The sequence below is a fragment of the Parendozoicomonas haliclonae genome, from assembly GCF_900174585.1.
Lineage (GTDB): Bacteria > Pseudomonadota > Gammaproteobacteria > Pseudomonadales > Endozoicomonadaceae > Sansalvadorimonas > Sansalvadorimonas haliclonae.
In genome coordinates this window covers 1-56,285 of the sequence record NZ_FWPT01000016.1, presented here as the reverse complement: position 1 = coordinate 56,285, position 56,285 = coordinate 1, and the positions used below count along the sequence as shown (strand labels likewise).

Here is a 56,285-nt window from a genome sequence, read left to right as displayed (position 1 = left end):
ATTGATCAATAACGCGCTGATCTCTCTGGGAGTCATTACTGATCCTATCCCGATGATGAATACGAACTTTGCCGTTTATATCGGCATGGTATACGCCTATCTGCCGTTTGTGATTCTGCCGATCTACGCCAACCTGATTAAACACGACCAAAGCCTTCTGGAGGCTGCGGCTGATCTTGGCTGCCCGCCGTGGAAAGCCTTCCTGACCATTACTCTGCCACTGTCCAAAGCCGGAATTCTGGCTGGCTTTATGCTGATGTTTATTCCGGCGGTAGGTGAGTTTGTGATTCCAGAGCTGCTGGGTGGTCCGGACACCCTGATGATCGGTAAGGTGTTGTGGCAGGAGTTCTTTAATAACCGCGACTGGCCTGTGGCCGCTTCCCTAGCAATGGTGATGTTGCTGCTGTTGATCATTCCGATCATGATTTTTCACCGCCAGCAGGCGAAAGAGCTGGAGGCTGCATAATGAAGAAACTGTCTTTTACCAATGGCGTTTTTCTAGGCGGTCTGCTGTTTCTGTATCTGCCGATGCTGATCCTGATTATTTACTCCTTTAACTCGTCCCGACTGGTAACAGTCTGGGCGGGCTGGTCCACCAAGTGGTATCTGGCGCTGCTGGAGGACGATCAGATTCTCGGTGCTATCTGGATGAGTCTGCGTATAGCCTTCTATTCCTCCACCATGGCAGTGGTGCTCGGAACTATGGCGGCTTTTGTAATGACCCGCTTCAACAAGTTCCGCGGCCGGACATTGTTCTCCGGTATGATCACCGCGCCACTGGTTATGCCGGATGTGATTATCGGTCTGTCCCTGTTGTTGCTGTTTGTCGGTATGGCTCAGGGCTTTGGCTGGCCGGCAGAGCGGGGCATGCTGACCATCTGGATTGCCCATGTCACCTTCAGCGCAGCTTATGCGACGGTGGTGATTTCATCCCGTCTGCGGGAAGTGGATCGGTCGGTGGAAGAAGCCGCGATGGATCTGGGCGCAACCCCGTTCAAGACCTTCTTTATTATCACGGTACCAGCCATTGCTCCGGCGCTGGCGGCAGGATGGTTGTTGTCGTTTACTCTGTCACTGGATGATCTGGTGATCTCCAGCTTTGTTGCCGGGCCAGGTGCGACAACATTGCCAATGGTAGTGTTCTCCTCAGTACGTCTTGGGGTGAGTCCGAAGATCAATGCCCTGGCGACTTTGATTATTATGGCCGTCTCACTGGCAGCCTTTGTGACCTGGTATGTATTGCGCAGGGCTGAGAAGCGCCGTCTGCAACAGTTGCGCACTGATATGGAAGAGGTTGTGGAAGTACCCGCTTACCGACCTCAGCCGGTTATCAATCCTGTTAAGCAACGCAAGCAGCGGGTTGGAAGTCAGGAGAAGGAAGAGGTTCCCGAGTCAGTGACCTGATCTGTTAACCCTTTAAGTAACAAAAGCCCGATAGTGGGCTTTTGTTGCTTTTGAACCATAATAATTAAGGATGGCTCTCACGGTGCAGTAACTGCTGCTTCCGTTCCACGCCCCAGCGATAACCTGACAGTGAACCATCACTGCGAATCACCCGATGGCAGGGAATCGCAACCGCAAGGCAGTTTTTACCACAGGCATTGGCCACGGCCCTTACGGCACTGGGCTGACCGATCTGTTCGGCAATCTCGGTATAGGTGACAGTGGTCCCCGGTGGAATATTGCGCAGTGCCTGCCAGACCCGCTCCTGAAAGGCGGTACCACGAATATCCAGCGGCAGGTCAAAAGCTTTGGTCGGTGTTTCAATCAGACCAACCACACGAGCAATGACTTGTTCAAACTCACTGTCTCCGCCAATCAGATTGGCTTTCGGCATCATATCCTGCAGATCCCTGGCCAGCTGATCAGGATCGTCACCCAGCAAAATAGCGCACACACCTTTACGGCTTTGCGCGACCAGAATCGAGCCCAGTGAGCATTCACCCACGGCAAAGTGAATATCAGTGTTGTTGCCGCCAGCCTTGTAATCTTTGGGGCGCATACCCAGCATCTGCTGTGACTTTTCATAGAAGCGGCTGCTGGAGCTCAGCCCGGCGCTGTAGATGGTTTCAGTAATGCTCTGCTGACCGTGAAGCTGGGTACGGATGGTTCGTGCTCGCCAGGCGGTGTCGTAGGCTTTTGGGCTGAGTCCTACCACGGATTTAAACACTCGCTGAAAGTGATAAGGACTCAGGCCAGCCTGAGCCGCAAGCGTATTCAGTGTCGGGCAGCTCTCACTCTGCTCAATAGTCCGACAGGCGGCTTCTGCCAACTGTACATGCTGACGCAGTATTTCCGATTTATCTCTGGCGTTACGCAGGCTCGGCCGAAAGCCCGCGGCTTCGGCGGCTTCCGGGGAATCGAAGAAAACCACATTCTCCGGTTTTGGAAGCCGGGTACAGCTGCTTGGCCGGCAATAGATGCCTGTCGTTTTTACACCGTAAACAAACAGAGTGTCCCCACTGGCATCACGATTTACAATCATCTGCCAGCGTGGGTCTGCAAGCACGGTCTGTGCTGCGTGAGTTGAAGCTTTGGCCACCATGAACAGGCTTCCTTGTTGTACCGAAGTCAGCATAGATCTGACTCTGTTTTAGGACACTCCGTTGCTTGCGGTTAAATTCTTTCAATGAGGCTTTGGCATTGAGTAATCCCGCTCCACTTTGGCGATGCGGATACGGTAATCCTCAAACAGCGACATCTGGCCTTCCCGCTGGCACATCTGGTGTTCCATATCCTGCTTCCAGCGGGCAATGGCTTCTTCGCTTTCCCAGTAAGACAGACTACAGATCTTGCCTTCGGTGACGACGCTGGTAAAACGCTCAGCGGAGATAACCCCTTCATAGCTGCCGACCTTTTCACGCATTTTGGCACCCAAAGCGAGATAGGTATCCTGACAACCTTCCTTGATTTGTACTTCAAAAATAACCGCGTACATACAGTTCCTTTCAACGGTTAATGAATAAAATGTTCACGACAGACTCTGCCACAGGTAAATGGCCGCATAGGCACGCCACGGACGCCATTGCTCGGCAATCGCTTCCACCTGTTTGGGTTTGGGCAGGATGTCGTTATCGGCAAGGCCTTTGAGCACGCCGAGATCGCTGGCTGGAAAGGCATCCGACTGGCTCAGGCCACGCATGGCCAGATAGTGGGCCGTCCACGGACCAATACCCGGCTCTTTTACGATTCTGCGCACAAAGTCGTCCAGCCCGTGCTCGGCATTGAGCAACAGTTCCCCGGCAGCCACCCGTTGTGCCAGATTGACCAGTGTCGCTTTGCGGGAACGGGTCAGACCTATGCCTTCAAAATCCTGTTGGGCCAGTGTTGCTGCATCAGGAAACAGATACGAAAGCCCTTCCGGAAAACCTTCGGGAACCTTGTTGCCGTAGGTGTGGGTAATGCGGCCTGCCAGAGTGGTGGCCGCCTTGACGCTGATCTGTTGCCCGAGAATGGCCCGGATGGAAAACTCGAAGATATCCCAGCAGCCGGGCAGGCGTGTGCCGGCATGCTCTGTCAGTGCCTTGCTGAGATAGGGACTCTGCCCCAGAACACGACTGATCTCATCCATTGGGGCATCAAGATCCATAATCCGGCGCACCCGTCGTTCAATTTCGTCGGCCTGCTGTTGGAACCTGTCACTGCTTTGCAGGTGAATCTCTAGCTGCAGAGCTGGCTGATTATCCAGATGGGACACCGCAAACCAGCCGCAGATATCATCGATCCTAATGGTACGCTGATAAGCTTCCCCGGAGACAATCTCCACCTCCGGTATGGCCCGGTGCTGAAAGAATGCCAGCATATTGGGCCAGTGAAATGGCGGGGTGTAAGGCAGTATCCGGGTGCAGTGCAGCATAAGGTTCAGGCTTTTCTCTGGTAGCGGCCCGGGGTCATCCCCGTCGCCTGTTTAAAGCGCTCAATAAACGCGCTTTCGCTGTTAAATCCTACCGCGTAGGCGGTTACGCTAACCCCGGACGGGAGTCTTGATATCTGTACAGAAGGCAAGGAGCAGAATGCTGGTTTAGTTAAAGTCATGGTGCATTGCAAAATAAATAGGTGTGATTGCTTATTTTTATGGTGATCGTTTAGCTGAGTATACGTGGCTGACTTTAAATAACAGCAGTGGAGAATCAATGGCTAATAGGGAAATGATGGTTCCATGAATTAATGCGATGAAGTCAGGCTTTTCATATTTATTGAAGCGTAAATCAAACTGCTGTTATTTGATTGTTCCAAGATGTGTTTCTTTGTCGCGAAATATATTTAAGTGTAGGTTTGTGTAGTTATCAGAAATAGTTCGCAACCCGCTAAAGATAAGGGATTTATGCTGATTTTTAGGTGGTAAATCTTGATTAAGGTCAAAACCTGAGCAGTCGCCACAATTGATAATGATTACGCTTTAACCCAAAAGAAGAACGGGATAATGAACGAAAGCAATGTAAATCATGGTGGCAAGTGCCCGGTTATGCACGGTGGTGCGACTGAAAGCAGTATGTCCGTTATGGAATGGTGGCCGAAGTCCCTGAATCTGGACATTCTGCACCAGCAAGATACCAAGACTGACCCGATGGCGTCGGACTTTGATTACCGCGAAGCCGTAAAGACTTTGGACTTCGCGGCCCTGAAGCAAGATATTAAAGATGTAATGAAAGACAGCCAGGACTGGTGGCCAGCAGATTGGGGCAACTACGGTCCACTGTTTATCCGTATGTCCTGGCACGCGGCCGGTACCTACCGTACCGCTGATGGTCGTGGTGGTGCCAGCACCGGTAACCAGCGTTTCGCGCCGCTGAACTCCTGGCCCGATAACGCCAACCTGGATAAGGCCCGTCGTCTGCTGTGGCCGATCAAGAAAAAGTATGGCAACAAGCTGAGCTGGGCTGACCTGCTGGTTTATGCCGGTACTGTCGCTTATGAAGATATGGGTCTGAAGACCTTTGGTTTCGGCTTTGGCCGTGCCGATATCTGGCATCCAGAAAAAGACGTGTACTGGGGCTCTGAAAAAGAGTGGCTGCAATCCAGTGACACCAGCGGCCGTTATTCTGGTGAGCGTGACCTCGAAAACCCTCTGGCTGCAGTAATGATGGGTTTGATCTACGTGAACCCGGAAGGTGTTGACGGTAATCCTGATCCGCTGAAAACCGCTCAGGACATGCGTGTGACCTTTGAACGCATGGCTATGAACGACGAAGAAACAGTTGCCCTGATCGCTGGTGGCCATACCGTCGGTAAGTGTCACGGTAATGGTGATGCTGCTCTGTTGGGTGCGGATCCAGAAGGTGCAGAGCTGGAAGACCAGGGCCTGGGCTGGCTGAACAAGCATGGCCGTGGTGTTGGCCGTGATACCGTGACCAGCGGTATCGAAGGTGCCTGGACCACCAAGCCAACCCAGTGGGATAACGGTTACTTTGAGCTGCTGTTCAAGTATGACTGGTGGCTGACCAAGAGCCCGGCCGGTGCCTGGCAGTGGGAGCCAATCGGTATTGCTGAAGAAGATCGTCCGGTTGACGTGGAAGATCCTTCCATCCGTCATAACCCGATCATGACTGATGCCGATATGGCCGTACGTATGGATCCGGGCTTCCGCAAGATCTCCGAGCGGTTCCTGAATGATCCGGCGTACTTCTCTGAAGTGTTTGCCCGTGCCTGGTTCAAGCTGACTCACCGTGATATGGGACCAAAAGCCTGCTATCTCGGCCCGGAAGTGCCACAGGAAGATCTGATCTGGCAAGACCCGATCCCTGCCGGCAACACCGGTTACGATGTTGATGCGGTGAAAGCCAAGATCGCAGCCTGTGGTCTGACCGCCAGCGAAATGATGGCAACCGCATGGGACAGCGCCCGTACCTTCCGTGGCTCCGACAAGCGTGGTGGTGCCAATGGTGCCCGCATTCGTCTGGCACCTCAGAAAGATTGGGAAGGTAACGAGCCTCGGCGTCTGGCCAAGGTGCTGGCTGCTCTGGAACCGATTGCCGCTGAGGCAGGCGCCAGCATTGCTGACATGATCGTACTGGCTGGTAATGTCGGTCTGGAGCAGGCGATCAAGGCGGGTGGTTTCGATATCGCTGTACCTTTCGCACCGGGTCGTGGTGATGCGACTGACGAACAGACCGATGCGGAATCCTTCGAGTGGCTGGAGCCGGTACACGACGGTTACCGTAACTGGCTGAAGCGCGACTATATTGTCAGCGCCGAAGAGATGCTGCTGGACCGCACTCAGCTGCTGGGTCTGACTGCCAGCGAGATGACCGTGCTGGTGGGTGGTATGCGTATGCTGGGCATCAACCATGGTGGCAGCAAGCATGGTGTGTTCACCGACCGTGAAGGCGCACTGACCAACGACTTCTTCGTGAACCTGGTCGATATGGCTTATTCCTGGAAGCCGGTGAAAGATGGTCTGTATGAGATCGTTGAACGCAAGACCGGTGCCGTGAAGTGGACTGCGACCCGTGTTGATCTGGTGTTCGGTTCCAACTCTATTCTGCGCGCTTATGCGGAGGTGTATGCCCAGGACGATAACCAGGAAAAATTTGTCCGTGACTTCGTTGCGGCCTGGACCAAGGTAATGAACGCTGATCGTTTTGATCTGGTGTAAGACACTGGTCTGAGACAGGGACGTCTCACTCATATTTCACATCCAACCCGCATGGCTGTTCAGGCTGTGCGGGTTTTTTCATATCTGAGCCTTGATGCGAATCAAGATACCTGTTGTTGCAGTTGGTGGTACTATTTGATCCAACGCTCCGGTCAAATCGTGTTTTGATCGCTCACCCTTCAGTCGTCATCACCCCTCGTGTTTTTATGACCAATCCAATGAAAAATATTCTTGTTCTGGGCAGTGTGAATGCTGACCACGTTCTTCGCCTTGAGCACTTTCCCCGCCCCGGCGAAACCCTTACCGGCTCGTCTTACAATGTTATCCCGGGTGGCAAAGGCGCGAATCAGGCTGTGGCCTGTGCCCGTCTGGGCGGACAAACCCGTTTTATGGCCTGTGTCGGAGAGGATGGTATTGGCCATGAGATGGTGAAAGGCTTTGCTGCTGATGGCATTGATATTGATGCTGTGTCGTTGGTCTCAGGAGTCAATACTGGCGTGGCGCTTATTTTTGTTGATAACAAGGCCGAGAACTGTATTGGTATTGCCGCCGAGGCGAATAACTGTCTTGATGAAGCGTTTGTGCAGACGCACAAGGATGCCATCATTGAGTCTGATTATTTGCTGATGCAGCTGGAAACACCGGAGTCCGGTATTCAGGCCGCAGCAACTATTGCTAGAGAAAGCGGTACGACAGTGGTGTTGAATCCTGCACCCGCACGAGCTCTCTCCGATACGCTGCTCTCCTGTGTGGATATCATCACCCCGAACCAGACCGAAGCCGAAGTATTGACCGGAATTGCGGTCCATGATTTTGATAGTGCTTCTCAGGCTGCTGATCTGCTGCACGGGAAGGGAATTCAAACCGTGCTAATCACTATGGGCAGTTCTGGTGCATTTCTGTCTCAGAAGATTGAAGCGACTGTACAGCGTGAACTGATTTCCGGCTTCAAAGTACAGCCAGTTGATACCACGGCTGCCGGTGACACGTTCAACGGCGGTTTCCTTGTGGCTTTGTCCGAAGGCCTGTCAGCCAACGAGGCGATACGCTTTGCCAATGCCTGTGGCGCCTTGTCGGTGATGAAGCATGGTGCACAAACCTCGATTCCTTTGCGCTCCGATGTGGATGCTTTTTTGAGCGAACGTTAATAGCAAAGGGCCTCAGGGCCCTTTCTTTTCATTTGTAACTTTTTGAGGATGCTGTTGATGCCTAATATTCTTTACCTTGGCGCCAGTATTGATGGTTATATTGCCGACCGTGACGGTGGACTGGACTGGCTGCACTGTGTCCCTAATCCTGATCATGACGATTTTGGCTTTGCCGCCTTTATGGACAGCATTGATGCACTGATCATGGGGCGAAACACCTTTGAAACCGTGTGTGGTTTTGACTGCCCATGGCCGTACAGTAAACCGGTATTTGTTGTCAGCCGCACATTGTCGTCCATACCCGAAGCCTACCAAGACAAAGCAGAGCTGCTTAAGGTCGAAGAACAGTCCACCTGTGCGGATCTGGTCGCTCTGCTGAATAGTCGTGGCTATAAGACACTCTATATCGATGGCGGCAAAACCGTGCAGAGCTTTCTGCAGGAAGATCTGATCGATGAAATGATTATTACCACAGTGCCTGTGGTTCTCGGTGGCGGTGTGCCACTGTTTGGCGAGCTGGCACAGCCCCTATCATTTGCATTGAAAAGTTCTGATGTACTGCTCAATGCCATGGTGAAAAATCATTATCTGCGGACACGTTAAGCGGATATACAACACTGGACATTCAAGGTGGTAAGCAGCCCGTGGTGTCTGGTTCTATTATCAATCGGATCTGGAACCAAGACCCTTGGAGGTTTCTTTATGACGAGCACCATCATGAATACCACGGATATCGAGGTTGTTGCTGACCACTGTCTTGAGATTGGTGAAGTGATTCTTCCCGGCGACACGCATTATGAATGTCTGTTGGCGGGCAAGAAGGAATCGGAGCTGAATGATGACTTTAACAGGTTGGAGCAGCGGGCCAGAGACATCTCTAAAACCTGTAAGGTGAATAAGGTAGTGAGTCAGGATGATGGCCGGGTGACCATCAATGCCATGTTTGATTTTGACTGTACCGTAGAAAAAATGATTTTTGAGCTGTATCTGCGGCCTTAAAATAATCAGGCTGAGGGAGGTTCCCACAGCCTGAATGACTTTCCTTTTAGACTAAGTTACAGCGTCTTCTTGGTCAGGTTTTGTGACTGAAGGCGCAGGCTTCTTCGTCGAACGGTTTCTGACTGATTGAGATCATAGGGCTGGGCTTTTTTTTGTCTTGATCTTTTGCTCTTGGTGTCTTTGGGTTGCTCTGGTTCCGGGCTCACACTTTCGTTGGACAGGCTGCAGCCATCTGACTCATCGCCGTCTTCAATGGCCACTGTACGCCTGTGTTGTTCAATCGCTAGCAGCATAGGCTCAATGGTTTTATGAGCCGTATCATCCAACCCCAGTCTGAGCAGTAATTCTGCCAGGGTGCGGCCAATAGTACTTTCGGATGTTCTCGACAGATACCTATTTGCGATCCACTCATCAACTAGGGCACGTTTGGCCGGGGTAAGATTCAAACTGTACAGGGCTGCCTGAATCTCTGAAGAGAGCTGTTCCGGATTGGGAATTGGCTTATTGACGCTTCCCCCCATGATATAAAGCATCATCTCAAGTCTGGGGCGAATCTGTTGATTCATTAGATTGATTTTAGGCAGGGTTATAAATTCATTCTCTTCACTCAACGGGTTGTAATCCGCCAGATCCGGGTATTGGGCAACAAGCTGGTTGACCGAATTCCGATCATCATGAAAGGTAAACATGGCACTGGCCAGCAGGATATCTTTACACTCCTGTTGACCGATAACAGTCTTACCGTGGAGCTGATCGGCGTGTGAGCTTGTTGCGCATACCAGACGATCATCAATCTGCTGTCCGGTTAATGGGGCAGTATCAACACCCATGCTCTCCAGAAAGTTTCTTTTGAGATGGTTTTCCCCCAGAACCACCTTGAACGGAGACGCAAGATGCTCCTGATGAAATATTGGACTTCTGTAGGGGTACATGGCTTTTATAAAATCAGCCCCCCTTTCTGTGATCTGCAGGCCGCTGTACTGTCTATCCATCTCGATTCCCTCATTTGGTTTGTTTCTGACACAGTTCCTCCTGCCGGAAAAACCATTTGCTGGTTAGTTACAAAAAGGTACTTTGGGTTCATCCGGAGGAGGCGGGGTGAGAAGACGACAGGACTGTATTGTTAGCAGTAATGTTGTTAGTGCAGCATTATTTAATCAGAAGTAACAGGAGTTGATCTCTCTGGTTTAACGGTTATTCAGCCAGGTTTCCGCCAGCACGCCAACTGAATCGTCAAAGGCCTGTTTTAACATCTCACAGCAGGCTTCATATTCGGTCATGTCGGTATTCTGCAGTTTCACATATTGCTGCAACATCTGGTCAAGATCCTGGGAGAACAGGGCCGAGAACTCGCGATGCTGGCTGGCAGTCTGATTGATCAGCTCAAGAAAGGTCATGGTGACACCGTTTTCAGCTAGAAAAGGTGCACCAAGGGTAGTCGATAAATTTATTGTGATGTGACTCTGCGATCTTTCAGACGCTTGTATTTTTCTTTCAGGCACACTTTGTTGTTTTTATCCACGTACACATATTTATGTGGGTCGGTAGCGATATGCTTCATACGTTTGGAGAAGTCGGTTTCAATCTCCTGATCGTAATCCCACAGTAGTTCTGCTCCGGCCTTTATCTTCTGGCGGGTATAAAATTTAACCACATTGTTTTTACAGACAAAGTGGGCAACATTGTTCTCTTCGCTATGGTTCATCTTTCTGAGTGGTGTCGGGGTGTCATGGTTGCCAGAGCCGCTGGCATCAATACCGACCTCCACCAGATTTTTATACCAGTGTCCGTCGCGCTTGAATTCATCCTTGATCCAGACCACATAGGTGTCGTCAAAGAGAAACTGTGGTTTGCCATCCTCTTTTTTTCGCCACACCACATATCGGTCATCTTTGACTTCTATCCGAAACACTCGGTCACCGTAGTATTCGCCAATAATGACACCCTTGGGAATGGTCTTACTGCAGAACAGGCCATCGCCTGCATTCTTGAGCTTACTGGGCTTAACGACCAGTCCGGGCCAGAAACCATCACCGTCAAGCATCATGTGGATCAGATCTTTCAGCTCATCTATCAGATCATGGGCCAGTGCCAGTTCTTTGGTTAGCTCAGTAACGTGAGTCTGTAACTTCTCCTTATCAGCTAGTGATTTTTCCAATTCTGCGACTTGGACGAGAGCCGCAGCCCTGCGTTTTTTTTGGTACTTATTATTATCCTGATAGCGCTTATACCGCTTGCGCAACAGTCGCTGAGCAGAATAGGCATCGTCCAGTTTGCCGATCAGACGTTTACAGCGTTCACGATAATGCTGCTCTTTTGAGAGCAAGACAGGCTTGTCCGATGGTTCGGTGTGCTCGCTATCATCGTCGTTCAACTCAATTGTGGAGGATGACGGCAGTTCATCGTTGGCTGTGTTAGGCGGAGAGTCAATTCCGCTGTCATGGTCGGTATTGTCCAGACGATCATCGTGATTGATTTCATCCGGCTCGATAAAATCGGAGCCATTAGACAGGCTTTCAAAGAGTGGCCCACTGAGCTCTGGGGTATCGCCCGTGAGCAGCTCGTCGGTCTGGTTTTCTGTTTGAGTGGTCTGATCGATACCCAGGGGTTTTAATAGTTGCTCTGTAGTGAGGCTTTCATCGTCATGGTTGTCATCCAGATCCATATCATCGTCCGATAACAGCTCCTGTTCGTTATCCAGAGACTGGCTGTTATCACAGATCATTGGCGCCGGGCGTGAAACATAATAAGCCCGATCGCGAGCGTGAGGATGGGCATCGTCAACCGTATCGTAGTGAGCTGACGGCCAGTGGGATTGACTATTGCTTACACTGTTGTGACTGACATCATAGTGATCCAGCCGTTTCTGCAGGGCTGCCTGCTCCTGAATGGGAAACAGAGGCGCAGGTGGAGGAGGCAAAGGAAAGCAAAACCGCTGTCGGTACCATGGCGTGCCGATTTTCTGCGGAAAAACAACCGGTGGCGGATACAGTGGATGCCTGCGAATCGGGCCAATATCTCTGTAGCCATTTTGATGCTGTTGAGGTGGCGGATAATACCCGTAAGGAGAGTGACGATTCATTCCATTGCGCTCTGATCTGTCCTTAATAACACTCAGAGTCTGGCTTCGTGGGCAAGTTCCGGCGGAACTCTGACTCTTGTTGGCTGGTCATGCTGGCTGTCTTACGTGTCAGCAGGAGTAACAATGAGGTACCCTTCCTGATGACCAGATAATAAAAACATCCTAAGAACTCAATGGAGAGATGATGAGCGAAGTCAGAACAGCAACCTGTCATTGTGGTGCAATCGAATTATCCATTCAGTTTGATAACGGATTGGAGAATATAAGGCGCTGTGATTGTTCCCTGTGTTCCAGAAAAGGCTATGTAATGGCCAGCGTCCCGGTTGAAAACCTTCAGGTTACCAAAGGTCAGGACACCCTTTCTCTTTATCAGTGGGGAACCAATGTCGCAGAGCACTATTTCTGTAGTCAGTGTGGCGTCTATACCCACCATAGACGGCGCAGCAACCCAAAAGAGTATGGGGTGAATATTGCCTGTCTGGAAGGTGTTCATCCGCTGCAGTATCAGAATGTGCCGATTGGTAATGGTGGAATGAATGATGAGCTGCCTCCGTTGACCAATAAGGCCTGAAGCATAATCGAAGCAGATCTTCTCACGGGATCATGCCCTTCTCTCAGCAGAAGGACGAGGGAGACTATGGCGGGTGGACTTTGTTTTCAACCTTAATTGGGTAATGGGCTGAGAGACATGAAAGTTTTCGATAGTCATCTTCATATTATCCCGCCGGGTTACCCACTTTATGAAAATCAGGGTTATTTACCCGATTACTTTACTGTAGATGACTATCGGGTGCAGATGCTTAGAGAGCTTCCTGATTATGTTCCGGTGGGTGGCGCTGTTGTTTCGGGCTCCTTTCAAAAGCAGGATCAAACCTATCTACTGCACGCGTTAAAGTTGCTGGGGGATTCTTATGTCGGTGTGACTCAGTTGGCCTCTGATACCGAGGATAAAGCCATCTTGGCATTGGATCAGGCTGGGGTTCGTGCCGTGCGCTTTAATTTTAAACGGGGTTCACCGGAGTCTCTTGATCAAATCCGTGAGTTTGCCGTTCGGGTTTATGATCTGGCAGGCTGGCATTGTGAGTTTTATATCGACTCCACAGATCTGGAAGAGCTCTCTCCACTTTTACTCTCTCTACCTGCGGTGTCGATTGATCATTTGGGCTTAAGCCGGATGGGATTGGGATTACTGCTTAAGCTTGCGGAGCAGGGCGTTCGTGTGAAGGCGACAGGTTTTGGGCGACTGGACTTTGATCCGGTACCTGTGATTCGACAACTCTACACAGCCAATCCCGAATGCTTGATGTTTGGCAGTGATTTGCCGTCAACCCGAGCAGCCCGGCCGTTTTCTGGGAAGGATATTGCGATAATTTATGAAGCAGTAGGGGATTTGGGAGCGCATAATGTGCTGTATGGTAATGCGCTGAACTTTTACGCCAAGACATAGTTGGTCGCTGCCAGAAAAAGGTGTCGCTACAGGCGTCTATCTCTACTTAAAAATAAAAGAATAATAAGAGTTATCTATGAATGAACTTGAACGTGAAAATGAGAGCGATCGCCACATCGAGTATTACACGATAAAACGAATTGATGACCCCGAGGCATTATTGGCCAGACTTGAGGAAATGGCGGAAGAGGTTGATGCAAGAGTTAAAGATAATGGCGGGGTTGCTTTAAAGCTGAAATTACCTAATCCGAATGAGGAGTATAGGCATGTTATTCCATATCACGTCATCGATCTGATCACCGTTTTTCGTCAGTGTAATATTACGCATAGGATTTCAAATCGCAGTGGTGATTTTCTGGACTCACTACAGGCGGAGATATTATTAGAAGAGTACAAGTATGTGCCAAAGCCCAACTTGTATCTGGTTTAGTGACAGGTAAAATTTCAACAGTACCACGCCCTCTTTTTATCATCCATTGATGCCTTCACGATAAAGCCATAGCTTGCTGATTCAAACTGAGCAGTAAGCTGCGGTTTTTTACTGGACCACCGTGCGGGTAAAGAAATGCTATCTATACTCTGCTGTGCTTGGTTGTCAGGACGCGGCAGAGAGAATAAAACGAATGCCCAAACAATACGCACAGTGTTGTCGATGTACTGCAGTGGTGGTCTTGTTTTTTATAGCGAATATGGGGGATGTCTGGGCGGCAGGCAAAGGTGAATCCAGTGGGCCTGTGGGCGCTCCGCCTTCTATCAGTCGTCAGCCTTCAATGTCAGATCCTCCCGGCGGACATAGTATCGGCCAACCCTGCAAAAAGAAAAAAAGCACTCAAAAACACGCCGCCTCAGTCTCGAGTATCGGAGCGAGTAAAGGCCGTTCCCATCATAAGGACAAACCTGCTCATGGCGGTAAAGGGAATAAGCGGGGAGGGCATGGCAGCCGGGAGAAAACATCGAAGCACAAGCTGCCAGATGCGCTACCCATTGTCCATGAGGCCAATGCCTGTGATCGCTTTATGCAGGCCTATCCTTTCACGCGCACCATAATCGACAAGATGCCATTGATGAAAGTGCTCAGGGAGCGAGGCATCGACTGGTCTGATCGACAGACTGTAGTACAGGCATTAATTCTTGCTGATGAAAAAGCAGAGGAAGACAAGGTTGAGCTGGCCAGGGTTATGCCTGCTCCCGAAACTGCAGTCTCCGATGCGTTTAAGTTGTTGCTGACTTTTGCCCGAGAAATTCGTGATGTGCACGATGAGAGAGAGCACATCATTTCAGAGAGTGAGCCGATTGGAGAACCGGAATCAGTGGCGTTGAAGTTGGAGAAGTTAATCCTGCAGGACCCTGCCTTAGAGTCTGAATTGTCTTCATCGGGCAGGCATTATTTAAGTTTTATTCAGGCGTGGTTGCCGCTGCTTCGCCAGCCTACTAAAAGAATGGAAAGCTATGCCCGTATTTTTCATGAGTATATGGAGCTTTTGGAAAGGGCGAGTGATGACACCGATGAGAAAGAGGCCTTGTGGGTTGCCGTTGTCTTGATGGGCCTCAGCAGCCCTGATCTGTTTGATCAGATTGTCGCAGAAAACTGGGTGGTTGGTTTGAGCGAGTCGTTGCCAAAGGGTAAGAAAGTAAAAGATAGCTGGAGCAGAAAACACCATAAGAGTCGCTCCCGTGACGATAGGATTGATCATGTTCTTTACCATGGTGTTGATGAATATCCGCCCATGGAAACCGGGGATTATTACGACGAGTAACAGGTATCCATTATGCAACGGGTTATGGTGATAGGTGCAACCGGGTTGATTGGTCGTCATATTGTGCAGGCGTTTGAGGAGCAGGAATCACCGGTTGAAATATTGCCGGTATCCAGGGTGGCCACTGATCTGAAAGCGGATATCAGCGATATTCACTCGCTGCGTTCGTTGTTCGATAGTGTCGGCCCCATTGACGGCGTGATCTGTACGGCAGGCCTTTTTAACTGGGGCAGTTGGCAGGAAGCTACCGATGACGACTGGGCGTTCAGTGTCGCCAACAAGCTGATGGGGCAGATTAATGTCATCCGTTGTGGGGCTGTCTCACTAAATCCAGGTGGTCATATAACGCTGACGACAGGTGTGCTGGCTCAGGAGCCCCTACCGGGTAGCGGGCAGGGAACCGTAGCCAATGCTGCTATTGAGGGTGCCGTTCGTTCCGCGGCAATGGAATATGATCAGCTATGTATCAACGCGGTTTCTCCCGGCTGGATCTCTGAAACCCTCGACGCAATGGGGCAGGACCCTGCCGCCGGTGTACCGGCTATGCAGATCGCCCGGCTTTATGTGCAGCTGCAAAGCGATAGCAGGACCGGAGAGGTCCTGCGGCTTCTGGAGTAACAGTCAACGGTTAGCTTTGTCTGCGGCTTCCAAGGCTTTATTGTTGGAGTTCAAGTTGCAAACCTGATCTCCATAATAGTTGTTGCTGAAATTGCAGCAAGTAGCTTTGCGTGAAGTTGTAACAGTAGGGGATTGCTTGCTGGGGGAAGCGGTTTTGTTCATGCCGGTGTCCTCATCTCTGGTTCGTCCCTTTGGCATTTACAGAGTAATGTGTGGGCTGTGATTAATGAAATTATTTAATTCTTTCTGATTGATAAAGGTTTTTTATCAGTCAGAAAGATTAAGGTTTTCCAGCTTTGCGGAGGCACATTGCAAAACGTCATCCGAATCTGGTGAGGCTGTGCATCGCTGAGACTTAACATGCCATTTTTTGCGGAAAAATTTATGCCTGCTTTCACTGATCTATTTTCTGGGATAGTGATGAACGTTTTAATGAGAAATATTTACGGGGAACTTTAATTTAAACTGATGATCTTAAGGTATAAGGAAGTTATATAGTTATAAAGATATGCATGCTGCCAGTGGATTAAGAACAGGTGTTTATACAACAAGCAGTCTCAACGTTTCAGATGCTCTTTCTGGCACTGAATTAACAAAGGAGAAAATGGAGAAGGCTAAGAGCGTAAAGGTGTTTTGTGACGATATTCGTCGTACGTTTCCATTACCTGATACTAAAATAGTCGATAATAATTATAGAGAAAATACCTTTTGTCGATTGCCGCACTATTGGCACTGCAATGACTTCCCATGCCGGTTCGAGAGCCCATCAAATTATTCCGGTAAGAGTTTCTACACATTTATGGATGCAGTGAGAAGTTATACTCCTGCACCAGAAAGATATATTCGCGTAGCATTACTGGTGGGTGAAAGTTGTTTAACTTCTATCCTGCCCGAACTGGAACGTTCAAGTGATGCAGTCTTAATGCTTGACAATGATCCATGCTTGCTAAATGTTGTCGTAAAAAGTTTGGAAGAACTACAATCAACTCACTCAAGCCTTTCCGAAGACCTCTATCTTGAAAGGATAAGTCATTCAATTGTCCCAATTGACTCAAAACAAGAATTCAAAGATGGTTATTTTCATGCAAAACAACATACAAAAGAATTCAATCCGTTTTTTTCTGAAGGTAGACTTTCACAAGTTAGGTCCTCTGCAAGAAGAATTTCAGTCATTCCTGTTTGTGTAAATGCTTTTAGCATGGATCAAATGGGTACATTGAAATCTTTACTATCCCTTCACTCTGTTAGAATAAATGTTATTAATCTGACTAATCTATTAGAGTATCACTTTCCATTTTTTGATGATCGCATTAATGAGTTAGCTGGTGTTACGCTTGATGAAAAGAAAGATTTGTTTGAGTTTCATTTCAATGATCTGCCATTAGCCCAAGATGCAATATGCGGATACTCAAGAGTGTTGCAAGAACCAAGATTCTCAAAAGTAACGTCTTCAAACGATTTTTGGCGGGATCAAATAGGATATCTGAAACGACTCAGTTGTGATGATGATTGGGGTGTGCATAACTTTTTTGGAAGTGTATAGGGGATTTTGCTTACCCTGCCCGAAAGCAGGGCAAGCAAAATATCATGCAATATCCGGCTTAGATATTCAGGATACGGTCACAAAGTAAGGGTTCGCAAATGCAGACTTACCCTTGCTGTCGGTCACAACCACCTGATACCAGTTATCCACATCGGTTTTCACGTTCTGGGTGAAGATCATCTCTGCAGCGTTATTCACCTTTTGTGTAGACACAACACCCTCTTTTCCAAAGATCTCAATCTTTGCAATTCCGTTGACCGATTTTACCGGCAGGGAAATTTCAAAGTGATCGCCTTTTTGCACCTTGAACGTTTCTCCGAACATCTGAGAATCGCTTGGGAACATCAGAGGGCCATAACTTGCGTAACCATGGCCCAGTGCCAACCCTTCTGCATAGGCATCCAGAACATTGGCTTTATCGTTCACCTTGACAAAGGTTCTCGCCAAACCGGTGTAGGTTCCGGTTGAATCCAATACGTCGTGGGTATCAGAGGAGCCGGTGAGGAAGTACTTTTTCCCGCCTGAAAGTGCTTTGGTCCAGCGCTGTCTGGCCGATTCCATTGTCTTAATGTTGGACGCTTCGGAAACACCGGCGTTCAGCTCGATCAGATCGTACTGACCATAGTAGCCACCCGGAACCTTATTCAGCTCTTCAGCGTAAAACAGGCCATAAGAGATCCAGGGGTGGTTGGCGATGAAGTACATATCTTTGGAATGAACCGAATCCACGATATTTTTGAACAGATCATACTGATCAAACTTATATTTTCCACCGGTCTTCTCAGAGAGATCCAGCATGAAATCGCGTGCTTTTTTGGATTTTGGAACCACGTTGAAGTGGGACCAGCTCGCGGATATTTCTACCGCCGGTATGTGTTCGATATCCAGCTTGTGCTTACCGATCAGTGTGGTGACATCGATATTGGCACTGGAGTCGTCATGATCCGAGGTGAACGCAATGCTGGTACCCGCTGCCAGGTTGGAGCGAATAAAGTTTTCAGGCGATGTGCAGGCATCAGATTTGTTGACGTGATGGTGTAAATCCGCGTTGTACCATCCCTCTTTTCTCAAATCCCCGATGGAGTCCAGAGTGATATTAATCTGAGTGTCTTTGTCGGTATGGCCTTTGAAGCGAACGCCTTTTGCGAAGAAGTCGATACCGTTGCTGACTTCAATCTCAAATTCACCCGGTGCCACCAGAACAACATTCTTTCCCTTGCCGTCAAAGTCGGTAAAGAAAAGGTTGTTTGCCAGGTAGTCAACGACATTTCGCTTGATGCCAAGAACCTGAATCTTGGAGTAGAGCGGGTTTCCATTCTGATCAGTCACATTGACGGTAACAGGAACGGTCTTCTTCAGTTTCAGAGGAGCGGCCTTGATCGCCACATTGTCCCCTGCAGGCATTGCGCCGGAGAGAACCAGCTTTTCAGAATCCGGAGTGATGGCATAGTTCTCTTCCATGCCGTAGAGTCTGTACTCATCAATCTTTCCTGGTCTGTTCAGCTGTACTTCGTACTCACCATTTTGGTTGGCAGCAACCCAGGTGACAAAGGTCCATGCCTTGCCATCAGTTCTTTCAACCCCGACAACACCATTTGGAATCGGGTTCTGGGCGTCATCCAGAAGTATGCCTGAAATTACAACCCTTTCACTTGCCGGTACCCCTTTGATATCCAGCATCTGTTCGGTTGTGTTTGCGATATCCCGAACAGCGTCGGTACGCATAAAGGCGACAATCTCGGTCTGGGTCAGAGGCAGGTAATCATATGTGGAATAAGAGTCCGCATAGCCTGTACCCACATAAACATCTTCAACACCTGGTACGATAAGACCGTTGGTGTATTCCGGGTTGTAGATGGCGATAAAGTCGTTTTGTGCTTTCTGGTTATTTTCGTTGTAAACCGTTCTGCCTGGTGAAGTCAGGCTGGTGGATTTACTGCTGAAGTTATAGCCGGTCGCACGGGACTTAAATGTCTTCGCGGTGTTGTTAATAATCAGCGATTTGACCTTGACATAATCATCACCCGGAGCAAGTGAGTAGTATGTTTCAATAATCAAAGGATCGGTAAAGGTCTGCGGATCGGCCGCTGAGTTCTCTTTGTATTCAAGCGAGACTTTCAGTGCAGGATTGGCAGCGGAGGTATTATCGAACGTGTAGTTCTCAACGATTTCAAAAGTTGGCGTGCCACAGTTTGAAGGGCCCCAGGAGTCCCAGCTATTCATCAGCAGGCGCATATCCCAGAGACGGTCATCGCTTGCTACAAGATGGCCGGATTTAAAGCTGTCTGCCACATTGTTTTGAATGGTACCGCTTACCTGCGCCATATCCAGCACAGAGCCTACGGGATAGCCCCATGGATCCGGGGAGAGCACGCCCACGGTAATGGCGATTTTATCGTTGGCAATGATGATATCTTTGGACTTGAGGGCGTCGCCGCCGGGAATCAGACTTTCCCCTTCGCGGATGATGCCTTGAGATGCCAGTTGGCCAAGTGATGCAATGATCAGCCCTTTGCCAAGATAAGGGGTATCAAGTGGACGCACACCCTCTTGACTATTGCTCTTGCCAAATTTATTCAGCGCTGTTGCACAGCCGGGTAAAGAAATAACGGTGACGCCAGCTGCGGTCACCACGGACATGGATTTTAAAAACTTTCTTCTGTCTAACTTCTTCATTTTGAAACGCTAAATGAGTCTAAAGTGATCTTTTGTGAAGACAAGTTCTTTGAATTGAATAAAAGAACTCATTTCAATCAAAAAAGTTTGTTAATAAGGAAAAGGTGATTGATCAATCTTTCTATCGGGTATGAGGATGGGCTCATCCATAATTACCAATAGAATTGCATCGGGTTGGGTCTTGGCTATCTCGCTAATCTGCCATTAAGAAACTAAAAGATACGAGGCTATGTCTTTCGGGTTCAAACACAGAAGACAACATTACCATCAGCTCCTGATCCAACTCTCGCGAGAGGACTATGCCGTTATAGTAATAGTGAATCAGCAAAGTGTTCGTTGACTTGTGTCGTATTTTGAGTGTTTTTGTTAAATGTTGCTTAAATTTTGTACAGGCTGTTCGGGAGTTAGGCGATTGGAGTGTAAGAAAGTTCTGGGGGCGTTTTAAAAGGGGGAGGCAGAAATCATTTTTAATTATTCATCAAATATGAGAAAGGTTGCAGCCAGGATCCTGTTCTCGTGTGTTGAATAAGGCGCGTAATCTGGTTGAAAGCTTTTTCCAGAAGCTGGAGTGATTCCGAAGATTCGCAAGTCGGTACGATCAGTTAGGCTGTAACGACTTGGGAATCCTTCAGTTAACAGTATCTCTAATCTGGTTGGCGTGACCCTTTAGGCATACTTTCTCAGTAGAGCAAGGAAGCTGTCGACATGTTCAGGATGGGTATCGTGTGAGGTAATCAGCCTCACTAGTCCTCGCTCCTGATCGTAAACATAGAATGGGTAAGCCTGCTGCAGGTGCGGGATAGCCTGCTTGGGAAGAGTGACAAACAGTTGGTTACTCTCGACGGGATAAGCGGCTTTTGCACCGTATTGCTGCAGACCTTCCCACAAACGCAGACTCATGGCATTGGCATGGTGGGCGGCTTTCAGGCCGAGATCGTTAGTAAACAGGGCTTCAAACTGGGCGGAGACATAGCGCATCTTGGACATCAGCTGCAGGCCCAGCTTCTGCCGACGATCAAAATTATCCGCCAGTTGTGGATTGATAAACACCAGCGCCTCTCCAAACATTAACCCGGCTTTGGTGCCACCAAGACAGAGAATATCGGCAAAGCCTGCCAGATCGGCCAATGTGCAGCCCAGCGTTGCTGCGGCATTGTACAGACGACAGCCGTCCATGTGCAGGTAGAGGCTCAGTTCATCACAGGTCGCACGAATCGCGGCCAGCTCTTCCAGTGTGTACACAGTGCCAAACTCGGTGGGCTGGCTGATGCTGACCACCTTTGGCTCGGTGGAGTGACGTCCCCAGGCCGTTTCGCCACGGTGCAGAGCCCGGATATCGTCCGGGGTTATTTTGCCCAGTGTGTTGGGACGGGTCAGGATCATGGAGCCGGTCAGGTGAGCGGGGGCGCCCACCTCGTGAGTCATGATATGAGCTGTGTCCGGGGCGATGATGCTCTGGTAATCCAGTACCATCGCCTTCAGGGCCAGTACATTGGCTGCGGTTCCCGTGCCGACAAAATAGACAGGAGCCTCGGTATTCAGTGACTGTCTTATTAAGGCGACAGCCCGTTCAGTGACCGGGTCGGCCCCGTATGCAGGCATGTGGCCATGGTTGGCTTCGGAGAGGCTGGCCAGCACTTCGGGCAGGGCAGAGGCGCAGTTATCACTGGCAAACGAGATCATGGTGAGCGGCCTTCAGGAAAAAGGTGCAGAGTAATGGAATGTAAGATTTCGGTGAACAGAGAAACGAATGTTTTTTCGCGAACTTCGCCGGCTGTGGCTGCATTGTCTATAGTGATTTGTCATGAGCAGGCGAAATTGTGATGGCTCTGTAACATTGAGGCGGCCTGTTATTGATTTGAGTGGCACACTTTTTTTCTGTATTTGATATAGTAAGCCGCCGCAATCAATGCACGTTCTATACATAACAGTCTATTTACAAATAGAGGAGTGTTGTTTTAAGTGCTTAACAGAGAAAAGGAGCTCGAAGCGGATCTGAATGCCGTTATTGAGTACCGGCTAGAGTTCTACCAAACCTGCGAAGATAAAGTTCGTGCCCAGTTCCAGCAGAAGCTTGATACGCTCCAGGAAGACCTGAAACGCGCCCAGAAGCAGCTTCAGGTGATGGCCAGCGAAAACTCTGACCAGAAAGCCATGGCGAACAAGAGCCAGACCGAGACGACCCGCCTGAATACCCAGTTTGAAGAAGCGACAACCCGCATCGAGACGCTGGAGAAGGACAACGCCAAGCAGGCCCGTAAGATCGAAACGCTGGAAAAGAACCTTCAGGATCAGATCCAGGAAGGTAAGAAGGATCAGGCTGAACTGAAGCGTCTGCGTCATATGGAACCAGACAAGAAGGTGAAGCAGGCTGCCCAGGCCCAGAAAGAAGCCAAGGACCTCAAAAAGCAACTGACCGAATCCGCCCGTCTTGCCCGTACCCGTAAATCGGAGATGGACTCTTTGAAAAAAGAGCTGGAGCAGGCGCAGGAGAAGATCAAGGAGCTGGAGAAGCAGGCTTCCGAAGAGACTGAAGCCGCTTAACGGAATCAGACTTCTACACGTACAAACCCGCCGCTGGCGGGTTTGTGTTATTAATTGATAACAGACCCTAGCCCTTCAAAATCCCCTGCCAGTCCACATTCGAGAAGTAATCAATAAACCATTGCAGGGCTTTGCCTTCCTGATCGCCGCGCCAGGCGATATACATGGCGGCACCTGAGCCTGGTAGATAACAGGTCTTCTCGACCAGCGCACCGCTCTCCAGATGTTCCTGAATGAGATGTCTTGGAAGGAAACCAATCCCCAGCCCCATAAGCTGTGCGGCAATTTTGTTTTCTATCGTATCCACCCGAATAATCTGGCGGGTATTTACCAGACCGGCATCCCGGCTGGGCAGCAGCTGTGAACTGTCTGGAATCACAATGGCTGGATAAGGGTCCAGATCATCAGGGTTCAGTACGCCTTCAAAGTCGGCAAGAGGATGGTGGCGGGCCACGGTAAAGATAAAATTGTTGTTGGCCATTAACCGTGTGCGGTACATCCCCCGTGGGATTTCTCCCAGTGCCCCAATCACAATATCCGTCCGCTGGCTATGCAGGGCATCCCAGCCACCACCAAGGGACTCCACGGTCAGGCTGAAATCAATCTGATGCCCTAACTGATTAAAGGCGGCCACTGCTTCAAAGATCGGCGCGCTGGGAATAATGGTGTCCCGGGCAATACGCAGATGGGTTTCCCATCCGGTTTCCAGTTGATGTACTGATTCGACCATATGGTAGGTCGCTTTCAGGATATCCCGCCCCCGTTCCAGCATCAGCTGCCCGGCCGGAGTGAGCTGGGCACGGTGCTGGGAGCGGTCGAACAAGGGGCTGCCCAGCTCGTCTTCCAGCTTCTTTATGGTGTAGGTCAGTGCCGAAGGGACCTTGTGCAGCGACTCTGCTGCCGCAGCAAAGCTGCCTTTACGGTCAATGGCATCCAGTGCTTTCAGGGCTTCCAGAGTGATGGCATGCAGCATGGAAATAGTCCGCTCGGTAATTATTCAAATAATTTGAATGTTGTGCTCAAAATGTTCTGATTTCTCGATTTTAAAAGTCCCAATAGACTTAAGCCACAAGCAATTCAAACAATCAAAACATTCCAACAAGATTGAGAGAAATAAGAGCATGAAAGCACTGATCAAGCAACTGACAGACTCCCGGGCCGGCTTCGAGACTCTGGCCCTGCGTATTCCCGTTGGCATCATCTTTATGGCTCACGGTGCCCAGAAACTGTTTGGCTGGTTTGGTGGTTACGGTCTGGAGGGGACCGGTGGCTGGATGGCATCTATTGGTTTGGAGCCCGGCTATTTGATGGCGCTGCTGGCAGGTTCCGGTGAATTCTTTGGTGGTCTGTTCCTGCTGTTGGGCCTGTTGACCCGCCCAGCGGCACTGGTTACCGCGATCACCATGCTTGTTGCCATCTTTGTTGTGCATTTTGAGAAGGGGCTGTTCATGTCTAATGGAGGCTATGAGTTTGGCCTGGCACTGTTGGCTGCCAGCGTTTCTCTGCTGATCAGTGGCGGTGGCCGACTGAGTGCAGACAAGGCCATCAACAAGGCTCTGGTTTAATCCAGAGCCCTTATCAGGAGGCGAGGGGATGCTGACACTCAGAAAAGCACAGGATCGGGGGCGGGCACAGTTTGGCTGGCTCGACAGTCGCCATACCTTTTCCTTTGGCCACTATTACGATCCGGAGCAGATGGGGTTCTCGGCCCTGCGAGTGATTAACGACGATGTTGTTGCCGGTGGTGCCGGATTCGATACTCACTCTCACCAGAATATGGAAATTATCAGTTATGTTCTGGAAGGCGTGATGGAGCATAAGGACAGTGAAGGTAATCGACAGTCCTTGCCTGCCGGTGAGTTCCAGCTGATGTCCGCAGGCCGTGGTATCAGCCATAGCGAATATAACGTTTCGCAAAGCGACAAGCTTCGTTTTCTGCAGATCTGGATTGAGCCGGATGTATACGGCACCCAACCCGGCTATCAGCAGAAAAACTTCGGCAGTCACAGTGGCTTGACGACGGTGATCTCTCCATCCGGAGAGCAGGGCTCACTCACGATCAGGCAGGATGCATCACTGCATCAGTTGATTCTGGAGCCGGGGCAGAATCATCACCTTGCAATTACAGACCAACGGCGGGTTTATCTGCATCAGGTACGGGGTGAGGTTCAGGCAGACGATGCCCTGATTCAGTCCGGCGATGGGGCAAGAGTCGAGCAGGAAAGTACGTTGCTGATCACTAATACCTCGGACAAAAAAACTCTGACACTTATTTTTGATCTGCCTTGAGACGATTTGGCAGACAACACCAAAAACAAAGCAAGATAAGGACATAATTATGAGCACACTTATTCTGAAATCCAGCATCCTTGGTGAATACTCCCAGTCCAACAAGGTCATCGAGCAGGTTATTGCTGAATTGCCTGAAGCGAAGGTGCGTGATCTGGCTGTCGACACTGTTCCGGTTCTGGATGCCAGTGTTGCCAATGCCTTGCGTGGTGGTGACAGTCTGACCGATGAACAGCAGGCGGTATTGGACTTCTCCGATGAGCTGATTGCTGAGTTGAAAACAGCAGATACTGTAGTCATCACTGCTCCGATGTATAACTTTATGATTCCAACCCAGCTGAAAAATTACCTGGATATTATTGCCCGGGCAGGTGTGACCTTTAGGTACACCGAAACCGGACCGGTTGGTCTGATTGAGAACAAGAAGGTGATTGTGGTGACCACCCGTGGTGGAATTCATGTTGGCTCAGATCGTGATCATGTCACCGGTTACCTGAAAACTATGTTGGGCTTTATCGGTTTGACCGATGTGGATTTTATCTATTCTGAAGCCCATGCCATGGGCGGTGAGTTGGCTGCAGAGAATCATGCGAATGCTGTGGAGGCTCTGAAGCAAGCCCTGGTATAGAATCCTGCAAAGAGCCCGCCTCATCAGTCTTATCAACCTAATAAGGCTGATGAGGCTGGCTTTTGGCATTAATGGTGCTCGGTTTTGAGTTATTTAATGCCCATTGCCAAACTCAATATGAATAGGGGGCAATGTAGGCAGAGACTCAGATCTATCTATAGTTTGATAATCAGATAGGCCTGAAGAATTTTCATCGAGAAGAGGCAAACTTTCGTCATTGTTGTTCTCGTCAGTGGTGATATTAATGCTCAAGGATTGATCGTCACCCTGCAGAGCTGAACTTTTTTTCTTTCTTTTGCATAAACATTTTTTGCATGCGATGCCAATACACCCGCAACATGAGCAGCACGCACAAGCGCCTATTGCGTAAATAGCGAGTACCGATCCGGCTAGGGGCCCGGTACAGCTTCCACGTCCTCCCTCTATGTCATAGCTTTCAACACCGAGTGATTCGCTGAATTCCTGTGAAAATGAATTACATCCCGCTTTGGCAACGCCAATACGGCCATTCTCTGGATCAAAATGAAATCTGTATCCGTTTAAAACGGCTGTTCCTGCCAGTGTGGGGTCCATTAGCGGATTAATTGCTGACAACGCATTGTATATGTAGACGGAGTGCAGGTGTCCATGAAGGGTTGTCGCCGTTGTTGTCCAAATGTAATTTTGTGGAGGGATTTCAATCCAGACACCCTGAGCATCACCTCCTTTTTGTCTGAAGCCCAGGCGAATGGAAGGAAGGTTATTCATAATGTATTTATATTGTTCAAGTGTAACGGCTTGAGCACTTCTCTTATCAAAAAAATCATCATGAATTTTAATATTGTGAAGCTGCCTGATGTGGTCTTTTAAAATTTGGGTAGTCTTTTGATACATATCTTCTGGCAGAAACAGTCCCGGCGTTCCCGTATCGACCATAGTCATGCGATATCCATTCATTTTCCAGCAGGTGTCATGAAACCGGGTACCGTTAACTTCAATATCAACCAGTTCGACAGGATAGGAACCAATGACACCAGAAGAAAAAAACTGTTTTGAGTAACTTGATTCAAGATAGAGTGGTGTTGTTTGCTGATTTCCTCCATTCGTAATGGCATCTTCACTGAATGCTAGAGATCCTGAAAATTCAACACTCTCTTCACCCAAGTGACTATTACACAGTGTTAACCAGAAACTATCACCAATTCCTTTAGTGTTTTTTAATTCATTCCACCCGGAGCCTATCTGAGTATCAAATCCAAAAACCGAGCCCTTGTTTGACCCATGATCCTGCACAAAGAATTTTCTCCTGTGAGGTTCGTATTCTCCAAAAGCAAGCAGATCACTGACTTGATGACCACTCCACGATCTGGAGTCTTTGGTGAGTCCGTAAGCGCCACTGAAATAGATGCCTGTTTTATGTGCAGTGGTGGAATCATCCTCAACATATACCTGCTTTGAGTGTTTAGATTTTTTTCCCGCCATCAATGGATAGGTACTTCCTGTATCAAGAATGGTTTTGACTTGTTGGGGTTTCCCATCCGCTGTTTTTCCTACAGCTAAAATGAGATGCGGAGAATAGTTCCAATCGGTATAGAGTTTTATGCTGCCATTGCGGGGGAACGCAACATCACTGTCACCGATCAGTTCTCCCTCTATCTCACCGTAATCGGTTGGTGTAAGTGTTCCTTTGCATGCCTCGCTAATATGGGAATATTCTGATTTCTCATCCGCTCGATGTCCTGCAGTCGGTTCAGGCATTGGAGGGAATTCGCACATTTCCGTTTGTGCCGTATCGGAAGACGCTTTTGGGTTGAGAGTACCCCTTGCCTTACGCTTTTTTTTCTTTTGCAAATAAAGCGAGTCTTGATGATTTGTACCGTCGTCTCGATCAAGAGATAGATCTGAGAAATCAGAAGCCATCTCTGTCAGTTCTTCCTTTATTTCAAATTGATGGGACTGCCATTTTTTGTATTTTGTTTCATGTTTTCTGGATTTTATTTGTCTTCTTTTGGTTTTTATATCAATGATAGATGTTTGTTGATTGCCATGTGTAGGGACGTTGGCTGAAGGGTTTTTGTTAATAGTTAGATGTAAGTATTCAGGTCGTCTCTCATGTGCATGACCTGTTTCTGTCCTGCGAGACAATTGATTGATCAGAAACTGTCCACGATCAACGCCAACCTGCGGTTTCCCGGTTTGTTGTGAGGGAAGATAATTTTTTGGCTTTGCAATACCTTTCGGCCCGTCTAGTGACGGGCGTATAGGATTATTATGCCCGTCCCGAACATCGACCGATGAATTTGAGCGGTTGTGATGCTGATTTATTCCATTGGTTCCAAGTGTATGATTCACTGCCGTTTGATTAAAGATTTGCATGTACATTGCTGTTTTTTGAAAGGATTTACCACCTCCAGCCAGACTGTTTATTGAGATAAGGCATAGAAAAAGTATCAACCCTCTTTTCACTGTACGTCCCCAGATCTTCTTTGTTCGAGCAATGTGCCGGGTAACCAGCGGCCACAATAATTTCGACTTGTCTGCGGTACGAACCAAAGACTTCAAGCACTTGATGAATTGTATTTGTCCATGCAGGCTGCGAAGATTTTATAGTGCAACGTTGCAGTTCTCGCCAGCTCCCGGATTTAGGGCATCAGTCCCACTTTATGGCCAGTGACTTTAAACGCTCACGCCAACACACGTGACATCCATTCCTTCGAGGATGACCTGCAGAAATACCGGATGGGGCAATTATGGCCTGTCATCCGTTTGTCATAATTTGTTTGCAGAACTGTCATAAAGCTGATTTAGTGTTCGTGACACTAATAAAACAATAAAGTCAGCTAATGAGTCGTCTTGAAGTTTGTAGCCTGCATAAATCCTGGGGCGAAAAGCCCGCTGCTGATGGAATCAACTTCTCTGTTGAATCCGGAGAGTTTGTTGCCCTGCTTGGCCCTTCGGGCTGTGGAAAGTCCACCACCTTGCGCATGATCGCTGGTCTGGAAACACCGGACAGTGGTCAGATTCTTCTCAATAATAATGATATTACCCGTTTGGCACCCGGCAAGCGTGAGCTGGCGATGGTGTTTCAATCCTATGCGTTGTTTCCTCATTTGAGTGTTCGCGACAATATTTTGTTTGGTTTGCAGGTTCGTGGTGTGAAGGGGGCCGAGCAGACTCGTCGCCTGAACTTTGCCGTCGAGCTGGTGGATCTGGGGGATCATCTGAATAAAAAGCCGGGGCAGCTGTCTGGTGGTCAGTGTCAGCGAGTGGCGCTGGCGCGGGCGATTGTCTCTGAAGCCCGCCTGTGTTTGATGGATGAGCCTTTGTCCAATCTGGATGCCAAGCTGCGGGCGGAGATGCGTACCGAGCTGCGTGCTCTGCAGCAGAGGCTGGGAATGAGTGTGCTTTATGTGACCCATGACCAGACCGAAGCGATGAGCATGGCTGATCGTATCTTGCTGATGAACAATGGTCAGATAGAGCAGGGCGGTCGACCGGAAGAACTCTACAGCCAGCCAGCTACAACCTTTGTTGCACGCTTTATTGGGGCGCCTCCGATGAATCTGCTGGAAGGAACGGAAGTTATCGAGGGTATTCGCCCTGAGCATATTACTCTGACGCTGACCAGTGAACCTGATATCCAACACAGTGGCCCTGCTAAGCAGGCGACTGTGGTCGGCTGCGATTATATGGGCTCCGACACCCTGATTCAGCTGCGCTATCAAGATGGATGTGATGATCATGCCCTGCAGGTCAGGGTGCCCGGTCATCAGCGTCTCAGCACTAAACAAGCTGTGGTGATCAGCTGGCCTGATCAGGAAGTCCACAGATTTTGTCGTCAAACAGGCAAGAGCCTGACCTCCTCTCACACAACACAGAACCAGGAACAAAGGGAAACTGATCATGTTGCGTAAACTTCCGCGCCGCTTGTCACAAGTGGGACGTGTATTGGCTGCGACTGTCGCAGCGGTTGGTCTTTCCACGGCCGTTCAGGCCCAGAAGACTGAGCTGACCATGTACTACCCGGTGGCTGTTGGCGGTCCGCTGACCAAGGTTGTTGATGGCCTGATCGAAGGCTTTGAGCAGAAAAACCCGGATATTGATGTGAGTGCTATCTATGCCGGTAACTACAATGATGCGCGGGTTAAAGCGCTGGCGGCTCTCAAGAGCGGCAAGCCGGCCCAGCTCTCCGTCATGTTCTCCATCGATGTTCATGAGTTGATGGGGCAGGATGCCATTGTCGCTTTTGATGATCTGGTGAAAACCCCGGAAGAGAAGCAGTGGCTGAGCAGTTTCTACCCGACGCTGATGCAGAACGGTAAGGTGAACGGCAAGACTTACGGTATTCCGTTCCAGCGTTCCACCATTGTGATGTATTACAACAAGGATGCCTTCCGTGCTGCCGGCCTCGACCCAGAAACGCCACCCAAGTCCTGGGATGAGCTGGTCGCTGCCGGTAAGAAGCTGACTAAACGTGATGCCAGTGGCAAAGTGAGCCAGTGGGGCGCGATGATTCCATCGACGGGTTACCCTTACTGGATGTTTGGCGCTCTGACCAAGCAGAACGGTGAAGTGCTGATGAGTCAGGATGGTACTAAGACGTTCTTTGATAAGCCGGGTGTTGTAGAGGCTCTGAGCTTCTGGAAAGACCTGGGCAGCAAGCACCAGATTATGCCGGAAGGCACTGTGGAGTGGGGGACCCTGCGCCAGAATTTCCTGGAAGGTAAGACCGCAATGATGTGGCACTCCACTGGTAACCTGACTGCGGTGAAGAAGAATGCCAAGTTTGATTTTGGTGTGGCTATGCTGCCAGCCCAGAAGGAGTTCGGTTCCCCGACTGGTGGCGGTAACTTCTATATCTTCAAGAAGTCGTCTGATGCTGAGAAGCAGGCCGCTATGCGTTTGATCAAGTATATGACGGCACCTGAGCAGGCTGCCTCCTGGAGTAAGGCCACCGGCTATATGGGCGTGAGTGAAGATGCTTATAAGACGGCGTCCCTGTACGACTATGTTCAGAAGTTCCCGGCGGCGGCTGTCGCTCGTGATCAGCTGAAGTATGCGACAGCTGAACTGTCTACTCACCAGGCTGGCCGTGTACGTAAGCTGCTGGATGATGCGATTCAGGCGGTACTGACCGGTGAGAAGGACGCCCAGGCGGCTTTGTCTTCTGCCCAGAGTCAGGCTGATCGTATTCTCAAGCGTTACCGTTAATAGGCTTTAAACGTTTGAGTCTGGACCAGCTTCCGAATAGCTTTTCCCGCGCTGACGGTGCTATCCCTGCACCGGAGCGCTCTCAGGTCATCCTGACCTTTGGAAAAGCTAATTCGGAATCCGGTCCTTTGAATATTTGAGTTAGCGGCTTTAAAAAGAATAATTATTGTTGTTATGAATAAAACCCAGCAGTTACACGCCTGGCTTCTGTTATTACCTGCGTTGGTAATGCTGGCCGCCTTTACCCATATTCCCGCCGTACAAACCCTGCTGCACAGTTTTTACGATAATCCCCGAGGGGGTAATCCTGCGTCGTTTGTCGGGATGGAGAACTTCCAGTATCTCTATGAAGATGAAGTGTTCTGGCAGGTGCTTTGGAATAATGCCTGGTATGCCATAGTCACTGTCCCGGTCAGTATTGTGCTGGCATTGGTGATGGCGCTCTGGGTGAATGCCCGATTGCCCGGCCGCGGGATTGTACGTTTGGCGTATTTTACCCCCACGGTTCTGCCGATGATTGCGGTTGCCAATATCTGGCTGTTTTTTTATACGCCGGAAATTGGTCTGTTTAATAATGTCTTGAATATGTTCGGCTTTGACGGTCAGAACTGGCTCGGTGATCCGGACTTTGCCTTGCCCAGCCTGATGGTGATGACCATCTGGAAAGAGGCAGGCTTCTTTATGATTTTCTATCTGGCTGCGCTGCAGGGGCTTGATAACTCCCTTTACGAAGCGGCAGCCATCGAAAATGCCAGCCGCTGGCAGGTGTTTCGTCGTATTACCTGGCCTCTGCTAATGCCGACGACACTGTTTATTCTGATCAACGCTTTGATCAATGCCTTTAAGCTGGTGGATCACCTGTTTATTCTCACCAAGGGTGGCCCAAATAATGCCAGTAATTTGCTGCTGTATTACATCTATGAGAATGCCTTCAGTTTCTTTGATAGTGCCTATGCGGCGACGTTGACCTCAGTGATGTTGATTATCCTGGCTTTGCTGGCCTGGGTGCAGTTTGGAATTCTTGATAAGCGGGTGCATTACCGATGATCAGTCTTTTAAAAAACGATGCGGCCGCCGTTCATCAATCTTTGCATGAGCAGATATCCTGGGCAGAAAAGCTGGCGGCCTGGGTGCTGGGACTGCTGTGGATTCTGCCATTACTGTTTGCCTTCTGGGCGGCTTTTCATCCGGCGGAATACACGACTTCATTTGATTTTTTTGCGCCGCTGACACTGGAACACTTTGTTTCTGCCTGGGAGCAGGCACCCTTTGCCGCTTATATGTTTAACACACTGGGGATTACCACCCTGATTCTGGCCTGCCAACTGGTGCTGTGTACTTTGGCGGGGTATGCGTTGGCGCGAGTGCCTTTTCGAGGGCAGGGGATCGTGATGGCTCTGGTGATGATGCAACTGATGGTAATGCCGGAGGTATTGATCGTTGAGAACTACCGGACATTGGCTGAGTTGAATCTGATCGATACCTGGACAGGTGTTGGTTTGCCTTATATGGCCAGTGCCTTCGGTATTTTTCTGATGCGCCAGACTTTTGCGATGGTGCCTCAGGCATTGGATGATGCGGCACGGGTAGAAGGCTGTAACCGTCTGCAGGTGTTGTGGCGGGTCTATGTGCCTCAGGCCAAGCCGGTTTATCTGGCCTATGGATTGGTATCGATCAGTTATCACTGGAATAACTTCCTGTGGCCGCTGGTGGTGACCAATACTGAGGCGAGTCGTCCGTTAACGGTGGGTATGGCTATTTTTGGGGCGCCGGAATCCGGAGTGGATTGGCCGGTCATCTGTGCCGGAACATTGATTGCCGTTTCCCCCTTGCTGGCGGCATTTCTGATTTTTCAGAAGCAGTTTGTGCAGTCTTTTATGCGTGCCGGGATTAAATAAAGCTTTGTTTGAAGTAAGACAAAAAAGCGGCTTCGTGAATTTTTCCGAGCCGCTACACCTCTATACAAGGAGCTTAGGAACTGAAAGCTATGCCAGAAAAGCCGGCATAGTGGCATAGGTATCTTGTAGGAAGTCTGACAGTTCTTTCATAAACACCCGTCCACGCAATGGTAGATGGTGGCGGGATTTGTATATGCAGTACATCTGTCCCTCCTGATACGCATTACCTTCAAAAAGCACAACCAGTGCGCCACTTTCGACCAGATGTCTGATCTGACGGCTTGGCAGGTAGGCAATCCCGATGCCGGATACCGCGAGATTGATGGATATATCAATCGAGTCACTGGCCATCACACTTTTGATTTTCACAGAGTCCTGCTTACCCTCCCGATTTTGCCACTCCCAGCGGGGCTCGGTCGTGGCGGAATTAGTATGGGTAATACAAGCGTGACCCTTGAGCTCGTGTGGTGTTTGGGGTGTGCCATGGCGCTTCAGATAATCGGGAGAGGCGCAGAAAACCCGTTCGTAATACAGCATCGGCTTGGCAACCAGCCGCTGGTCATCCGGCAGGAACGGAGAGACCATCAGATCGCAGTCCTGCATTTTATGGAGATGCACAGGATGCATGGTCTTCAAGCTGACATGAATATTGGGATGTTGTCGTTTGAATCGTTGCAGAAAGCCCTGACTCATAATCCGTGCCATAGGATGCAAAAGCCCGATTGTCACTTCTCCTCGCAATTCCTGCTCATCGTAGTGGATGATGCTGAGCATCTTCTCCCAGTCCCTTGTCGTTCGATGACAATAGTCCAGAAACTCCTTTCCCTGACGCGTAAGCTCGACAGTCTGACCTCGATGCACCAGTGCCATACCTGTCGTGTCTTCCAGTTGCTGGATTCGACGACTCAGGGTTGGCTGGCTGATATTCAAAGCTTCAGCTGCTGTCGTGTAATTGCGTTTTTCTGCGAGCACACAGAACATTCGCAGAGTATCAAAAGGGAAGCTCATGTTCGGACTGAGGTAAGGGAAAACGGCGCACTATAGCTCTAAGCCGGTGAGAAAATACTGCTCAAGATCACTGTTTGTCGATGCAGAAATTGCATAGCTGTTATGTAGGAATAAATGTTCTAGGCACCTGGCGACTGTGTTGAAATCTAGGGACAACCCCATTGCCTAAATCCCTAAGCCGTGCTGTGGGTAGACAGGAACCGTGATTGTTTGCGGTTGGACGAGACTCTTCTCTCAAACACCTTGAAAGGTTTCCCTTTTGAACAGTACAGACGAAAAGGCTCCTGGCAACGAAGCCAGACTTGATCGCCGTAATCTTTTAAAACTGGGGCTGGCTGGTACAGCGGCTGCTCTGACCTCAGCCCTGCCAGCTACTGCTCAGGCTCGGGAAGACGGAATCGGAGTCGTCAAACACGACGAATTCCCGATGAAAATTTCGCCGGACTACAAGCGCTTCAGCGAAGCTGATACATCCTTTAACCGCTTTACCCGGGCCGGGAAATCCTTTCACAGAAAACCCAAGCCAGAAGAGAACCGGCCGGGCTACACCTCTTACGACTGGGCACTGAAAGTCGCGTCGAAAGAGATTCACAACGCCTTGATCAACCTGACGCCAGCGTACCAGGGAACCTTGCCAAAGGTTTTCAAGCCGGCAGCTTTCAACCCGGATTTTCGTTTCAAAGACAGCGCCATGGCTCATGCCGTTATCAAACGTGCTGCCCGTCACTTTGGCGCCGATCTGGTCGGTATAACCCGTCACGACCCTCGCTGGGACTATACCCACGTACGTGAAGGAAAAAAGTACCACAAAACCGAGGATGTCATGGGCTTTGTACCCAAGACCGTTATTGTTCTCGGCTATGAAGTTGACTACGAGACCATGCGTACCGCCCCGTCGCCACTGGGTGATGCCAGCCAGATAGACGGTTACTCCCGAATGAGTAAAACGGCGCTGCAGATGGTGTCGTTCCTGAGCAAGCTGGGTTTCCATGCCATTGGTCCAGGCAACGGTTACGGTCTGACGATTCCTTATGCGATTGCCGCCGGACTCGGTGAAAACAGCCGAATGGGTCTGTTGGTGAATCATAAGTACGGCCCACGACTGCGTTTGGGCAAGATCTATACCGATCTGGAACTGGATGAGTACTACGACAAGCCAACCACGTTTGGTGTTGAGAGTTTCTGCAAAAACTGCATGCACTGTGCGGATAACTGCCCGTCCAAGTCCATTCCACATGATAAAGAGCCATCCATGGGGCCGCCGGATGATGGCCAGGACTGGGGGTTCAGCAACCCGGGCATACGCAAGTGGTATGTCAACTGTGATACCTGCCTGCAGTACTGGTCGGATTCCAACACCAGCTGCAGTAGCTGTGTCACCACCTGTCCGTACAACAAGCCGTACTTCTGGCACCACCGTCTGATTGATAAGGTGAATACGATTCTGCCTGGACCTCTGCACAAATTCATGGCGGATATGGATTTGTTACACGGCTACGGTCAGACATTCAATACCTCTGCCCCGGCGGTATTCTGGGATGCTAAAGGTCGTGAATATGATGGATTTGGAGGCTAAGTCATGTCCGGATTAGGAATATTTTCAGGTATTGAAGTGCTGTTCTTCTGGCTGGGTGTGCTTTGCCTTGCCACCTTTCAGGGGCTGGTCTGGCTGCGCTGGAAGCTTGAGGCCAGCTGGCTCTCTTTGGCACTGGTTGCTGCCGGCTGCGGCACAATGATCTTTGATGTTGCCTGGGCCGTCAGCTCGGTGCTGGAAAAAGAACCACAGTCCGCTTCCATGAGTGTGCTGGTGATCTTCCTCCCGGGCCTGATTCTCGCTGTAATGGGTATGCGCCTGGCCTGGAAACAGTAACCGGGTCTTAAGTCACTTGAGGTTTACACACCTTAAGTGACTTAAAGCTTTTATTTTTAATCATTTGTATCTCTGCCCTCATGACTTCTTCTATCTCAGACCAGAAAACATCATCCGACCGTGCTGAACAGCTTTTTTATCAGGGGATAGAAGAGATGAATAGTGGGCGGTTGCAAGAAGCAGAAACAGCTCTGGCGGAATCTCTGCAATTGGAGCCAGCCCATTGCTCCACGGCGTTCAACTTGGCTATTTGCCATGTACGCCAGGGTAATTACACCTGTGCGCTGGAACTGTTCGAGCGGACTATTGAGCTGGACCCAACGCTTTCCACCGCCTACTTCTATGCCGGAAAAACAGCGGCACTGATGAATAACTATGAGGACGCGATCACTTACTTTGATCGTTCCCTCAACAGCGAACTGCCGGAACTGCCGGTGCGTATTGCCCGTGCTCTGGCGCTTCAGGCCCATGGCCGCATGGCAGATGCGGTGGCCGATTTTACTTTCGTCCTGGAGCAGGAAGACAACGTCGCTTATCGCATTAACCGGGCAACCTGTCTGATGGGTATGCATGATTTCAATCGTGCCCTGGAGGACATCGATACTCTGCACAAGGATGGGGAAGTCAGCGTCGAGACACTTGTTATCCAGTTTCTGAGCCTGAAGCATCTCGACTGCAACCATGAAGCTCTGCAGGTTTTTGAACAGCTCCAACAGCTCGACCCGGATAGGGGGGAGCAGCTACAAGCCAGTCTGGCAGAAGAGCTGGAAGAAGCACGAAGTGCCATTAATACGATAGCCAAAGGCTGACCTCTTAATACGCTGTAAGGTGATGCGTCTTCAACACAGCAGATATTTGAATTGTTTAACAATTAAGAAGTGGGCAGGGATGCCATTTATCTCTCTTTCTTAATGTAATCCGGGGTATTTCTGTTTCTGAGACTGATTATCAGAACGAGTGACCCTGTCTCTCAACCAAGCGTCCTTTGCGCTTTCATAACTGCAAGATCACATTGTATGTTTAAAAAGAATAGCCTTGCCTGTGCTGTTATTTTAGCAGCAGCTTCTCAGGGCACTGTTGCCTCCGAAATGTCAGACTTTCTGACTGGCGGTTCCTTTAATATGGAACTGAAAACAGTTGGTATTGACCGGGATCGTGACAACCACCCGGCTCTGGGGGATGAAGCTGGTCTCGCCCAGGGGGTACGTTTGATGTATACCACGGGGAAACTGTTTGATCGCATCAGCCTGAGCGCTAATTACTATCAGTCCATCAAGATTCATGGCCAGTCCGGCAAAGGCAAAACCCTGGATCTGCTCGAAATCAATGAGGATGGTGATCAGGACAGCTATCAGAAGCTGGGCATAAGCGCCAGGTTCCACTTTAACGAGAAAAGCTTTATTCAGGCAGGTCGTTCCATGATTAACTACCCGCTGCTGAATGATAATAACGCTTACACAACGCCGGGATTGACTGAAGCCGTTAATGCAGAATGGGGTTTTGGCAAAGGTCGCGTTTATGGCGCCTATATCACCGGCGGTAATCACCGTAACAAAAGCGACTTTGTTGATTACGGCCTTGATGGTGAAAAGAAACCGATCTCCCTGGCCGGTTTTGATTACAACTTCGGTGCATCGGGCTCCCGCATTGAAGCGTCTGCCGGTCAGCAGGATGATTACTCCAATAACTATTGGCTGCGTGGTGTTATTACCAGGCAGCTTGATGGCGTAAAGCTGGCTCTGGACAACCGCTACTTCGGTAAAAAGCTCACAGGTAAAACCCAGGACAAAGTGAAGGAAGGCGGAGACGATTACTCCTGGTTTGCATCATCCATGCTCACCGCTCAGTATGGCGACTACACACTGAGTTACAGCTTCCAGACAGTTTCAGATGCCGAAGGTTTCCGCGAAGCGTTGAAAGGAACCTTTTACAAAAATGGCTGGCATCGCTGGGCGGGTGGTGATGACTTCACCAAGTGGGGTGGATCCAACCATATCTACAGTATGAGCTTTGACAAAAATGATATGGATTCCCACTCCCTGAAATTTGGTCATAACCTGCGTGCCTATGTGCCGGGTCTCTCCTACTTTATCCGGCACACTCAGGGTGACTGGAAAGACTATAACAACAATAACAAGACCCTGACCGACAAGGCGACTGATCTGAACATTAATTATGCGGTTCAGAATCCGGCTCTGAAAGGACTGGCTGCCAATCTTGTTATCCAGAACAATGAAGAGGAAAAAGCGAAGGGTGGTACCCAGACCATGCTGGACACACGCCTGACCATTGTTTACCGCAAGTCGTTCTACTAAAAAAATAAATGTACCCTCGCTCCGGTCTATTAAAGTCGGGGCGGGGCTCTTACCAATGAAATTCACATTAAAAATTAATTCCAATAATTTCAATGGGTTACTTGATGTGACAGTTGCCTTTCATATGGCAATATTGAGACTGTCATAGTCGCGACGTATATTAGCGACCAGATGTTAGCAATGATGAAGCTGCACATTCTAACGAGGAATAATAAATGACAGCTTACTCCCATCAAAAAGATGCTCAGCCACAAACGGCTTCTATTACCAACGGCTATTGGTTCTATTTTGAAGTCGATGGTCACAATGTCGCGGTATTCTGCAGTGCCATCAGCGGTCAGGAAACAGTCTTTGTTGATGATGAGATTGTTTCCAACTTTCGCAATCTCTTGAAGATGGATGCGCGGCACACCTTTCAGATTGATGGTGTGGAATACAAAATTATTATCAGGACGGAAAAGCTGTTAACCGGGCAGATAAGCTGCACTCTACGCAAAGGTTTTCAGATTCTGGGCGAGCAGAAAAAGGGTCTGGTTCAGAAATTCCCGTTTAAAACCCTGTTTTTTACGCTGCTGTTTCTATTTTTGGCCGGTTATGGTGCAGGAAATCTGCTCTTTCATATTGTGCAGGGTTTTAAGGAGCTCTATCTGGCCGGCAATGATTTTGGCCAGACCGTGTATCACTTTGTTCAGACATTGAAGGGGTGAGCCTTGCCCCATGGAAGTGAATGCACAAAACATCAAACAATTAAGACAGGAGCGGGCCTGGACCCAACAGCATCTTGCTGATGCCTGCGGACTCAGCCTGCGCACGGTGCAAAGGGCAGAGAATTATGGCAACTGTTCTTTGGATACGCTGCAGGCGCTGGCCAGTGTCTTTGAAGTTGAGATAGTCCAGTTAAAACTGGTGCCGCCTCCCAGGCCTGATAATGATTCTGAATTGCCTGAAGTTGACCAGACTTTGAAATATAAGGTAGGTGGACTGGTAGCAGCTGCTTTAATTCTTGGTTTTACCGGAGGTTATCTGGCGGCAGCCGGTGCCGGATAGTTCAACGAATAAAAGCGTCATAGTCAGTGTTTAATTTGTTATGGCGTTTTTATTCCTTTAAGTGATCCTTTTTATGGTGCGAGATTTTTGCTTACATGTAAGAGTCTTTACTTATGAATTCTTACATGTAATGATGAATTTGTGATCAATCATAATTAAACATCACTGTGGTTAAACAGAAAAAGAATTCACAGTATGTAGCCAGTTTTCGCAGTCGGCAGGCCATGCTCGGTTTGGTAAAGAAGGAAGTCTGGATTTACCCCGAACATAGCGCATACATAAAAACAATTGAAAACAACCTGAAGGCGACAAGGAGTGCAGCTGCAATTATGAATGGCCAGAATCAATGGACAGCCAGTTCATTACTGGATGCTCTGCTGGAGCATTGCCAATCCCCCGATGAAGATATGCAGGTTTCCGCCATTGATGGTTCGGAATGCCTGTCGGTCGTGATGCCGGAGCAGGGCGATCTGGAACTGTTTATCTCGGTAAGTGGTGAACAGATCCTGGTGGAAACCTTTCTGTTCCCGGAAGAGGCGGTCAGCGACAAAGCTGCGCTGAATGCCGAAATTCTCCGTACCCATAAGCTGTTCCCGCTATCAACGATTTCTGTCGAGCGTCTGGAAAATGGTCAGGAGTTCTATGCGGCCTTTGGTGCTCTGAGCTCCTCCTCATTGTTTAACAGTATTCTCACCGAGATTGAGATGCTGGCGATCAATGCCATCAATATGACCGAAGCTTACGGCTCTTACCTGACCGTTGCGGCTAAAGAGCCGGCACTGGCCTGATCATCAAGGAGGATTGTTATGAGTGTTTGGGGAAAAATTTTGACCTCCTTGCGGGGTAAGGCGACGGAAGCAGGTCAGGCTTATGTCGACAAAAATGCCATCAGTATTCTGGAGCAGGAAATCCGGGATGCGGAAGCCGAACTGCGTTCCAGTAAGACTCAGCTGGCCGCCATTATGGGCAAGTTCAGTCTGGCCCAGAAGAAATGCAACGAGCTGAAGGCAACCATCGAGCAGTATGAAAACCACGCCATGTCGGCGATGGAAAAGAACGAGATGGACCTGGCCAACCAGGTAGCCGAGAAGATTGGTGAGTATCAGTCCCAGCTGGACAGCGAAGAGACTATGCGCAGCGGTCTGGAAACCAGTGTCGCCAATCTGAAGGCAGCGGTGAAAAAGGCCGAAGCCAATTTGCGTACCATGAAGCAGCAGGTGGATACGGTTAAGGCAACGGAAAGCGTTCAGAAAGCCCAGGCAGCCTGTGCAGCTCGTTACTCCGGAACCAACTCCCGTCTGTCCACGGCAACAGAATCCCTGGAGCGTATCAAGCGCAAGCAGGAAGAACGTGCTGCCCAGATGAGTGCCGCCGATGAGCTGAATGCTGAAACCAGTGGTTCCGATCTGGATGCCAAGCTGCGCGAGGCCGGTATTGGCGGCACCGCTGGCAGTGCCAACGATATTCTGGAACGTATCAAGGCCAAGAAGGCCGCTGCTGAAGCCAGTTGATAGCTGGGTGAAGATAACAGGAGGTTAGCGTGCTGGGATCACTGTTTCGCAAGAAAACGACACCAGAACCGGTTAAAGAGCAGTTCCCTCTGGAGTTGTATCCGGGGGCCGCACTGTCGTTTGATATGATGCCGGTTCGGATGGTGGCAGACAGCCTGCTGTTCTCGCCACCGGAAGGGCAGCAGATTGTTGAAGCGATAGGTGTCGTTGATCTTGGTGCGTCAGCCCGCCTGTACCGGTTCTATACCGGAGATGATTTCTTTCTGCAGGTCTCCTGCACCGGAGGCATCACCGCCAGTCATATTGACGATATCAAACTGTTTTCGTTTTACGACACCGAACATCCTAATGGTCAGCAGCAGGTTGACCAGTGGGTTGGTGAAGGCGGTGTGATTGGTCGTCCGCAGCGCAGCTTTGATGGCAAAACCTTTGATCGGGTCTGGGGCAGTGGCGATCAGTGGCTGTCACCCAATCATCTGGTTGAGAAGGTCAAGCCTCGGGATGATGCGGGGTATGGCTGCGATCATCTCTGTATGTTGTATCAGCGGAATATTGAAGGGGCGTCCGATATCACGGAATATACCCTGACTTCGCTGGAGTTTACCGGTGATGATGAGTATACGGTCGTGACCAGTGTGGGTGTTGATGTGCCTATGACATCCATCGAAATCTTCTGATCCGGTCGTCTAGTACCAAGCATTAAATATCAAATAGAAAAACAAATTATAAGAAAGGTTCATCATGGATTTTATCGCCACCTCTCTCTCGGGGCTTCCGGCTTTTGGACTCTATCTGGGCACGGCTCTGGTGCTCACTATTATTTTCAGCTTCGTTTATACCCTGCTGACGCCTCACCATGAGTGGACGTTGATCAAGGAAAACAATGAAGCCGCTTCTATTGCTTTCTCTGGCAGTCTGATTGGTTTTGTTCTGCCGCTGTGCTCGGCGATTGAAGCCAGTGTCAATCTGGTGGATATGGCGGTCTGGGGCCTGGTTGCCCTGGTTGTTCAGCTGGTGGTTTATCTGCTGATCCGGCTGGTGGTGATGCCGCGTATCTCCCAGCGCATCAAGGATAACGAGCGCGCTGCCGGTATCTTCCTGGGTGTTGCCTCCATTGCCGGTGGTCTGCTCAGTGCCGCGTCCATGAGCTATTAAGGAGCGCGCCATGAGTAAACGATCCAAGAAAGTGGGACTGGTCGTCCTTGGTGCTGTGCCATTGACGTTAACCGGCTGTGGTGACAAGGCCGTTGAAGCGCAGGTGTTCCCGAATATTACCAGCTGTGTTTACGCAGGTAATGATGAGGACGCCTGTGAAGATGCCCAGAAGCAGGCTCTTCTGGAGCATGAGAAGGTCGCTCCCCGTTATGTGAAACGTTATGACTGCGAATCGGATTTTGACAGTGCCTGTCTGGTTAACCGTCAGGGTTACTTTATTCCGGCAATGGCCGGATTCCTAGTGGGCGGTCTGTTAAGTCGCAGTGCCGACAATTACTTCGATGACAATGAAATTGATATCGATGTGTATACCCAGCCGGTCTATCGCTCCCGGGATGATCGGGGCAACTATCGGACGGCAGATAACAAGCGTATTGGTTCCATTCATAAGACCGGCAAGGTTATGGTGCCTTCCAAAAGTGTTTCCAAGCCTTCGGTGAAAACCACCACGCTCTCCCGTGGCGGTTTTGGCAGCTCCGCAGCGGCCCGTGGTTCCTGGGGCGGCGGTAAAAGCTGGGGAGGTTGATGATGGAACGGGTGGCTATTGCTCCACGGGATGACTGGGAACAGACTGCAGAGCAGTTGGGTTTCCGCTTCGCCAGCATTGATGGTGATGTGTATTGGGATGAGTCGGCTTATTACCGGTTCTCATTGAATGCCGTTGAGCAGGAAATTGAGGAGCCGACTGAAGAGATTCATCAGATGTGTCTGGATCTGGTGGATCGCGTAGTCCGCTCTGAAGCGATGCTGACCCGGCTGCAGGTTCCGGAAACCTATTGGGATCTGGTCTGTAACTCGTGGAAAAATGGTGACCCGCATTTGTATGGGAGGATGGATTTCAGCTTCGATCCCCAAAGCGGGCGGGCGAAGTTTCTGGAATACAACGCCCAGACCCCGACCAGTCTTTACGAAACTGCCTATTTCCAGTGGGTGTGGCTGGATCAGCTGATTGAGCGTGGTATCCTGCCGGGCAGTACCGATCAGTTCAACAGTCTGCAGGAAAAGCTTGTCGGAGTGCTGAACCAGCAGATGCCTAGGCTGGGGCGCAACCCTCTGTACTTTGCCTGCTGCAAGGACACTGAGGAAGATCTGGGTACGGTGGATTACTTCCGCTCCTGTGCTGTGGCGGCAGGGCTGACGACAGGCTTCAGTTATGTGGAAGATATCGGGATAGACGAGCAGGGCCGGTTTACCGATATCAATGATATGACCATCCCCGCCATCTTTATGCTGTATCCGCTGGAGTTTATGTTCGAGGAGAAGTTTGGCCCTTACCTGGGTAAAAACGACACTCTTCTCTATGAGCCATCCTGGAAAGCCATTCTTAGTAACAAGGGTATTTTGCCTTTGCTATGGGAGCAGCATAAAGGCCATCCGAATTTGTTGCCCTCCTATTTTGCCGATCAGATTCCCGGTGATGATATCGGGCATAGCTTTGTTCATAAGCCGATCTTCAGCCGTGAAGGCGCCAATATCTCAGTGATGGAGAACGGGGAAGAAGTCGCCTATGCCGAAGGCCCATACGACGATTCCGGTTTTATTATCCAGAAGACCCATCCGCTGCCGGTATTTGCCGGGAATCACACCTTGATTGGTAGCTGGGTAGTGGGTGATAAGGCGGCGGGTATGTCGATCCGGGAAGATGACTCGATTATTACCCGTGATACCAGCCGGTTTGTGCCCCATGTGATTATGGATTAGCAAGAATTAAGACGACCTCGTTCCTGCATTCCATTGCAGGAACGATAAATCAGGTTAAACCTCCACAATCTCCTCTTCTTTATGCTTGTAGAGCTTCATCATCAATAGATAACCCAGCCCGGTAATAATTGATCCTATGGCAATGGCGACTGCATAAAGCAGGACATGGGAGATCGCATTGGGAATAAACAGCACAAAGATACCGCCATGGGGTGCCATCAACTGAATATCCCAGAACATGGACAGCGCGCCGGTAATAGCCCCGCCGACCATCGCAGCAGGAATGACCCGAATCGGGTCTTTGGCAGCAAACGGTATGGCTCCTTCCGAGATAAAACAGAGCCCAAGAATAAACGACGCTCTCCCAGCCTCATGCTCTGGTTCCGAAAAATGGCTTTTCCCCAGAAATGTGGCAATTCCCATACCGATGGCTGGCGTCATGCCGGCGGCCATAATCGCTGCCATGGGTTCATATTGCTTACTGGCCAGCAACCCGACACCGAAGGCATAGGCGGCCTTGTTGACTGGTCCGCCCAAGTCAAAGCACATCATGGCACCGAGTAGCAGACCAAGGATGACGGCATTGGCATCGCCCATGGAGGAGAGGAAGTTTTCCAGCCCTTTCATAATGGCCGCGACCGGATCACCAACCACATAGATCATGATCAGGCCGGTAATCAGTGAACCGAACAGCGGGATAACCAGGATGGGTTTCAGGGCTTCCATGGTTTTAGGCAAGCGAACATGGTCAGCCAGTGCTTTGGCACTATAGCCAGCGAGAAAGCCCGATACGATACCGCCGAGAAACCCTGCACCAACCGAGCTGGCGAGCATGCCGCCAATCAGACCGGGAGCCAGCCCGGGTCGGTCGGCAATCGAGAAGGCTATATAGCCGGACAGCACCGGTATCATCAGAGCAAAGGCTGACTTGCCGCCAATGGTCATCAGTGCTGCCGCCAGTGTTCCCGGTTCTCCGGCGGCATGGATGCCAAACATAAAGGAGATGGCGATAATCAAACCACCGGCAACAACCATTGGCAGCATAAACGACACGCCGGTCATTAAGTGCTTGTAAGGGCCAGTTTTCTCTTTGCTGGTAGAGGATGAAGACGATGCTGTACTGCTGTCTTCAACCTTGGCTTCTTTGATTGCTGTTTCAATGACATCCCGGGTCTGCTTCAGAGCTTTGCCGGTACTGGTCCGGTAGATGCGTTTGCCGGCAAATGCAGATGCATCAATCTCGATATCAACAGCCAGAATCACCAGATCGGCCTTGGCAATCTCGGCCGGGGTAAAGGTACCTTTCGCGCCCACCGACCCGCGGGTTTCAATCTGGATATGGTGACCCATCTGCTCGGCTGTGGCCTGCAGGGCTTCAGCGGCCATAAAGGTATGGGCGACACCGGTTGGGCAGGCGGTAACGGCCAGTATATTCAGGCTTGCCGGTTTTTCAGGGGCGCTATCGGAAGTCTCTGCCGGTTTTTCTGATGGCCCCGAGGTATCTGGTTTAGCAGACGCTTCCTCTACCTTATAAACCTTGGCCTCCTTATTGGCCCGTTCCAGCCACTGCGCAGGCTGGCTGATGGCCTGCTGCATATCACCCTGATACAGTTTTTTGCCGGCAAAGCGGGCAAGATCCGTGGTATCCGAAGCCGCTACCAGTATCAGGTCGGCATCGTATATTTCTTCGGTGGTAAAGGGGGTTGCGGGTTCCAGCTGACTGTGAATCTCTTTGCGGATATTCCAACCGAGGGCTTCTGCACTTTGGCTAAGGCTTTCTCCAGCCAGATAACTGGAAGCCAGCCCGGTAGGGCAGCGGGTATAGATCAGGACGTTCATACTACACACCTCCCGAAGTCAGCTTGTCCAGCTGTATCTGGCTGCGGAGTGAATCCAGTTGTTGATGGTCGGGAATCCCAACACCAATCTGCGTGACGGCCAGAGCGGCCACGGCGGTAGCGGTCAGCAGGCATTGTTCGGGAGGCTGCCCTTGAGACAATCCCCAGGTGATACCCGCTACGAGGCTGTCGCCGGCACCGACAGTGCTGACAACACGCATGGAGGGCGGAACCGCTTGCCAGGTATCGGTTTCGGTATACCAGCGGGAGCCCTTGCTGCCATCGGACACGACCACATTGGCAATGCCTTTATCCAACAGTTGCTGGACGACAAACTCTTCCTGTTCCAGGGTAGTAACCGGTCCGCCAAACCATTGTTCCAGTTCAAAGCGGTTGGGTTTAATCAGATAGGGGCGGGCTTCAATCGCTTCGCTCAGCGCGGCGCCGCTGGTATCGAGAATGACATCGACGCCCATTTCGTTCAGGTCTTTGATCAGTTCCCCGTAGTAGTCAGCGGGCAGGCTTTTCGGCAGGCTGCCCGCCAGAACCACCCAGTCACTCTGTTCAGCCAGTTCCAGCAGGCGGGTCCGAAACTGTTGACGATGTTCGTCGGTCAGCTGCAACCCGGGCAGGTTGATTTCGGTAACCCGGTCTTCACCATCCTTGATTTTGACATTAATCCGGGTATCGCCTGCGACATAGACACCATGGTCTTCTACAGGCTCATGGTGAAAGAAGGCATCAAACTTATCCCGGTTGTTACGGCCAAAGATGCCGGTGGCATTCACATCTGCGCCGAGATCAGCAAGCACCTTGGAGACGTTGATGCCTTTACCGGCGGCATGCAGGGTACCGCTGTCAGCAATGTTAACCGCATCCAGTGTCAGTTCCTGACAGTGAATAGTGAGATCCAGCGCCGGATTCAGGGTTACGGTGAGAACCGGTTTGTCCTTTGAGAGGGTTGGTGCATTGTCCATTTAAAAATCCTCCGGTTTCAGAGCCCGAACCGCTTGCGCAGACTCGGCATAAAGCGCCGCTTCCGCCATGGCCTGCGCCTGTTTCATGGAGACCTCCCGCAGCCGTGATTTGGTCAGGGGGATGGCTTTCACCGACATGCTCAATTCCTTTACGCCCAGTCCGGCCAGAATAATACTGCCAACCGGATCGGCCGCCAGCTCACCGCATACGCCTACCCAGCCGTTATGGCTGTCTGCAGAATCAACAGTCATTTTTATCTGGCGCAGAATGGAGGGATGAATCGGATCAGCCATGGCTGACAGAGTTGGATGCCCGCGGTCTATGGCCATAGTGTACTGAGTCAGGTCGTTGGTTCCCACTGAGAAAAAGTCCAGTTCCGGCGCAAAGATATCTGACATCAAAGCCGCACTGGGAATTTCCACCATCATACCCAGTTCAAACGACAAACCCGTATGATCATTGACGACGTCCGCCGTCATCTGTTTCAGTTCCCGCCATTCGTGAATATCGCAGATCATCGGAAACATAATTTTCAGGTTGGGTTTGTTGTTCTCATCCTTATCTGCAGCCAGGCCGGATTTGATCAGAGCCTCCAGCTGGCGTTTGAGCATATCAGGATAGAGGCGAGACAGGCGGGCACCCCGGATACCGAGAAAAGGATTTTCCTCCGTTTCCATGGGCAGGTAGGGCAGGGGCTTGTCTCCGCCGACATCCAGTGTACGCACGACAAAAGGTCGCCCCTGCAATAGTGAGAGCGCCTGACCGTACTCGGTCACCTGCTGTTCAACGGTTGGTTCCCGACCGAACTCCATATAGACGAACTCGGAGCGGTAAAGGCCAACACCTTCTGCTCCCAGGTCCAGCGCCTTCTGTATCTGTGAGCTGTTGGTGACATTGGCCACTACTTCTAGCTGTACACCATCGGTGGTGATGGCGGGCTTCATACGGTTGTCGTGGGCGACTCTGATAGCCTCTTCCCGGGTCTGCTTCTCGGCCAGTGCCTGCTGTACGGCGTCTTCGCTGTCGGCAATCAGAGTGTATTGATCATCGCAGTTCACAATCAGACGGCTATCCGCAGGTATTTGCAGCACCTGTTCTCCGCAGCCAACCAGCAGAGGGATACCTGCAGAACGAGCCAGAATAGCCGCGTGAGAAGTGACACCCCCCACCGCTGTCACCACCGCAAGGGTGATCGCAGGGTCCAGCATAGGAACCTTCGAGGCCGGTAACTCATGGCATACCAGAATATGGGGTGCGCTTTCGTTGCTTTCGTTATCGGTGCCGGTCAAGACGCTCAACACCTGACTGCCAACATCCCGGAAGTCCGCAGCCCGTTCGGCCAACAGTTTATCCGGGTTATTCTCCTGCTGGCTGGCCAGTTGCTCATAGGTGGTATGCCAGGCCCACTCGGCCGATTTGTTAAGTGGTATCAGCTCTTGAGCGTCGTCTATGAGGGAAGGGTCATCCAGCAGCGCCAGATGCATGCCGGCGATAAGCTTGGCTTCATTGCTGCTGGCCTGGGTGCCGGTGACTTTGATCCTTTCCCGGATCCTGGCTCTGACCGTGGCAATGGCATCTTCCAGACGCTGTCGCTGCTCAGCCGGGTTGGTTGCCTGCTCCTGATAGTTGTAGGTCACTTCCTGTTGCACAAAGACACTGCCCACTGCCATGCCCGGAGCACCGCACAGGCCTTTTATCTTCTCACCGGGCTTGGGAGCTGCAGTTGGTCTGTGCTGTTGCGCAGGTTGAGTCGATTGTGAGTCATCAACCGGCAGATCGTCCGGTAGAGGAGTTGGCTCATCTCCCAAACCTTTGGCCACTTCTCGCAGTAGGGAATCAAGCTGGTTTTGTACATGAGGGTTGTCAGCAATGCTGAAGCGAAGCCGGTGGCCAAAACAGGCTCCAAGGCTGATCAGACGGGCAATACTGTTGGCTTTGACCGGGTCACCATCACCATCGAGGTTTTCCACCAGTACATCTACGCCCAGGCTGTTAACCAGTTCTACCAGTTGGGCCGCCGGCCTGGCATGGAGACCGTGGGGAAGGGGAATACGACAGGTGGCGGTTTTACCTTCAGCATGTACGCCTTTCAGAAGTCGATAAAGGGTTTGCGGGTCCGGGGCACTTGTGAGTTTGTCGATCAAGCCGGAGTGCCGCAGTGCCATCAGCTGATCCATAAATGGCTTGTGCACATTGCCCCGGGTGATCAGGGTGATAAACAGGGCATTTGGCAGATCAGGACTATGAAACTGAACTGCCGCAAGCATCGGGGGATGGACATCATCCAGAGTACACAGCAGCCATAAATTGTCAGCCAGTTGCAGAGGTTGCAGCAGAATCATCGCACCCCAGTTAATTTGCGGCCCGGGGCTGGCTTTTCTCAGGATAGAAACGGTCAGCGCCCGGGCTTCATCACTAAAGGCGAGCTTCATACCGGTACGGAGATTGGGTAAGTGGATCGACAGTGTCGGGGCATCTGCCTCGCCTTTGAGGATGGCAATCACTTCATCGGGAGATGATGTGGTATGCAACCGTTTGGAAAGTTCATCGCTACTGATGATATGGGTGAGCTTCTTGAGAATCCCAAGGTGCTCATCGGATTTAGCAGCAATGCCTACTGCGGTGTAGACCGTCTGGCCATTGCTCCAGTCCAGACCTTTAGGGAAGCGGGCGACCTTGATACCGGTCTGTTTCACCATATCCCGAGTTTCCGGTGTGCCATGGGGAATGGCAATACCGTTGCCCAGATAGGTTGAGGTCTGACTTTCCCTTTCCACCATGCCGGCCAGGTAGTCAGGTTGTACCAGACCACCGTCCACCATTCGACTGACAATAAAGCCGAGGGCCTCCTCTTTATTGGTGCAGGGGGCATCCAGTTCCACATCCTGCTTCGAGAGTTCCAGCATGATCCACCCATACAAAGCCTGACTGTGACCATGTATTTAGCAGAGAGTTGAACACTCTGTGGTGAAAATATGGATTTGGTTGGTAAGGTTTGGCTCTAACCGTAGGCGTGATTTTCGCATTTTCATGGTGAAACAGATAAGGTGGGATTTTATACGACATAATTATTATAAAAATGACAAAGACCTTTGATCCTCGTGGTATCGATCAATCCTGGCTGGAACGGCTTCAGCAAAATAATGAACAGCAGGGTTATGTTCTGACCGAATGTGACTACTGGCAGCGAGGGGGAGAAGAAGATCTTGCCTTTCTCTATAGCTCTGAGTCTTTAACACTGATCAGTTGCAGTCCCGAGATACGAGACTTGGTCGCCCATCATAAGCCAGAAACACTGGAGCAGATTATCTCCCTGACAGGGCGGGAGGATCTGGAGGTGTATATTGATGATCTGGATTATTACCTGACGCAGGCACCTGTCCCGATCGTTGCCAGGCCCGATGTAGAGGTGCGCGAGCTCACCCTGGATATGCACCGGAAGGAGCTGCAGGCGTTTGTCGAGTGTTGCTCGGAAGATGAGTTGTTAAAAGCAGATATGGGTCTCGACTGCGACTATTTCTATGCCGCGTATTGTGAGGGGCAAATGGCTGGTCTGCTGGCATCGTACTGTGGCGTCGAACCTTTTGAAGCCTTGTCCGTTCTGGTGAAACCTGAATTTCGTGGGCGTGCCGTTGGCCAACAGCTGTTGCAGACCTTGATTCAAGCGACAACAGCGAGAGGGCGGATCATTCGCTATCGCACCAATGCAGAAAATGGTGCCTCTATTCGACTGTGTGAATCCATGGGGTTTACACAGCATAGTCGTATTCAGTTGCTGGCAAGGCTGTAAGCTGGGGGGGGAGCATGCCGAAGAAGAAAGTGCTGGTGGTGCTATACCCGGACTGCATTGAGTTCGAGATCAAGCTGGCTTTGGAAATACTGTCTCCCACCTGTGATATCACCAGCTGTACGCCCGATGGACAAATGCATAAAGGCAGTAGCGGGCTAAATTATCAGCCGGACTGTGATTATCAGACGGCATTGGCAGAGCACTATGACTGCGTTCTCGTACCGGGTGGTGATGTTGGCACGGTGGTTGATAACGTTGAGCTCCAGCAGCTTCTGCAAAAAGCCAATAAGCACGGCAGCCTTGTTGCTGCGATCTGCGCTGGACCGTTCTTGTTGGCTCGGGCAGGTATATTGGTTGGCCGGTCTCATACTAATGCGGCTATCTATCCGCGTGAGGTTGTTTCGGTTTGGGACGGCAGCCGGTTTTTAAAACAACCTCTGGTTGTTGATGGTTCTGTGATTACCGCTTTGCCGGAAGCGTTTATTGATTTTGCCATCGCCATTGGGCAAAGGATGGGCTGCTTCAAGAATAATGAGCAGGCTGAACGGACAAGACGGTATTATAAAGGTGTAAATAACCGGGACTGGTCACTGGTCGGCGCAGCCGATGGTGGTTAAGTGATGAGATACACATAAGCAAGGTAGTGAGAGCAGAAGCTCTCACTACCGGAAATCTTAGTGGGCGATAGCGACCAGTTGGGATTTCATATCTTCAGGGATCTGATCAATGGTTACGATCTTCAGGGTCTTCTCGCTGCCATTCGCAGTGACCTGCTTGCCCAGTGTTGCTGTCGCAGAAGGTGGGAGCTTCCACATAGCGCCAGTTGCCGGATCAACAATGAGCATACCAATGAGCCCACCAATTAGCAGGTTACCGATGTACCAGCCATCCAGAGAGGTATCGATGGTGATGATAGATGGCGCATGACCTTCTTTCTTGAAAGTGACCTGATAGGTTTCACCCTGGAAGAAGCCTGCACCACTATTGAGAGTTACGGTGCTTGGGGTAATACCGGAGTGTACGGTCACACCACTCTTGTTGGTCACGGTAAAGCTGGCACCATCAGGGGTAGACTGCAGCGAAACCGGGTACTGGGAGTCGCTGATGATTGATGCACAGCCAGTGAGAGTCATGGAGGCAGCAACGGCACAGGCGGCCAGAGTCTTTTTCAGTTTCATTCTTGTTTCCATGTTGTTTTTATAATCGCACATCTTGTGCGAGCGGTATCTTTGAAATATTTATAATGAAAAGCAAGTAGAATTGGTCTGTCGTGTAGAATACATTGACTGAACCGACCCAAAGAATAATAACAAAGCATGTTGCAGGGAGTAGGGTGAGATGACAATTCCCAGGCAGTGGAGCGCTGGTGATCTTCAACTTATCCCAATGGATAAGAACAGCGCGCCACTTATGAAGGCGTTATTTGAAACCAATAAATCCGTAGCGGCCTGTGATCCCAGCTTTGGTGAACATGATATTGCTGTTTATCAGGGTGTGATTGAAGAGATGAATCAGAAAGATCATTTTCTGCGCACGATTCTTGATGCTGATAATAAGCCAGTAGGATTCTTCCATATGAATTTTCATCAGGCTCGTGAGCGGGTGTGCTGGATTTCCATGATGAGTGTGAATGCCGAATATCAGGGGCAGGGTCTTGGAGCCAGGGTTTACCGGGCTATTGAGGATCAGGTAAAGGAGAGTGGCGAAGCTGATCGTATCTGGCTGCAGGTCTTTGTAGGCAATGAGGCGGCCGTCATGTTCTGGGTGAAGCAGGGCTTCTTAACCATCGTGAAATCGGGCCAGGAAGACGAGAACGGGCAAAAATACAACTACCTGATTCTGGAAAAAAGCCTGAATAAAAGTCAGGATGCGGTATGAATAATCAGTCGTTGATTGGTGCGGCTGTCGCTGAACTCAATAAGAAGTATCAACCTCATACCATTATTGTTTATGGCTCCCGGGCCCGTGGTGATTTTACCGAAACCAGCGATCTTGATATTGCCTGCTTTACCGATCATTCCCCTAAGCTAACCGATGCCCGACTCTGGCAAGGCATTTATCTGGATGCCTGGATTTATCACACCGACTCAATGGCAAAGAACGAGCAGTCCACACTGCCTCTGGAATATCTGCGTTTCGCTGATGGCTATTGTGTTCAGGATCAGCAGGGCAAAGGGCAGGTATTTCTCGATCAGGTTAAGGCGCGGTTGGCGGAAGGTCCGAAATGTTTATCTGAGAATGAAAAGGCGCACACCGTGGAATGGATTGGCAAAATGCTAAACCGGGCCGCGCAGGATGATATAGAAGGCAATTACCGGCAGGTCTGGCTTCAGTTTGAACTGCTGGAGATCTACTTCCAGTTACGGGATCTGTGGTATTTCGGACCGAAAAAGAGTTTTGTCTGGTTGCAGGACAATGATCCGCTGGCTTATCAACTCTTTAAGGCGGGTTATGAAAGCCCGGCGGATTCTTCAAAGCTAAAGACGCTGGCAGCTTATATTATCAATAACCGGAATTAAAAAATGCCAGCATGTCAAAACATGCTGGCATCCAAGGGACATATCAGTAACCGGTTCTTACCAAGGCATTTTGCCCAGTACGGAACCGTAGAACCCCATGCGTCCGGCAATCTCGCCTGACACCATCAGCAGGACGGCCAGGCCAACCATGGCTGTGCTGTGAAGGTTGAGAGACTTTGCCATAACCAGCAAACCGCAGCCCACCATAAGGCTGGCAAAGACACGGTACCAGACCAGTACACCATTTAGCTCAAGCCCGGTGATCTGGGCCAGTTGCCATGTAACAGCAAAAACCATCACCACACTGGCGGTCAGCAAGGCACGAAAGCCGGCAGGCATTTCTTTGCTGGATTGGCGCAGCACTAGAGCCAGAGTTGCCAGACCCAGCAGCAGGGCGGTGCTGACAAAACCAATATGCGTCAGTGGTGTATGCCAGGACGGTTGATGCTCCACGGCATAGTAAATCTGCCCGGTCATGGTTATGGCGGCCAGTCCACACACACCGGTGATAAGCCCCAACGTCTGTTGCAGGTTCTCTTTGCCTTTCACCAGATGAGTCAGCAACCAGAGAGTGGTCAGACCATTTATGCCCCCAAATACAATCACCTCACGACTCATCCAAGAGCTGCCCAGACCGCGCAGGGCATAGTAACCCTGAAGAGGATTGCCCAGGTGAGCCAGGGAGCAGAGTGAGCCAAAGCCGCAGATCAACCAGAGGGCAATCGCCGTCAGTTTGCTGTTGTTTAATTCCTGTCCGCCCGTGGCCGCCCGATACAGGCTGATCATCAGGATACTGCCCAGCGCCCATTGGGTGAGCACGGTAAAGAACACCAATGAAAATTGATACTGATGCATGGTCCGTCCTTACAGGCTCTTGGCAATAATAACGATGTTCGGGCCGGTGATGGTGTGGTCCGGCATAGCGAACCGTTCCTCCAGTTCCACCCAGTTCATGGCGTGCTGTTTGCGCAGCTCGCTGATCTCACCAAACTTCAGCACGCCGCCCGGGCAGGATTCCACACAGCGTGGCTGCAGGCCTTTATCGAGGCGATCAACGCATAGGTTGCACTTGCTGGTTTTGCCGGTAGACGGGTCATACGACGGTGAGTCGTAAGGGCAGGCCATAATGCACATCTGGCAGCCGATGCACTTGTCGTGATCCTGTACAACAATGCCGTCTTCCCGCTTGGTGTAAGTATTGGCCGGGCACACCTCCGCGCACTTTGGCTCGTCACAGTGGTTACACGACATGGTGATGAACGTCTGTGACATCGGGCTTTCGGTGCGGAACTCCCGCACCTTACGCCAGGCAACATTGGCCGGGGTGTTGTTCTCGGACTTGCAGGCCATAGCGCAGGTTTTGCAGCCATAGCAGCCGTCGGTATCAATCAAAAATCCGTATTGTTTGCTCATGTCGCTTATACCTTGGCGAGACGTACTTCGACGAGGGTGCTGTTACAGGCCTGGCCGTGGCCGATAGGCTCGACAAAGTCACTGGTCACGGTACTGGAGGTGCCGCCCTGACGTTCCCACCAACCGTTTTCGAGGCTGACGACTCCGCGCATCATAAAGCTGGAAACATCGGCAATAGCTGTGTGCTCACCACGGTCGTTAAAGGCAGTAATCCGGTCGCCGGATTTGATTCCGCGAGCTGCTGCATCATCCGGATGGATCATAATGTTCGGCACATTACGCTGAACCTGGTTCACCCACTCGTTAATGCCATGGCTGGTATGAACGGTACGGGCCAGCTTGCGCTGTACGGACATCAGCGGGTACTTCTTGGCCAGTTCCGGGTTGCCGGTTGAGGATTCAATCACCGGTACATGCGTCGCAATAGCTGGATGCCCCTTGGCTTTCCAGGCTTCCAGGAAGAAGTTGGCGCGACCGGTCGGGGTATTGAACTTGCCACCGTCAAACGGTACCCACGGGAAGTTGGCTGGCTTCACCGGGCCTTTTTTCAGCTGTTCGAGAGTAATACCCGTGCCAGCCAGCAGATTGTTGATGTAGTGCTCAATCGGCTGGTTAAATACTTCACCAAAGCCAAAGCGTTCGGCTAGACGGGCAAAGATCCAGTAGTCCGGCTTGGCTTGTCCCGGAGCGTCAACGGCTTTCTCCATCAGCTGCACATAGTGGCTGCGCGGGCCAGCCATCAGGCTGACATCTTCAAAGATGGTGGTCACTGGCAGGACCAGATCCGCCCACTTGGCGGAGTCCGTCATCAGGTTGTCGGCGACTACGACGAACGGCACCTTCTTGAACGCTTCCTTCACCTTGTTGGTGTTTGGCAGCTGGTTTAGCGGGGCGAAAGCCATGCTGTACAGGAAACTGATCTTGTGGGGATCTTCGTCAATAATCGCCTGACCGATACGGGCCATCGGAATCGTCGCGATCTTCTGCTTGTTCGGGGCCGGTGGTACCAACGGGCCAAACTTGACCATCTGGGTCGCGCCGCCGGCATCCAGAATACCCGCGCCACGTTTGCCCATATTGCCGGTCAGCAGAGCCAGATAGTGCTGGGTTGCAACCACATGCGCACCATTCTCGGTGCGCTGGGCGCCGGACATATTGAAGATAATCATCGCCGGCTGAACGGTGCCAAAGTCACGGGCCAGACGGGCGATGGTGTGCTGTGGGATAGACGTCACCTCGGAAGTCTTCGCCAGCGTCCACTGTTCACACTCTTGACGCACCTTCTCGAACACTGTTGTGTATGGGCTGTCTGCTGGCAGCTCACTCTGGAACAGGGCAGGATTAATGCCTGGCGTGTTCTGAGCCACATAGCTCTGGCTGTTCAGGTCGTAGACCAGATAGTTGGTGTTGGAGAGTTCGGTCTTGCCGCCACAGCAGGAGGATTCGCTGCTTGTTGCCGCAAGGTTGGGATCGACATAACGGGCCAGATCGCCGTCGGCACCGACCAGATAGATGGCACCGGTATGGTTCTTCAGGAACGGGATATCGGTCAGGCCTTCTTCAATGATGACACGCATCATACCCAGGGCCAGCGCGCTGTCGGTGCCTGGGGTAATGGGGATCCATTCGTCAGCCTTGGCGGCAGTCTCACTGAAGCGCGGATCGATCACCACAATACGGGCGCCATTCTTCTGCGCGGCAATAAAGTCTTTCCAGTAGGCGTGCAGGGTTACCGCCGGGTTGTTACCCCAGCACAGCAGATACTTGCTGTCAGCAATAGTGTCGCGGGTGTCGGTGAAACGAATGCCGGTAATCGGTGGAATGGCACCATAGGCGGCGCCACAGCAGATAGAGCCGGAACGACGGGTGCAGCCACCGAGATAATCAAAGAAAGCACGACCCATGTCGTTCTTTACCGCATCCATATTGCCGGTAAAGCCAACAAACATCAGGCCCTTGTTACCATCTTCGGCAATGGTCTTGCGGATGTTCTGTTCCATCAGGTTCAGGGCTTCATCCCAGCTGATGGCTTTAAATTCCCCGGAGCCCTTTTCGCCGGTACGCAGCAGCGGCGTCGTCAGGCGCTCTTTGTGGTTGACCCACTTGGTGCGGCTCAGGCCACGCATACAGGCCTTAACATTAAAATCCTTGGAGGCTTCTACCTTGATGAGCTCACCTTTGTAGGTGTATGCAGTCAGGTTGCAGTGCAGGCACTCCATGGCGCAGCTGGAACGGGCGCTCTTCAGCTCGGAATAATCAAACAGGTATTTATACGGCGGCTTGTTGATGGGCATAGCCATCACTTCCGGAATCACCGGCGCAAGAAAGGTAATGCCCAGCCCTTTCAGGAATGTACGGCGACCAACACCGTTGGTTAACAGATTGTCCATAGACGTCCCGTGACAGTGATCTGTGATCGTTTATCCCCGGTCTCTTTTCAGGCACAGGGAGGCCTGCCCCGGAAGAGCATCAGGTCACAGATTCTGTGAATAAGAGAGATTGATTCAGCGCGGCAAGACTAAAAAAGACCACTGCGCAATGAAGTGACCCCATAAAGTTGGACACTTTGGTTAAGCGGCTTGCAAGGCCTGACTTCGGCACTCCGCCGGCGTCAGGCCTTTTAGTTTCACCTTGATACGTCGCGTATTGTAATACGTGATGTATTC

The 56,285-nt window shown here is 50.6% G+C and carries 56 protein-coding genes (1 of these 56 running past the window's edge); 36 read left to right on the top strand and 20 right to left on the bottom strand.

The annotated features are described in order from the left end of the window. Nucleotides 1-466 carry the 3' portion of an ABC transporter permease subunit gene (locus EHSB41UT_RS23085; RefSeq protein ID WP_087113228.1) on the top strand. The gene continues 440 nt to the left of window position 1, outside the view, so only the last 466 of its 906 coding nucleotides appear in the window; the start codon falls outside the window, past its left edge; the stop codon is at nucleotides 464-466. After that, on the top strand, nucleotides 466-1,404 hold the full coding sequence (locus EHSB41UT_RS23080; RefSeq protein WP_087113227.1) for an ABC transporter permease subunit: 939 nt from the start codon (nucleotides 466-468) through the stop codon (nucleotides 1,402-1,404). Before EHSB41UT_RS23085 ends, EHSB41UT_RS23080 begins: the two co-directional genes overlap by 1 nt. Before the next feature lie 64 nt (nucleotides 1,405-1,468). Here EHSB41UT_RS23080 and ada read toward each other — a convergent pair whose 3' ends face one another. Genes ada through EHSB41UT_RS25065 form a run of 4 tightly spaced genes read right to left on the bottom strand, consistent with a single transcriptional unit; the run spans nucleotide 1,469 to nucleotide 4,035 of the window. After that, entirely contained in the window at nucleotides 1,469-2,578 is a 1,110-nt protein-coding gene (gene ada / locus EHSB41UT_RS23075) for a bifunctional DNA-binding transcriptional regulator/O6-methylguanine-DNA methyltransferase Ada (protein ID WP_165767383.1), read from the bottom strand. Between the two features lie 48 nt (nucleotides 2,579-2,626). Next, the gene (locus EHSB41UT_RS23070; RefSeq protein WP_087113226.1) at nucleotides 2,627-2,938 is read right to left on the bottom strand and encodes an antibiotic biosynthesis monooxygenase family protein; all 312 of its coding nucleotides are present in this window, start codon (nucleotides 2,936-2,938) and stop codon (nucleotides 2,627-2,629) included. Between the two features lie 33 nt (nucleotides 2,939-2,971). Continuing rightward, nucleotides 2,972-3,856: a DNA-3-methyladenine glycosylase family protein gene (locus tag EHSB41UT_RS23065; protein WP_087113225.1), complete on the bottom strand. Its 885-nt coding sequence runs from the start codon at nucleotides 3,854-3,856 to the stop codon at nucleotides 2,972-2,974. 5 nt (nucleotides 3,857-3,861) lie between these two features. After that, nucleotides 3,862-4,035 carry a helix-turn-helix domain-containing protein gene (locus tag EHSB41UT_RS25065; protein WP_087113224.1) on the bottom strand — a complete coding sequence of 58 codons (174 nt, stop codon included), beginning with the start codon at nucleotides 4,033-4,035 and terminating at the stop codon, nucleotides 3,862-3,864. 388 nt (nucleotides 4,036-4,423) lie between these two features. Here EHSB41UT_RS25065 and katG point away from each other — a divergent pair, with 388 nt between their 5' ends. From katG to EHSB41UT_RS23040, 4 genes are all read left to right on the top strand, one after another. Beyond that, the gene (gene katG, locus EHSB41UT_RS23055) at nucleotides 4,424-6,595 is read left to right on the top strand and encodes a catalase/peroxidase HPI (protein WP_087113223.1); all 2,172 of its coding nucleotides are present in this window, start codon (nucleotides 4,424-4,426) and stop codon (nucleotides 6,593-6,595) included. Nucleotides 6,596-6,813: 218 nt separating this feature from the next. After that, nucleotides 6,814-7,743: a ribokinase gene (gene rbsK, locus EHSB41UT_RS23050; protein ID WP_087113222.1), complete on the top strand. Its 930-nt coding sequence runs from the start codon at nucleotides 6,814-6,816 to the stop codon at nucleotides 7,741-7,743. A gap of 57 nt (nucleotides 7,744-7,800) precedes the next feature. Further along, complete coding sequence (locus tag EHSB41UT_RS23045) at nucleotides 7,801-8,346, top strand: dihydrofolate reductase family protein (protein WP_087113248.1); 546 nt, start codon at nucleotides 7,801-7,803, stop codon at nucleotides 8,344-8,346. 99 nt (nucleotides 8,347-8,445) lie between these two features. Then, nucleotides 8,446-8,742 (top strand): DUF406 family protein, encoded by a 297-nt coding sequence (locus tag EHSB41UT_RS23040; RefSeq protein WP_087113221.1) that lies wholly within the window; start codon nucleotides 8,446-8,448, stop codon nucleotides 8,740-8,742. A gap of 56 nt (nucleotides 8,743-8,798) precedes the next feature. On the opposite strand, the gene EHSB41UT_RS23035 is transcribed toward EHSB41UT_RS23040, so the two are convergent. The 3 genes from EHSB41UT_RS23035 to EHSB41UT_RS23025 form a co-directional block, all read right to left on the bottom strand. After that, complete coding sequence (locus tag EHSB41UT_RS23035) at nucleotides 8,799-9,734, bottom strand: hypothetical protein (RefSeq protein WP_087113220.1); 936 nt, start codon at nucleotides 9,732-9,734, stop codon at nucleotides 8,799-8,801. 195 nt (nucleotides 9,735-9,929) lie between these two features. Then, a complete protein-coding gene (locus EHSB41UT_RS23030; protein WP_087113219.1) occupies nucleotides 9,930-10,139 on the bottom strand; it encodes a hypothetical protein in 210 nt (69 codons plus the stop codon). Between the two features lie 50 nt (nucleotides 10,140-10,189). Then, entirely contained in the window at nucleotides 10,190-11,824 is a 1,635-nt protein-coding gene (locus tag EHSB41UT_RS23025; protein WP_087113218.1) for an SET domain-containing protein-lysine N-methyltransferase, read from the bottom strand. 181 nt (nucleotides 11,825-12,005) lie between these two features. On the opposite strand from EHSB41UT_RS23025, the gene EHSB41UT_RS23020 reads away from it, so the two are divergent. From EHSB41UT_RS23020 to EHSB41UT_RS24545, 6 genes are all read left to right on the top strand, one after another. After that, nucleotides 12,006-12,395, top strand: coding sequence for a GFA family protein (locus EHSB41UT_RS23020; RefSeq protein WP_087113217.1), 390 nt, complete (start codon nucleotides 12,006-12,008; stop codon nucleotides 12,393-12,395). A 117-nt stretch (nucleotides 12,396-12,512) separates the two neighbouring features. Continuing rightward, on the top strand, nucleotides 12,513-13,271 hold the full coding sequence (locus EHSB41UT_RS23015) for an amidohydrolase family protein (RefSeq protein WP_087113216.1): 759 nt from the start codon (nucleotides 12,513-12,515) through the stop codon (nucleotides 13,269-13,271). 76 nt (nucleotides 13,272-13,347) lie between these two features. After that, nucleotides 13,348-13,701, top strand: a complete 354-nt coding sequence (locus EHSB41UT_RS23010) for a hypothetical protein (RefSeq protein ID WP_087113215.1) — start codon at nucleotides 13,348-13,350, stop codon at nucleotides 13,699-13,701. A gap of 121 nt (nucleotides 13,702-13,822) precedes the next feature. Further along, nucleotides 13,823-15,028, top strand: coding sequence for a hypothetical protein (locus EHSB41UT_RS23005; RefSeq protein ID WP_133060642.1), 1,206 nt, complete (start codon nucleotides 13,823-13,825; stop codon nucleotides 15,026-15,028). Nucleotides 15,029-15,040: 12 nt separating this feature from the next. Beyond that, entirely contained in the window at nucleotides 15,041-15,646 is a 606-nt protein-coding gene (locus tag EHSB41UT_RS23000; RefSeq protein WP_087113213.1) for a short chain dehydrogenase, read from the top strand. A 508-nt stretch (nucleotides 15,647-16,154) separates the two neighbouring features. Next, nucleotides 16,155-17,189 (top strand): hypothetical protein, encoded by a 1,035-nt coding sequence (locus EHSB41UT_RS24545; protein ID WP_133060641.1) that lies wholly within the window; start codon nucleotides 16,155-16,157, stop codon nucleotides 17,187-17,189. A 66-nt stretch (nucleotides 17,190-17,255) separates the two neighbouring features. Here the strand turns inward: EHSB41UT_RS24545 and EHSB41UT_RS22995 are convergent, their stop codons facing one another. Beyond that, entirely contained in the window at nucleotides 17,256-19,829 is a 2,574-nt protein-coding gene (locus tag EHSB41UT_RS22995) for a CehA/McbA family metallohydrolase (RefSeq protein ID WP_087113212.1), read from the bottom strand. Between the two features lie 702 nt (nucleotides 19,830-20,531). After that, complete coding sequence (locus tag EHSB41UT_RS22990; protein ID WP_087113211.1) at nucleotides 20,532-21,548, bottom strand: threonine aldolase family protein; 1,017 nt, start codon at nucleotides 21,546-21,548, stop codon at nucleotides 20,532-20,534. 279 nt (nucleotides 21,549-21,827) lie between these two features. On the opposite strand from EHSB41UT_RS22990, the gene EHSB41UT_RS22985 reads away from it, so the two are divergent. After that, a complete protein-coding gene (locus tag EHSB41UT_RS22985; RefSeq protein WP_087113210.1) occupies nucleotides 21,828-22,409 on the top strand; it encodes a hypothetical protein in 582 nt (193 codons plus the stop codon). A 67-nt stretch (nucleotides 22,410-22,476) separates the two neighbouring features. Here EHSB41UT_RS22985 and EHSB41UT_RS22980 read toward each other — a convergent pair whose 3' ends face one another. Beyond that, nucleotides 22,477-23,382 carry a LysR family transcriptional regulator gene (locus EHSB41UT_RS22980; RefSeq protein ID WP_087113209.1) on the bottom strand — a complete coding sequence of 302 codons (906 nt, stop codon included), beginning with the start codon at nucleotides 23,380-23,382 and terminating at the stop codon, nucleotides 22,477-22,479. Between the two features lie 148 nt (nucleotides 23,383-23,530). Between EHSB41UT_RS22980 and EHSB41UT_RS22975 the strand changes: the two genes are divergently transcribed. Genes EHSB41UT_RS22975 through EHSB41UT_RS22965 form a run of 3 tightly spaced genes read left to right on the top strand, consistent with a single transcriptional unit; the run spans nucleotide 23,531 to nucleotide 25,326 of the window. Further along, nucleotides 23,531-23,974, top strand: a complete 444-nt coding sequence (locus EHSB41UT_RS22975) for a DoxX family protein (protein ID WP_087113208.1) — start codon at nucleotides 23,531-23,533, stop codon at nucleotides 23,972-23,974. Nucleotides 23,975-24,002: 28 nt separating this feature from the next. Continuing rightward, nucleotides 24,003-24,698 carry a pirin family protein gene (locus EHSB41UT_RS22970; protein ID WP_087113207.1) on the top strand — a complete coding sequence of 232 codons (696 nt, stop codon included), beginning with the start codon at nucleotides 24,003-24,005 and terminating at the stop codon, nucleotides 24,696-24,698. Between the two features lie 49 nt (nucleotides 24,699-24,747). Then, nucleotides 24,748-25,326 carry an FMN-dependent NADH-azoreductase gene (locus EHSB41UT_RS22965; protein WP_278248171.1) on the top strand — a complete coding sequence of 193 codons (579 nt, stop codon included), beginning with the start codon at nucleotides 24,748-24,750 and terminating at the stop codon, nucleotides 25,324-25,326. Nucleotides 25,327-25,419: 93 nt separating this feature from the next. Here EHSB41UT_RS22965 and EHSB41UT_RS22960 read toward each other — a convergent pair whose 3' ends face one another. Next, a complete protein-coding gene (locus tag EHSB41UT_RS22960) occupies nucleotides 25,420-27,681 on the bottom strand; it encodes a pepsin-like aspartic protease (RefSeq protein WP_165767382.1) in 2,262 nt (753 codons plus the stop codon). Nucleotides 27,682-28,148: 467 nt separating this feature from the next. Between EHSB41UT_RS22960 and EHSB41UT_RS22955 the strand changes: the two genes are divergently transcribed. The 4 genes from EHSB41UT_RS22955 (at nucleotide 28,149) to EHSB41UT_RS22940 (ending at nucleotide 32,414) form a co-directional block, all read left to right on the top strand. After that, entirely contained in the window at nucleotides 28,149-29,219 is a 1,071-nt protein-coding gene (locus EHSB41UT_RS22955; RefSeq protein WP_087113205.1) for an ABC transporter ATP-binding protein, read from the top strand. Further along, complete coding sequence (locus EHSB41UT_RS22950) at nucleotides 29,209-30,516, top strand: ABC transporter substrate-binding protein (RefSeq protein ID WP_087113204.1); 1,308 nt, start codon at nucleotides 29,209-29,211, stop codon at nucleotides 30,514-30,516. The genes EHSB41UT_RS22955 and EHSB41UT_RS22950 overlap by 11 nt, the downstream gene beginning before the upstream one ends. 174 nt (nucleotides 30,517-30,690) lie before the next feature. After that, a complete protein-coding gene (locus EHSB41UT_RS22945) occupies nucleotides 30,691-31,563 on the top strand; it encodes a carbohydrate ABC transporter permease (RefSeq protein ID WP_087113203.1) in 873 nt (290 codons plus the stop codon). Further along, on the top strand, nucleotides 31,560-32,414 hold the full coding sequence (locus EHSB41UT_RS22940) for a carbohydrate ABC transporter permease (protein WP_087113202.1): 855 nt from the start codon (nucleotides 31,560-31,562) through the stop codon (nucleotides 32,412-32,414). The genes EHSB41UT_RS22945 and EHSB41UT_RS22940 overlap by 4 nt, the downstream gene beginning before the upstream one ends. An 87-nt stretch (nucleotides 32,415-32,501) precedes the next feature. On the opposite strand, the gene EHSB41UT_RS22935 is transcribed toward EHSB41UT_RS22940, so the two are convergent. Next, on the bottom strand, nucleotides 32,502-33,422 hold the full coding sequence (locus tag EHSB41UT_RS22935) for a LysR family transcriptional regulator (protein WP_087113201.1): 921 nt from the start codon (nucleotides 33,420-33,422) through the stop codon (nucleotides 32,502-32,504). A 259-nt stretch (nucleotides 33,423-33,681) separates the two neighbouring features. Here EHSB41UT_RS22935 and EHSB41UT_RS22930 point away from each other — a divergent pair, with 259 nt between their 5' ends. The 12 genes from EHSB41UT_RS22930 to EHSB41UT_RS22875 all read left to right on the top strand — a co-directional run bounded on the left by EHSB41UT_RS22930 (nucleotide 33,682) and on the right by EHSB41UT_RS22875 (nucleotide 43,081). Beyond that, nucleotides 33,682-34,998, top strand: a complete 1,317-nt coding sequence (locus EHSB41UT_RS22930; RefSeq protein ID WP_087113200.1) for a reductive dehalogenase — start codon at nucleotides 33,682-33,684, stop codon at nucleotides 34,996-34,998. 3 nt (nucleotides 34,999-35,001) lie between these two features. Next, a complete protein-coding gene (locus EHSB41UT_RS22925) occupies nucleotides 35,002-35,292 on the top strand; it encodes a hypothetical protein (RefSeq protein ID WP_133060639.1) in 291 nt (96 codons plus the stop codon). An 80-nt stretch (nucleotides 35,293-35,372) separates the two neighbouring features. Then, a complete protein-coding gene (locus EHSB41UT_RS22920) occupies nucleotides 35,373-36,101 on the top strand; it encodes a tetratricopeptide repeat protein (RefSeq protein ID WP_087113198.1) in 729 nt (242 codons plus the stop codon). Between the two features lie 207 nt (nucleotides 36,102-36,308). After that, nucleotides 36,309-37,607, top strand: coding sequence for an OprD family outer membrane porin (locus EHSB41UT_RS22915; protein WP_087113197.1), 1,299 nt, complete (start codon nucleotides 36,309-36,311; stop codon nucleotides 37,605-37,607). 215 nt (nucleotides 37,608-37,822) lie between these two features. After that, entirely contained in the window at nucleotides 37,823-38,314 is a 492-nt protein-coding gene (locus tag EHSB41UT_RS22910) for a hypothetical protein (protein WP_087113196.1), read from the top strand. A gap of 10 nt (nucleotides 38,315-38,324) precedes the next feature. After that, nucleotides 38,325-38,654 (top strand): helix-turn-helix domain-containing protein, encoded by a 330-nt coding sequence (locus tag EHSB41UT_RS22905; protein WP_087113195.1) that lies wholly within the window; start codon nucleotides 38,325-38,327, stop codon nucleotides 38,652-38,654. A gap of 329 nt (nucleotides 38,655-38,983) precedes the next feature. Continuing rightward, complete coding sequence (locus EHSB41UT_RS22900) at nucleotides 38,984-39,442, top strand: YjfI family protein (protein ID WP_165767381.1); 459 nt, start codon at nucleotides 38,984-38,986, stop codon at nucleotides 39,440-39,442. Between the two features lie 18 nt (nucleotides 39,443-39,460). Then, nucleotides 39,461-40,165: a PspA/IM30 family protein gene (locus tag EHSB41UT_RS22895; protein WP_087113193.1), complete on the top strand. Its 705-nt coding sequence runs from the start codon at nucleotides 39,461-39,463 to the stop codon at nucleotides 40,163-40,165. A 29-nt stretch (nucleotides 40,166-40,194) separates the two neighbouring features. Then, a complete protein-coding gene (locus EHSB41UT_RS22890; RefSeq protein ID WP_087113192.1) occupies nucleotides 40,195-40,842 on the top strand; it encodes a DUF2491 family protein in 648 nt (215 codons plus the stop codon). 64 nt (nucleotides 40,843-40,906) lie between these two features. Then, nucleotides 40,907-41,320: a DUF350 domain-containing protein gene (locus EHSB41UT_RS22885; protein ID WP_087113191.1), complete on the top strand. Its 414-nt coding sequence runs from the start codon at nucleotides 40,907-40,909 to the stop codon at nucleotides 41,318-41,320. A gap of 10 nt (nucleotides 41,321-41,330) precedes the next feature. After that, nucleotides 41,331-41,906 (top strand): DUF1190 domain-containing protein, encoded by a 576-nt coding sequence (locus tag EHSB41UT_RS22880; RefSeq protein ID WP_087113190.1) that lies wholly within the window; start codon nucleotides 41,331-41,333, stop codon nucleotides 41,904-41,906. Further along, nucleotides 41,906-43,081: a glutathionylspermidine synthase family protein gene (locus tag EHSB41UT_RS22875; protein WP_415837496.1), complete on the top strand. Its 1,176-nt coding sequence runs from the start codon at nucleotides 41,906-41,908 to the stop codon at nucleotides 43,079-43,081. Before EHSB41UT_RS22880 ends, EHSB41UT_RS22875 begins: the two co-directional genes overlap by 1 nt. Nucleotides 43,082-43,135: 54 nt before the next feature. Here the strand turns inward: EHSB41UT_RS22875 and EHSB41UT_RS22870 are convergent, their stop codons facing one another. Genes EHSB41UT_RS22870 through ptsP form a run of 3 tightly spaced genes read right to left on the bottom strand, consistent with a single transcriptional unit; the run spans nucleotide 43,136 to nucleotide 48,803 of the window. After that, nucleotides 43,136-44,920 carry a fructose-specific PTS transporter subunit EIIC gene (locus EHSB41UT_RS22870; protein WP_087113189.1) on the bottom strand — a complete coding sequence of 595 codons (1,785 nt, stop codon included), beginning with the start codon at nucleotides 44,918-44,920 and terminating at the stop codon, nucleotides 43,136-43,138. Between the two features lies 1 nt (nucleotide 44,921). Beyond that, complete coding sequence (pfkB, locus tag EHSB41UT_RS22865) at nucleotides 44,922-45,896, bottom strand: 1-phosphofructokinase (RefSeq protein ID WP_087113188.1); 975 nt, start codon at nucleotides 45,894-45,896, stop codon at nucleotides 44,922-44,924. After that, complete coding sequence (gene ptsP / locus EHSB41UT_RS22860; RefSeq protein WP_087113187.1) at nucleotides 45,897-48,803, bottom strand: phosphoenolpyruvate--protein phosphotransferase; 2,907 nt, start codon at nucleotides 48,801-48,803, stop codon at nucleotides 45,897-45,899. A 173-nt stretch (nucleotides 48,804-48,976) separates the two neighbouring features. Between ptsP and EHSB41UT_RS22855 the strand changes: the two genes are divergently transcribed. After that, nucleotides 48,977-49,687 (top strand): GNAT family N-acetyltransferase, encoded by a 711-nt coding sequence (locus EHSB41UT_RS22855; RefSeq protein WP_087113186.1) that lies wholly within the window; start codon nucleotides 48,977-48,979, stop codon nucleotides 49,685-49,687. A 14-nt stretch (nucleotides 49,688-49,701) separates the two neighbouring features. After that, nucleotides 49,702-50,304 (top strand): DJ-1/PfpI family protein, encoded by a 603-nt coding sequence (locus EHSB41UT_RS22850; RefSeq protein WP_087113185.1) that lies wholly within the window; start codon nucleotides 49,702-49,704, stop codon nucleotides 50,302-50,304. Between the two features lie 57 nt (nucleotides 50,305-50,361). Here EHSB41UT_RS22850 and EHSB41UT_RS22845 read toward each other — a convergent pair whose 3' ends face one another. Next, nucleotides 50,362-50,865: a hypothetical protein gene (locus tag EHSB41UT_RS22845; protein WP_087113184.1), complete on the bottom strand. Its 504-nt coding sequence runs from the start codon at nucleotides 50,863-50,865 to the stop codon at nucleotides 50,362-50,364. Between the two features lie 160 nt (nucleotides 50,866-51,025). Between EHSB41UT_RS22845 and EHSB41UT_RS22840 the strand changes: the two genes are divergently transcribed. Together EHSB41UT_RS22840 and EHSB41UT_RS22835 are read left to right on the top strand one after the other, a co-directional pair. Next, a complete protein-coding gene (locus EHSB41UT_RS22840) occupies nucleotides 51,026-51,565 on the top strand; it encodes a GNAT family N-acetyltransferase (RefSeq protein ID WP_087113183.1) in 540 nt (179 codons plus the stop codon). Then, the gene (locus EHSB41UT_RS22835) at nucleotides 51,562-52,206 is read left to right on the top strand and encodes a nucleotidyltransferase domain-containing protein (protein WP_087113182.1); all 645 of its coding nucleotides are present in this window, start codon (nucleotides 51,562-51,564) and stop codon (nucleotides 52,204-52,206) included. Before EHSB41UT_RS22840 ends, EHSB41UT_RS22835 begins: the two co-directional genes overlap by 4 nt. A gap of 57 nt (nucleotides 52,207-52,263) precedes the next feature. Here EHSB41UT_RS22835 and EHSB41UT_RS22830 read toward each other — a convergent pair whose 3' ends face one another. From EHSB41UT_RS22830 to EHSB41UT_RS22815, 4 genes are all read right to left on the bottom strand, one after another. Beyond that, the gene (locus EHSB41UT_RS22830; RefSeq protein ID WP_087113181.1) at nucleotides 52,264-53,061 is read right to left on the bottom strand and encodes a dimethyl sulfoxide reductase anchor subunit family protein; all 798 of its coding nucleotides are present in this window, start codon (nucleotides 53,059-53,061) and stop codon (nucleotides 52,264-52,266) included. Between the two features lie 9 nt (nucleotides 53,062-53,070). Beyond that, nucleotides 53,071-53,619, bottom strand: a complete 549-nt coding sequence (locus tag EHSB41UT_RS22825; protein WP_165767380.1) for a 4Fe-4S dicluster domain-containing protein — start codon at nucleotides 53,617-53,619, stop codon at nucleotides 53,071-53,073. 5 nt (nucleotides 53,620-53,624) lie between these two features. Beyond that, nucleotides 53,625-56,009, bottom strand: a complete 2,385-nt coding sequence (locus tag EHSB41UT_RS22820) for a molybdopterin-containing oxidoreductase family protein (protein ID WP_087113180.1) — start codon at nucleotides 56,007-56,009, stop codon at nucleotides 53,625-53,627. A gap of 180 nt (nucleotides 56,010-56,189) precedes the next feature. Next, nucleotides 56,190-56,285, bottom strand: a 96-nt coding sequence (locus EHSB41UT_RS22815; RefSeq protein ID WP_165767133.1) for an IS3 family transposase, incomplete at its 5' end; no start/stop codon positions are given.

Bases quoted from the DNA above. Each gene is read 5' to 3' on its own strand.
- EHSB41UT_RS22830 (WP_087113181.1), bottom strand. From the start codon at position 53,061: ATGCATCAGTATCAATTTTCATTGGTGTTCTTTACCGTGCTCACCCAA.
- EHSB41UT_RS22875 (WP_415837496.1), top strand. From the start codon at position 41,906: ATGATGGAACGGGTGGCTATTGCTCCACGGGATGACTGGGAACAGACT.
- EHSB41UT_RS22960 (WP_165767382.1), bottom strand. From the start codon at position 27,681: ATGCAAATCTTTAATCAAACGGCAGTGAATCATACACTTGGAACCAAT.
- EHSB41UT_RS22935 (WP_087113201.1), bottom strand. From the start codon at position 33,422: ATGAGCTTCCCTTTTGATACTCTGCGAATGTTCTGTGTGCTCGCAGAA.
- EHSB41UT_RS22905 (WP_087113195.1), top strand. From the start codon at position 38,325: ATGGAAGTGAATGCACAAAACATCAAACAATTAAGACAGGAGCGGGCC.
- EHSB41UT_RS22910 (WP_087113196.1), top strand. From the start codon at position 37,823: ATGACAGCTTACTCCCATCAAAAAGATGCTCAGCCACAAACGGCTTCT.
- EHSB41UT_RS22885 (WP_087113191.1), top strand. From the start codon at position 40,907: ATGGATTTTATCGCCACCTCTCTCTCGGGGCTTCCGGCTTTTGGACTC.
- EHSB41UT_RS22895 (WP_087113193.1), top strand. From the start codon at position 39,461: ATGAGTGTTTGGGGAAAAATTTTGACCTCCTTGCGGGGTAAGGCGACG.
- ptsP (WP_087113187.1), bottom strand. From the start codon at position 48,803: ATGCTGGAACTCTCGAAGCAGGATGTGGAACTGGATGCCCCCTGCACC.
- EHSB41UT_RS23070 (WP_087113226.1), bottom strand. From the start codon at position 2,938: ATGTACGCGGTTATTTTTGAAGTACAAATCAAGGAAGGTTGTCAGGAT.
- EHSB41UT_RS22845 (WP_087113184.1), bottom strand. From the start codon at position 50,865: ATGAAACTGAAAAAGACTCTGGCCGCCTGTGCCGTTGCTGCCTCCATG.
- EHSB41UT_RS22850 (WP_087113185.1), top strand. From the start codon at position 49,702: ATGCCGAAGAAGAAAGTGCTGGTGGTGCTATACCCGGACTGCATTGAG.
- EHSB41UT_RS22995 (WP_087113212.1), bottom strand. From the start codon at position 19,829: ATGTCCGTGGTGACCGCAGCTGGCGTCACCGTTATTTCTTTACCCGGC.
- EHSB41UT_RS23020 (WP_087113217.1), top strand. From the start codon at position 12,006: ATGATGAGCGAAGTCAGAACAGCAACCTGTCATTGTGGTGCAATCGAA.
- EHSB41UT_RS23030 (WP_087113219.1), bottom strand. From the start codon at position 10,139: ATGACCTTTCTTGAGCTGATCAATCAGACTGCCAGCCAGCATCGCGAG.
- EHSB41UT_RS22925 (WP_133060639.1), top strand. From the start codon at position 35,002: ATGTCCGGATTAGGAATATTTTCAGGTATTGAAGTGCTGTTCTTCTGG.
- EHSB41UT_RS22820 (WP_087113180.1), bottom strand. From the start codon at position 56,009: ATGGACAATCTGTTAACCAACGGTGTTGGTCGCCGTACATTCCTGAAA.
- EHSB41UT_RS22835 (WP_087113182.1), top strand. From the start codon at position 51,562: ATGAATAATCAGTCGTTGATTGGTGCGGCTGTCGCTGAACTCAATAAG.
- EHSB41UT_RS23040 (WP_087113221.1), top strand. From the start codon at position 8,446: ATGACGAGCACCATCATGAATACCACGGATATCGAGGTTGTTGCTGAC.
- EHSB41UT_RS22920 (WP_087113198.1), top strand. From the start codon at position 35,373: ATGACTTCTTCTATCTCAGACCAGAAAACATCATCCGACCGTGCTGAA.
- EHSB41UT_RS22975 (WP_087113208.1), top strand. From the start codon at position 23,531: ATGAAAGCACTGATCAAGCAACTGACAGACTCCCGGGCCGGCTTCGAG.
- EHSB41UT_RS25065 (WP_087113224.1), bottom strand. From the start codon at position 4,035: ATGACTTTAACTAAACCAGCATTCTGCTCCTTGCCTTCTGTACAGATA.
- EHSB41UT_RS22945 (WP_087113203.1), top strand. From the start codon at position 30,691: ATGAATAAAACCCAGCAGTTACACGCCTGGCTTCTGTTATTACCTGCG.
- EHSB41UT_RS22915 (WP_087113197.1), top strand. From the start codon at position 36,309: ATGTTTAAAAAGAATAGCCTTGCCTGTGCTGTTATTTTAGCAGCAGCT.
- EHSB41UT_RS23025 (WP_087113218.1), bottom strand. From the start codon at position 11,824: ATGAATCGTCACTCTCCTTACGGGTATTATCCGCCACCTCAACAGCAT.
- EHSB41UT_RS22900 (WP_165767381.1), top strand. From the start codon at position 38,984: ATGAATGGCCAGAATCAATGGACAGCCAGTTCATTACTGGATGCTCTG.
- ada (WP_165767383.1), bottom strand. From the start codon at position 2,578: ATGCTGACTTCGGTACAACAAGGAAGCCTGTTCATGGTGGCCAAAGCT.
- EHSB41UT_RS23065 (WP_087113225.1), bottom strand. From the start codon at position 3,856: ATGCTGCACTGCACCCGGATACTGCCTTACACCCCGCCATTTCACTGG.
- EHSB41UT_RS22990 (WP_087113211.1), bottom strand. From the start codon at position 21,548: ATGATCTCGTTTGCCAGTGATAACTGCGCCTCTGCCCTGCCCGAAGTG.
- EHSB41UT_RS22950 (WP_087113204.1), top strand. From the start codon at position 29,209: ATGTTGCGTAAACTTCCGCGCCGCTTGTCACAAGTGGGACGTGTATTG.
- EHSB41UT_RS23000 (WP_087113213.1), top strand. From the start codon at position 15,041: ATGCAACGGGTTATGGTGATAGGTGCAACCGGGTTGATTGGTCGTCAT.
- EHSB41UT_RS22880 (WP_087113190.1), top strand. From the start codon at position 41,331: ATGAGTAAACGATCCAAGAAAGTGGGACTGGTCGTCCTTGGTGCTGTG.
- EHSB41UT_RS23045 (WP_087113248.1), top strand. From the start codon at position 7,801: ATGCCTAATATTCTTTACCTTGGCGCCAGTATTGATGGTTATATTGCC.
- katG (WP_087113223.1), top strand. From the start codon at position 4,424: ATGAACGAAAGCAATGTAAATCATGGTGGCAAGTGCCCGGTTATGCAC.
- EHSB41UT_RS23010 (WP_087113215.1), top strand. From the start codon at position 13,348: ATGAATGAACTTGAACGTGAAAATGAGAGCGATCGCCACATCGAGTAT.
- EHSB41UT_RS22870 (WP_087113189.1), bottom strand. From the start codon at position 44,920: ATGAACGTCCTGATCTATACCCGCTGCCCTACCGGGCTGGCTTCCAGT.
- EHSB41UT_RS23015 (WP_087113216.1), top strand. From the start codon at position 12,513: ATGAAAGTTTTCGATAGTCATCTTCATATTATCCCGCCGGGTTACCCA.
- EHSB41UT_RS22980 (WP_087113209.1), bottom strand. From the start codon at position 23,382: ATGCTGCATGCCATCACTCTGGAAGCCCTGAAAGCACTGGATGCCATT.
- pfkB (WP_087113188.1), bottom strand. From the start codon at position 45,896: ATGGACAATGCACCAACCCTCTCAAAGGACAAACCGGTTCTCACCGTA.
- EHSB41UT_RS22970 (WP_087113207.1), top strand. From the start codon at position 24,003: ATGCTGACACTCAGAAAAGCACAGGATCGGGGGCGGGCACAGTTTGGC.
- EHSB41UT_RS22825 (WP_165767380.1), bottom strand. From the start codon at position 53,619: ATGAGCAAACAATACGGATTTTTGATTGATACCGACGGCTGCTATGGC.
- EHSB41UT_RS22965 (WP_278248171.1), top strand. From the start codon at position 24,748: ATGAGCACACTTATTCTGAAATCCAGCATCCTTGGTGAATACTCCCAG.
- EHSB41UT_RS22955 (WP_087113205.1), top strand. From the start codon at position 28,149: ATGAGTCGTCTTGAAGTTTGTAGCCTGCATAAATCCTGGGGCGAAAAG.
- EHSB41UT_RS23080 (WP_087113227.1), top strand. From the start codon at position 466: ATGAAGAAACTGTCTTTTACCAATGGCGTTTTTCTAGGCGGTCTGCTG.
- rbsK (WP_087113222.1), top strand. From the start codon at position 6,814: ATGAAAAATATTCTTGTTCTGGGCAGTGTGAATGCTGACCACGTTCTT.
- EHSB41UT_RS22855 (WP_087113186.1), top strand. From the start codon at position 48,977: ATGACAAAGACCTTTGATCCTCGTGGTATCGATCAATCCTGGCTGGAA.
- EHSB41UT_RS23035 (WP_087113220.1), bottom strand. From the start codon at position 9,734: ATGGATAGACAGTACAGCGGCCTGCAGATCACAGAAAGGGGGGCTGAT.
- EHSB41UT_RS22940 (WP_087113202.1), top strand. From the start codon at position 31,560: ATGATCAGTCTTTTAAAAAACGATGCGGCCGCCGTTCATCAATCTTTG.
- EHSB41UT_RS22840 (WP_087113183.1), top strand. From the start codon at position 51,026: ATGACAATTCCCAGGCAGTGGAGCGCTGGTGATCTTCAACTTATCCCA.
- EHSB41UT_RS24545 (WP_133060641.1), top strand. From the start codon at position 16,155: ATGCATGCTGCCAGTGGATTAAGAACAGGTGTTTATACAACAAGCAGT.